This window comes from Nocardia sp. NPDC058633 (assembly GCF_042717045.1).
Lineage (GTDB): Bacteria > Actinomycetota > Actinomycetes > Mycobacteriales > Mycobacteriaceae > Nocardia.
This window is the reverse complement of the sequence record NZ_JBHXRA010000006.1, coordinates 1-57218: the sequence shown is the minus strand read 5'-3', so window position 1 is coordinate 57218 and position 57218 is coordinate 1. Positions and strand designations below refer to the sequence as shown.

The window sequence follows — 57218 nt, the reverse complement described above, 5'->3', positions numbered from 1 at the left end:
TGCGCGTGCTCTACCTCGTCTTCAACGAAGGCTACAGCGGCGACATCGATCTGGCGGCCGAGGCCATCCGCCTCACCCGTCAGCTCGCCGCCTCGACCGACGAACCCGAGGTCTCGGGACTGCTCGCGCTGATGCTGCTGCACCACGCGCGCCGTGCGTCGCGCACCGAGGCCGGGCGCCTGGTGCCGCTGGCCCAGCAGGACCGATCACGGTGGGACACAGGTCTTATCGCCGAAGGCGTGACGATTCTGCAGGCCGCACTCACCCGCGAGCAGTTGGGCGAATACCAGGCCCAGGCGGCGATCGCCGCGCTGCACGCCGACGCCCCGAGCACCGACGACACGGACTGGGTACAGATCGTGGAGTGGTACGACGAACTACTACGCCTCACCGACAGCCCGGTGGTTCGACTGAACCGCGCGGTCGCGGTCGGCGAGGCCGACGGCCCCCGAGCGGGCCTGGCCGCTCTGGCCGACCTGGACCGAGAACTACCGCGCCACACCGCGTCTCGCGCGTACCTGCTCGAACGCGCGGGCGAGCTGGAGCAGGCAGCCGCCTTGTACACCGAGGCATCCCACGCCGCCACCACCGTTCCCGAGCGCGACCACCTCACCCGCGAGGCGGCCCGGGTGCGCCGGCTACTGACTCAGGTCGACATCCCGTGAAACGACCTCGGCCTCCCCGGGTTGAGGACCGGGAAGGCCGAGGGCGTTGGGTCAGGCGGTCTAGAGGTTCGAGGGGCGCAGCCGCTCGGTCGGGGGGTCGATCGTGCGGCGGGAGGTGGAGGACCCGCCACTGAGGAAGCCGAGGACGGCTCCCGCGATCAGGGCGATGGCGCCGACGATGCCCAAGATGATCGGCAGGGTCTTGCCGAAGAGATCGAGCTTGTCGAGGCTCTCCTGGGTCACGGCCATCTGCGCGTCGATGGTCTCTTCGTCGAAAACGAGGTGCGACTTCAGCACGGAGACGTCGACCTGCTCGGCGCTACGGCCGTAGTACATGTGGATCTTCTCGCCACCCTTGAGGACCGCGCCGGTCCTCGGCTCCACCCACACGTCGCGCGTGTTGGTGTAGAAGCGGGTCATGGTGACCGGCTCGGTGCCCTCGAGGCCCCACTTGGCGGCGGGCAGGGCGAGCTTGTGCGAGGGGTGGTTGACGACGTCCCACATATTCGTCACCGGGATGTTCTGACGGAAGTGGTACACCGGCACGCCGTTGATCTCCGACTCCTCGACGAAGTCGATGTCGTAGGTGGCGCGGGCGTTGAGGTCGAAGTACGGGTACGACTTCTTCTCGGTGCCGATCGGGAAGCGGTACTGCAGCCCGCGGCGCTGCTGCTCGGTGGGGATCGAGGCGCCCGACTTGGGGTCGGCGGCGACGGCGATCGAACCGTTGGGCGAGGCGTCGATCGGCGCGCCGGTGACGCGGTCGATGGTGACGCGGTCGACCGAGGCGGTGAGCAGGCCTTCCTTGGGGTCGCGGTCGTCGCGACGCAGGGTCTGACCGGCCTGGACGGTCATCTGGTCGGCGTCGGAGGGCTCCTCGACCGTCAGGAAGCGCTGCGAGACGAGCGGCACGTTGGTGTTCACCGTGGCAGCGCCCTCGGGCGCGGTGAGCGACTTCGAGTCGAGCACGAGGCTTTCCTCGCCGGGCACGCTCTTGGCGATCGTGGTGATGCGCAGATCGAGCGGGGTCTTGGCGACCTTGTCGACCGTGTAGGTGGGGATCATGACGGCGGCCGCGAGCAGCAGCGCACCGAGGCCGACGAGGATGCAGGCGATGAGCCTGCGCATGTTGCTCATCGCGAGCCGTACTGCACGTCGCCGAGCAGCGAAGAGCCCGGGTCACCGGACTCCTCGAGCGCCGGGATCGAATTCTGTTGCGCGGCCGCGGTGATGCCGAGTACGGCAATCACCCCGAGGACCGCGCCGGCCAGGCCGCTGACCAGGCCGGGGACGACAAACTTCATAGATCGAACTCCAATTGCGTGGTGCGAAACTCAGCCGACGGAGAAGAACCCCAGGGTCGGGGCGAACGAGCAGGTGCGGTCACCATCGGCGGTGGCCGTGGTGAGCGAGCCGGTGATCACGGCGGCGACCCGGCCGGGGCCGGTGTCGGCGATCGCCGACAGCGTGGCCGGGCCATCGGGGTTGATGCCCGCCGCGGTGGTGAGCGGCTGGGTGCCGGTGCGGCGGTTGTCGAGGTTGACCCACTGCACCGTCATCGGCGGATTCTGCACGACCGTCGCGGTTTTCGTGCCGAGTGCGGTGAAAACGAAGCCGGTCTGGCCCGCGGCCGGTCCGGGCGGCGGCAGCTCGGCGGGGCCGGGGACGGCCAGCGCGGTGCCGACGGAATCGGAGGTCGGGCCGATGCAGCCCTTGCCGATGGTCGGGTAGAGGAACTGCGCGATGCGCGGACCGTCGGTGGGCGGCAGTTCGGGACCGCCGCCGCCGCTGCCGTCGAGGAAGGTGATGACCCTTTCGAGGGTGGCCTTGACCTGCGCCGGGATGCCGGGCGTGGCCAGCAGCACGCGCGCCTGGGCCAGGATGGCGGCCTGTCCGCCGTCGGCGATGGGGCCGGGGGCGGAAATGGCGCCTACGATCGTCGGTGCCAGCGCGGCCAGAGTCCCGGAGGGGACATTCTCCGCGATGGCGGGGACACTCGGCTGTGTCGCGGCGGACTGCGGGGCAGCCATCGTGGGCGTGGGCGCCACGAGTGCCGCACCCGCCGCTAGTACGAGGGCGGACAATGCGGTCCGCGATGCTCGGGTGCTCAGCACTGGTCGGCCGTCCTTTGTTCGGTGGATAGATGAAGCGACCCGGAAAGGTCAGTGTTATCCCGGGTTTCAGATACTTTGGAGAGGTGACTACAGCGGACAGGCGGTATGGGGGTCGTACGGTCGTCGCGCGTAAAGCAGAACGGCGACTGCGATTCCTGGAAGCAGCGACGCGAATCTTCGCCGAACGCGGGTACGCCACGTGCTCGCTCGCCGAGGTGTGCGCGGCGGCCGGGCTGTCCAAGCGGCAGTTCTACGAGGAGTTCGAAACCCGCGAAGACGTGCTGGTGGCGGCCTATGACCGGATCCAGGACGACGCGGCGGCGGCGGTGGGCACCGCCCTGGTCGCCCTCGACTCGACCGATCCACAGCTCGCGCTGCGGACCGGATTCGGCGCTTACCTGGAGTCGCTCGGCTCGGACCCGTATCGCGCGCAGGTGGCGCTGATCGAGGTGGTCGGGGTGAGCGATCGGATGGAGACCCATCGCCGGACCCGCAGGCACGCCTGGTCGGCGTTGATCGAGGGGGCGTTGGCCCAGGTCGGCGTGCGACTGCGCGGCGATGCCGAGCTGACCACCGCGCTGATCACCGGCGCGGTCACCGGCGTGGCGCACGAGTGGCTGCTGCGCGAGTCGCGCCCGCCCGTCGACGAGCTGGTCGACCTGCTCACCGGTGCGGCCCTGGCGCTGGTCAGTTTCGACTGACATCAGGGCAGCCCTCGGGAGCGTGGCAACCACACTCACCTGCCGCCTGCTCAATCGACTCCCTTTCCGGACAATGTGAGACCGAACGGCTTCACAGTGTGGGCGAGAGTTTGGCATATTAGTGACCCAGATCGCAATGCCAGAATTTTTGAGACCGGTGTCACCTGGGGTGATGCACAACGGCCACCAGTCCTCGATGCCCTCGACCCGGCCAGATGCGGGCGTTTTCTGCTGGACGATTGACCGACTACTTCGCGACCAGGGCAAGCCTGAGCAATCCGGTAGCAACCTGTTCCAATTCGGTCGGTGTCCATGTCAGCCTCTGCGCAGGGAGCCGGCGATGGTGCCGCCGAGGTAGCCGGGAGTTCGATAGGCGAGGGTGCCGTCGGATCGCAGGGTGACCGTGGAGGTGGCGCCCTGGTCCATGCATCCGCTCCCCGCGGTGAGCCTGGCGCGAAAGGTGAGCCGGTCGGTGGTGGCTTCGGTGAGGGTCTCCGCGCGGTCGCACCGAGCGCGGGAGAAGGTGCCGGTGTTGGCGGAGGTGGCGAGTTCGGCACCGACTGCGCCCGCGGCGATGGTGAGCTCGATGTCGAACTGGACCGGGCCGTCGGCGGCGCGGCCCTTCCAGGTGCCGACGAACGCGGCCGGGACGGTGGTCGCGCCCGACGCGGCGGCGGTCGAGCTGAGGGGAGCGGTGGTCGAGCCGACGTCGGCGGTGATCGGCCCGCCGACCGTGGTCGACTCGGCGGCGGTGATCGATCCGGTACCGCCGGTGGACTCGCCGTTCAGTTGGGTGCCGATCAGATAGGCACCGCCCGCGACAGCCACCGCGACGGCCAGGGACGCGGCGATCAGAAGAGTCCGAGTGCGCCGCGACGCGGTGGCCGCTGGCGCGGGCCGCGGACTGCCGATGACGTTGTGCGCGTCCACAACGGGCGACCCGGTGAAGTCGCTGCTCGACGCGGCGGAATTCGGCCCCGCCGAAGCCGAAGCTCGACGCGGCGCCTGGGTGGGGCCGGTGACCGATCCGCCGAAACCGGCATAGGGAGTCGATGCCGATCCGGCGGCGGCCCTCGGCCCGTTCGGTCTCGCGGAGCCGGTCGCGCAGGTTTGCGTCGGGCTCGCGGTTGGCGGATTCGGTGCCGAGATGGAGCTCGACCACCCTGGCGTGGAGGTCGCCGCGGCGCCGGGCGGCGATGCGCCGGGAGGGTTGTCTGGGCCGGAATCCAGGTCGAGGAGACGGACCGCGCCCGTACTGATGTGCGCCACTACTTGTGGCGGTAGCCAACCGCCGTGTTCGGGGGCGCCGATGCGCGCCAGTTCCGAAAGTATCTGTTGTGGTGCCGGTCTGGCGGCGGGGTCCTTGGCCAAACAGGAGGAGACGAGCGGTCGCAGGGCGGAAGGCAAGGCCTCGAGGCGGGGTTGCTCGTAGACGATGCGCCAGAGCATCTGCATCACCTCGGCGGTCCCGAAAGGTCCGTGCCCCGTGGCCGCGAAGGTGAGGACACCACCGAGCGCGAAGACATCGCATGCGGGACTCAGGGTTTCACCGCTCACCTGCTCGGGGCACATGAAACCCGGTGAGCCGAGGAACTTCCCGGTGGTGGTGAGAGCCGAGTCAGCGATCACGCGGGCGATGCCGAAATCGATCACCTTGGGTCCGTCGATCGCGAGCATCACGTTCGACGGCTTCAGGTCGCGGTGCACGATGCCCGCCGCGTGCACCGCCACGAGCGCTTCGGCGAGCCCGTGCGCCAACGCCGACAGCGTGGGCTCGGCGAACGGCCCGAACCGGGTCACCGCGTCGGTCAACGAGATCCCGGCGACATAGCCGGTGGCCAACCAGGGAGCCCGCGCATCGACGTCGGCGTCGAGCACCGGCGCGGTGAAGGCACCGCCGACGCGCTGGGCGGCCCCGACTTCCCGACGGAACCTCGCGCGGAACTCGGGGTCGATCAGGTCGGGGCGGATCACCTTCACCGCCACGGTGCGCCCACCCGGATTCCGGCCCAGATACACCTTGCCCATGCCGCCCGCACCGAGGACCCCCAGCAGTCGGTAGTCGCCGATCCGCCGAGGATCGTTCGGGTCGAGCGGTTGCATCGCGGGTGGTTCCTTCGAATCAGGTGAGCTGGGCTCGGGTGTGGGCCAGTAGCTCCGGGAAGAACTGGCCGAGGAACTCGTGCCCGGCGAAGCCGAGGTCGTCGCTGCGCGCGATCGTGGCGAGGAAGGTGTGCACCTGAGCCTCGGACAGGCCGATGCCGCTGTCGTGCACGCGGATGGTGCCGTCGCCGGTGCTCGCGGGCGTCTCGATCCTGACCTGCGCGCGAGCCCGCGGGTCGAGGCCACGACGGGCGGTGATGGCGCGCAAGTCGACCTGGCATACCTGCTCCACCGGGTTCCCTCCCATAAATCACCGTCTGCCCGGTCACTGTAACCCCATCGTCCGACGGCGTCCGGGCCACGACAAAATGCCTGTGACCGGCCTCAGTGGCGACCGCGGGCGATCTCGGTGCGGTTGGTGACGGACAGTTTGGCGAGGATGTTGCGGACGTGGGTTTCCACCGTGCGTTCGGACAGGACCAGGCGGGTCGCGATCTCCCGGTTCGTCAGGCCGGTGGCGACGAGGTCGTGGACTTCGCGTTCGCGGCGGGTGAGCGGGTCCGCGGAGCGGGCGGCCGTGGCGATTTCGGTGAGCAGGGCATCGGCGGCCTTCAGGCGGTGGGGCATCTCGAGGCGGCGGAAGGCGGTGGCGGCCTGTTCGGCCGCGGCGCGGGCGGCGGGGAGCTCACCGCGCGCGAGCAGGGTGCGGGCCAGGCCGAGCCGGCCGAGGGCGACGAAGGGGTGCGCGCCGATCGCGGTGTCCATCGCGATTCCCCGGTGGTAGAGGTCGACGGCATCGTCGAGATGGCCTGCGACGCGGGCGTTGTCGGCGCGGACGCGGGCGATGGAGCCGACGCAGATGAGGGCTCCGGTGCCGTCGGCGGCGTAGTGGTGTTCGCGGCCGCGAAAGGCGCGATAGACGCGGTCGGCGGTCTCGGCGTCGTCGAGGAGTTCGGCCACGACGCCCACCGAGTACACGGTGCCGGACCAGCGTGGGCCGATCTCCAGGGTGTCGGGAAGCAGGCGAAACGGCGCGAACAGGGCCCGCGCCTCGTCGAGATCACCCGCCATGGCGTGCATCATCGGGGCGAACAGCTGGGCGATCGTGATCTTCGGCGCGAAGGCCAGTGACGCCAGCGCCGCGGTGAGCTCGTCGCGATCGACATGTCCGACGATGACGCCGTACATACCGCGAAAGGCATGGTGCAGGCCGGCGAGGGAGTAGTCGCCGATGCCGAGCGCCAGCTCGTAGGCGGCGGCGTCGAAAGCGAGCGCGGCGCTGAATTCGCCGACCAGGGCAGCGCGGGTGGCACGCAGGCGGAGCTGATGCCAGCGGGCGATCGGGAGGCGGCGGCGGTCGGCGAGGAGCTCGATGTGGTCGAGGGCGTCGTCGAAGGCGGGCAGGTCGCCGCGTTGCAGGGCCGCGTCGGCTGTCCACACATATCCCCAGAGTTGCGCGAGAGGCTGTTCGGCGTCGGCGGCGATCTCGATCGCCTCGGCCGCGAGGACCGTGCGCTCGTCGAGGAACTCGGTGGCGGCGAGGGACAGGTGGCGGGCGTGGATCGCGTCCAGGATCACGTCGGGGTCGGTGGACCGTCGCGCGGCGCGCATGGCCCGGTCGGAGAGTTCCCTGGCCTGGATACCCGCGCCGCGGTCGGCGGCGGAGAAGGCGCGCTGGGCCAGGATCCTGGCGATCAGATCAGGGTGGCCATCGGCGTCGAGTAGTCGTAATGCCTTGCCGCAGAGCATGTCCAGCTGTGTCATCACCGTCGGAGTGGTGACGCCCTGGACCACGAGTCCGGCCTCGGCGAGCAGGTCGGGGCGCTCGGCCCGCTCGGCGAGAGCGCCCGCCTCGACACAGTGGTCGAGGCTGGTGGCGACCCACCCCGCGGCGAACTCGTCGCGGGCCAGTTCGATCAACAGTTCAGCGCGTTCGGCGTCGGACACGGTGGCGCCCGCGGCGTCGATGGCCCACTCTCCGAACCGGATCGCCTCCGCGTAGGCGGCGCTCGCGCGAGCCGACCGCGCGGCTCGGCGGGCCCAGTGGCGGGCCTGGGGCGAGTCGGTGCCGGAGGGGGCGTGGCGCCAGTGGGTCGCGATCGCGCCTGCCACCGCCGAATCCGGTCCACCGCGCGCGCTCATGGCCTCGGCCGCCGCGCGGTGGTAGGCGGTTCGCCGCGAGGGTGTGAGATCGGCGTACACGGCATCGCGTACCAATGCGTGCGTGAAACCCGTTGTCCCGTCGTCGAAGCGGCGCACTATGCCTGCTCCGGTCGCCGCATCGAGCGCCTCGGACACCTCCTCGCTCGCCGGTGCGAGGTTCGGCGCATCGACAGCGAGTGGCATCCGATCATCGCCGCTCGGTGCGCTTTCGGGCCGAAGCACCGAGGTGTGGACCCGCGTCAGCAGTTCGGTGTCGATGCGTTCACCGAGCACGCTTGCCGCGCTGAGGATCTCGATGTCGGTGGGGGCCAGTCGGTCGAGTTGGGCGAGGATCAGGCGGCGGATACCGGGAACCGAGAGCAACGGGTCGTCTCCGGCGTCGAGGCCGGAATCGATGACCAGGCGCACGAGCAGGGGAGTTCCGTCGGTGCGTTCGTGCACGCGGTGCGCGAGATCGGGGGTACAGCCGCGCTGTTCGAGCCAGTAGCGCACCTCGTGTTCGGAAAGCCTTGGCACCGGCAGGGATTGGAAGTGGGGCAGGCGCAGCCAGTCGGGCTGGTCGGCGAGCAGGGTCTCGCCCATCGGTTCGCGGGCGGTGCCGACGATGAGCACTTTGGTGCGTGGCGTTTCGGCGGCCACGTGGGTGAGCAGTGCCAGCGAGGTGGGATCGGACCAGTGCAGATCCTCGAGGACCAGCAGCAGGCCCGACGGCGCGGCGGCCGCGGTGAGCACGTCGGCGACCTCGGTGAACATCCGAAAACGCTGGGCGGCGGGCCCACCGCCCCGTTCGGTGACGGTGTCGAGGGCGGCGGCCAGTTCGGGGAGTTCGCGCGCGGCGCGGCGCCACGGCCACAGCGGCGGCATCCCCGCGTCGGCGAGGGCGTTGCCACGTGCGACCCGCAACCCCGCCTCGACGGCCAGCACGACGACGCGTTCGGCCAGCCAGGATTTGCCGATCCCCGCCGTGCCGCTGACCAGCACGAACCTGCCCGCACCCGATGCCGCGGCCACCACGGCGGCGCGCAGGCGGGCGATCTCCTCATGCCGTCCGACGGCCGGAGTCTGCACCGAACCAGTATCGCGCGTCGGCGCGAGTTCAGTACTGCGAATACGTGGCGGCACTGATCCGCGCGCCGCCCAGCAGCGCGACGCTGGAGCTGTCCGATTCCCCAGTTCAGGAGCTGAAATCATGTACGCGCACCTCGTCTGGTTCGACCAGCCACGCAACGCGACCGAACTCGCCGCCGTCGACTTCGCCCGCACCCATCGCATCGAGCCCGCCGTCGCCACCGTGCCGGGCCTACTCGACTTCTACGAACTGCGCCGTGCCGACGGTTCCGGCGTGGTGATCGGCATCGCCGAGACCGAGGAAGCGCTGCACGCCGTGCGCGCGGCGATCCTGGCCACCGACCTGCTGCCGGGGGAGGACCCGGCACTGTTGCCCGGCGCGGACCGGGTGGAGATCTGCCCGGTGCTCACCCATCGCGACCGTGCCGCCATCTACGCCCAAGGGGCACTGTCATGAACCTGATCGCGTGGGGCAGCCGAATGCCGGTCGGCCGGTGTGTCGGCCTCGCCGTACAAGCCGTGCTGCGGCCGACGACCCCCGATCGTGGGCGAGAGACGCGCGACTACAGGTCGGCCAGCGCGAGCCCGGTGAGCGGGCTGCCGATCCGGACCAGCTCGGTGTCGGTGCCGGTGCTGAGGTCCACCAGGCGGATGGTGCCGCCCAGATCGCTCACATAGAAGCGGGTAGCGAAACCGGTCACGCCGATCGCCTCGCGGTAGCCGGTGGAGACGATCGTCGGGGTGCCCACTTCCGGCTGGACCTCGGCCACGTAGAGCGCGTTGCCGTGGGGGGCGGCGCCGCGGTCGGTCCAGACGAGATCGCCGACACCGTGAAGTTCGACATCGATCGGCTCGGGCAGGTTTTCCCAGAGCAGTTCGATATCGGTGCGGGCGGCGGGATCAGCGCCGGGCGGCAGCGCCATGGGGACCCGGAAGATCCGGCCGTCGCCACTCTTCGCCCCGCCCTTCTGGGTCCAGTAGAGCAGGCGACGGTCGAGGTCGAGGCAGATCCCGACGCACCAGTTGCGGGGGACGCGCGCGTCGGCCTCGCCCTGGCCGGTCACCACTACCGCGTGCAGGTCGTCACCGTTCAGATCGCAGGTGAGCACCTGCATACCTTCGCGGTCACACCAATACAGTCGGCCCTGTTCGAAATCGGCGGCAAGCTGTTTGCCGGTGGTGAACGCGCCGACCGCGACGATCGTGGTGCGGTTGCCACCGTCGAGGTCGACGCGCTCGATGGAACCGTTGCGGGAGAAGAACTCCGGCTCGACACCGCGCTCGGGGCGCGCGTCGGGTGTGCCCATGTTGGTCCAGTAGATGTGGCCGCGCAGTTTGTCGACGACGACACCGTCTGGAAACCGATCCAGACCGTCGACCACGGTGCGAATGCGTTTACCGTCCAGCGAAACAGCGTGCATCACACCGGCTTTGAGATCCAGCGCCACTATTTCGGTCATCGACGATCAGCCCTTTTTCGGGTAGTCGTCGTAAAATCCCTCGCCGGTCTTCACACCGAGCTTGCCCGCGTCGACATATTTCTTCAGCAGCTCGACCGGGCCCTTCGGCAGGTTCGGATTCTCCTGCTCGTAATGCTTTTCGATATCGAGCACCACATCCAGGCCCACCTGGTCCATCATTCGGAACGGACCCGCTTTCGTTCCGAAATTTCGCATGAACATCTCGTCGATATCGGGTGGAATCGAGACGCCCTCGTAAACCACCTGCAGCGACTCGCGCTTGATGGCGGCCCAAATTCGGTTGAAGATGAAGCCGGTCGACTCCTTGCGCACCAGATACGGGTGCAGGCCGTACTCCGGGAAGGTCGTCAGAACGAAGTCGAGGACGTCGGTGCTGGTGTGGCCGTCCGACATCACGTCGAGCACCGTCGACTGCGGCGGCATGTAGAAGTGGGTGTTGAGCATCCGGTCGTTGGTCTTCAAGCCCTCGGTGAACAACCGGCTCGCATACGACGACGAGTTCGAGGCCACGATCGCGTCGGCATCGGTGTCGGAGTCGAGCTGGGCGAAAACCTTCTTCTTCAGGTCGAGGATCTCCGGAACAGCCTCCACCACCAGCCACGCGCCCTTCACACCGATCGCCTGATCGGGCACGTATTCGGCGGTCCCCGGCGTGCCACCCGGCACCGTGGCGGCCACCTCGGGTAGCTGTTTCTCCACGAAGGCGACGGCCGCGTTGCCCACGCCGCCGTCGGGATCGATGATCCGGACCTCGCCGCCCCTGGTGGCGAACATCAGCGCGATCCGCCTGCCCAGGGTGCCACCACCGATCACGGCGACCGGACGCTCGAAATGATTCGTGGGAACAATGCTCACGGCAACTCCCTTTGCGCAGGCGACGGAGAAGAACTCGGTGACGCGGACAACAGCCCATGCCAGCCTAATGGACATGGGCGCACAGCCGTCCTCTGCGGCTCGGGGGCGGCCGGAGGGGCGCGGGGCGCCGACGGGGGATCACCCGGCCACGGCACGCGCGGACTTGCGTTGACACCCCGTCACGACCGGCCAGAATGTGATTGCCTTATTCTCACGTTCTTCACGTATTTCGCGCGTCAGCACTAGGGGGCTACTCGATGACCACACTGGCCTCTGGACTGTTCATCGACTGGGAACAGCTGACGGGGCAGTCGAAATTCGTCGTCGAGCTGGTCAGTTTCCCGATCTTCAGTGCACTCGCGGGCTGGCTCACCAACTGGACCGGCGTGCTCATGCTGTTCTGGCCGCTGTATTTCAAGGGCTTCCGGGTTCCGCTGCTCCACGTGCTGTACCCCTACCTGCCCCGGCGCGTCCAGGTGCTGCCGACCTTCTCCGGCGACGGGCGCATGCTCGGCTTCCAGGGCTTCATCCCGGCTCGCGCGGAGAAGATGGCCAGCATCTGCGTGGACTCGGCGCTGTTGCGGATCGGTAGCCCCCGTGACTTCATCCACGAGCTCGACCTCGACGGCATCGGCGACTACCTCGCCGAACGGGCTCGCGATCAGGTGCAGCCGATCGTCGACGAGATCATGAATCGGGAGAACCCCGACCTGTGGCGGTCGCTGCCGCGACCGGTGAAACAAGCCATCTACCAGCGGGTCGACCGGCAGTTGCCCGCGCTGTGCCGGCGTGCGTTCGAAAGCCTCGGCGACAATATCGACCAGTTGCTCGACGTGAAGAACTTCGTGATCCGGTATCTGGAGAAGAACCCGGCCATCCTCAAGGACCTCACCACCACCATCGCCGCGCCCGAGCTCAAGTTCATGGCGCGGATCGGTCTGCTCGGTGCGCCGTTCGGCCTGATCCTGGCGCTGTACCTGCACGTGCACTCGAAGATCCCCTACTTCGGCGCGATCCCGGCCTGGGCGATCGTGCTGTTCGCCTCGGCCATGATCGGCGTGACGGTGAACGTGATCGCGATCAAGATGGTGTTCGAACCCGGCGATCCCCAGCCGCGCTACAAGTACCTGTGGCGTCAGGCGCTGCTGGCCAAGCGTCAGCCCCAGGCCGCCACCGACCTCGCGCACATCCTGGCCTACCAGGTGCTGACCGTGGAGAACCTGTCCGTCGAGCTGCTGGAAGGGCCGAACGGGGACAAGACCCGTCAGCTCATCGAGCGGGTGGTCTCGGAGGAGATCCACAAGCAGCTCGGGGCCACCGCGTTCATGGTGCGGGCCGCGATGGGCAAGAAGCAGTTCGAGAATCTGGCGGTCTCGGGTGCCGGCGCCGGGGTGATCTCGGCGCGCACGATGATCGAAGACGAGCAGTTCGTGCTGGAACAGGCGAAGAAGATCGACGACTTCGCGGCACGCAAGCTACGGACACTGACGCCCGGTGAGTTCATGGAGATGTTCTACGCCTCGGTCGAGCAGGACGCGTGGTTGCTGTATCTGCACGGTGGAGCGCTCGGTATCGGTGTCGGCGCGCTGCACCTGCTGACCTTCGGTTGGTAGGGCATTTCAAGAACAAGCACGCGTGCTTGCATTTTGGAGTGGTCGCTGCGACCCTTGGTCACGACGGCGCACCGACACCGGGTCGCGCCATGATCGGCAAGGGAACTCCATGGCTGACCTCGCAGCGCTGCTCGACGATTTCGCCGCCGAATGCGCGGATCTGGAAAACCTGGTCGCACCACTGTCCCCGGAACAGTGGACGACGCCGACGCCCGCGCCACGCTGGGACATCGCCACCCAGATCGCCCACCTGACCTGGACCGACGAGGTTTCGGTGATCGCCGCGACCGACGCCGAGGCCTTCGCCGCGTTCGTCGCCGAGGCCGCGCCACGCGTGCTGACCGTGGTCGACGAAGGCGCCGAGGACATCGCCCGGACACCGCCCACCGACCTGCTGGTTCGCTGGCGAGCCGGTCGTGAGCGGCTGATCGCCGCACTGGCCGCCGTCCCGGCGGGCACCAAACTGCCGTGGTTCGGCCCGCCGATGAGCGCCGCGTCGATGATCTCGGCCCGCATCATGGAGACCTGGGCGCACGGCCAGGACGTCGCCGACGCACTCGGTGCCACCCGCACGCCCACGGCCCGCCTGCGTACCGTGGCCCACATCAGCGTCCGCACCAGGAACTTCGCCTACCTGGTCAACGGCGAATCCGGGCCAGCCGAAGAGTTCCGGGTGGAGCTGACGGCTCCCGACGGCACCCTCTGGACCTGGGGCCCCGAGGACGCCACCCAGCGCGTCACCGGCCCCGCCGTCGATTTCTGCCTGATCACCACCCAGCGCCGCCACCGCGACGACACCGACCTGGTCACCGAAGGCCCCGATGCCGACCACTGGCTCGGCATCGCCCAAGCCTTCGCGGGCCCTCCTGGTGCGGGTCGCGCGGCGGGCCAGTTCGCCTGACAACCCCACACCCCGGAACAGGCGAGCGCCAGTCTCAGAGCGCCATTCGAGCCGACTGCCCCGGACTTCATTGGCCGGGGGTGACCACCGTGGCAGTCGCGAATGACGCTCGCCTGCCCCCGTCAAGTACCCCGTTCGGCGGTGTGAGAAACACTTACCCACGCGAAAACACACCCCGACAAGGACTGATGCGTCAGCATTTCAGATGTGGCTCTGATCTCAGTCGTGTGAGGCGGCAGTGGCACCGAGCACCACGTACCGTGGAAATCAGCACGTGGCTTTCAACGATGCGGGCCCGTTCAACCCGGGTATACCCACAGCCACAGGAGGGAACCGCATCGTGACCGCACATCGACCAGCTCAGATCGTGCGCCTGTCCGCGATCATCTTCTCCGGCGCCGCCAGCCTCTGCCTCACCGTGGCCGCGGGCGCCTACATCGTCAATCACATGCCCGAACTCACAGCGCCGCCCGCCGAGGATTTCGCGAGACCGGGCGCGACGCCGAACCCCGGCCATCACCGGCCCTTCTCGGTCGAGGACTCCGCACCGCGCGTCGACGGCGTCGAATTGGTCATGTCCTTCGGAGGGCCGACACTGTCCACCGAGCGCTCGGCCCCCGCCGCGACACGCACACCGGTCACCGCGCAGCGGTTCGGCGCCGGTGCGCGACCGGATGATTCGCGGTTGACCGGGCGGGTGGGCATCGGCGGCACCTACGTCGGCGCGCAAGTGGCACCGCCACGCGACGACGCCGTCGCCTTCACCGTCGACACCAATCTCGTGACGGTGGCGGCGAAATACCTCGGTATGACTGTGGATCCGACGGCCGTTACCGCGTTGCACACCGAATTCGACGCGGGCCGTGGCGAATTGGTGTTCGTACTGTCGGACCCCGGCCTCGGCAGTCACACGCTGCGCGTCGAGGGAGCGGCGCTGCCATCGGACCCCGCACCGACCGAAGCGCCCGGCACCGAGCCCGCCGCACAGCATCCGGCCCACGACGACACCGACGCACCGCGGTCGCCGACCGAGGAACCGCCGACTACCGTCGGCGTGTGACTTCTCGCGGCACCACGAGCGGTGCGTACGACTTCTGCGTGGTCGGCGGCGGCATCGTCGGCGTGGCCACCGCGCATCGGCTGCTCACCGAGTATCCCGGAGCGAGCCTGGTACTCATCGAGAAGGAAGCCACCCTCGGCGCGCATCAGACCGGGCACAACAGCGGTGTCATCCACTCCGGGATCTACTACCCCCCGGACAGTTTGAAGGCACGGCTGTGCCGGGCCGGTGCGCGGTGGACGAAGGAATTCGCCGACGCCAACGACATCCCGTTCCGGGAATGCGGAAAGCTGTTGGTAGCCACCGATTCCGCCGAGCACGCACGGATGCTCGCGCTCTACGAGCGCTCGATCGCCAACGGTGTGCAGGTCGAGGCGATCGATGCGGCCGAGTTGCGGCGGCGCGAGCCCCGGATCTCCGGTGTGGGAGCGCTTTTCGTGCCCGCCACCGGCATCATCGACTATCGCAGGGTCACCGCCGCCTTGGCCGCGCAGGTCGAGTCGATGGGTGGACAGATCCTGCTCGGCACCGCGGTGGACGCGATCTCCGAGAACGTCTCGGCTGTCACGGTTTCGGGACCGGCGGGCTCGATCACCGCGCGCACCCTGATCGTCTGCGCGGGCCTGCAGGCCGATCGGATGGCGCGAAAGGCGGGGATGGACACCGATTTTCGCATCGTCCCGTTCCGTGGCGAGTACTACCGACTGCCCGCCGAACGGGCGGACCTGGTGCGCACGCTGATCTATCCGGTGCCCGATCCCGCGCTGCCGTTCCTGGGCGTCCACCTGAGTCCCACCATCGACGGCGAACTCACCGTCGGCCCGAACGCGGTGCTCGGACTGTCGCGGGAGGGCTACCGCAAGGGCAGCGTGAACCGGCGCGACGCGCTCGACGTGCTGGGCTTCGCCGGCGTGCACCGGGTGGCCCGCGACCATCTCGCCACCGGGCTACGCGAGCTGCGCAATTCGGTGTTCAAGCGCGGTTACCTCGCCGAATGCCGCAAGTACTGCCCCGAACTCCGCGCCGGCGACCTGTTGGCGCACCGCGCGGGGATCAGGGCGCAGGCGGTCTTGCGCGACGGCACGCTGGTGCACGACTTCCTCATCGAACGCACGCCGCGCTCGATCCATGTGCTCAACGCGCCGTCCCCGGCCGCCACGTCGGCGATGCCGATCGCGCGGTACCTGGTCGAACAACTCCATTCCGCTAAATAAACAGGAGATTTGTAGTACTTTTGCCTCCTGTACGCGTGGGTGACAACCCATCCGGAGCAGGGAGGGCCGATGGGCCACATCAGGTTTGCCAGTGACGTCGGCGCCCCCGTCGACGCCGCCTTCGCCTTTGCCGAGAACTTTCGCCACGGGCCCCAGTGGATGTTCGGCGTCACCGATGTCACCCCCCTCGGCGACCCCGATCAGGGCCTGGGCTCCGCCTACGCGGTGAAAGTCCGGCTGTTCGGGGTGATTCCGCTGCGATACTCGGTGGAGATCACCGAATATCGGCGCAATGCCGTGATCGGGTATACCCTGCGTGGGCGGGTATACGGAACCGTTACCCTGCGATTCGATCCACTCGGCTACGAACGGTCGGTGCTGACCTCCGAAGCCGACTATCCACCACCACGCGGCATGTTCGGCCGCCTGTGCCACGGTCTCGGCTTCGCTGACGCGGCCGCGAAATCGGCACTGCGCCGAACGGAATCGCGGTTGCGAAGGGAGATAGAGGCATTTCACGGTACCGATCTTGTCGGCCGTATCACCTAGGGTGGCGGTCATGATCATCGTGAGCACCGACGGGTCCTGCCTGCGCAATCCCGGTGGTGCCATCGGCTGGGCATGGGTGAATCATTCCGGGCCCGCCGACAGTGGTGGCGCGGCCAGCGGCACCAACCAGATCGCCGAGCTACGCGGAGTGCTGGAAGCCATTCTCGCCCACCCCGGCGCCGAACCGATGCTCATCGAAAGCGACTCCCAGTACGCCATCAAGTGTGCCTCGGAGTGGATCACCAGCTGGCGCCGCAACGGCTGGCGCACGTCCACCGGCGGCGCGGTGAAGAACGTCGAGATCATCAAGCAGATCGACCGCGCCATCACCGACCGCGAAGGACCGGTGCGGTTCCGCTGGGTACGAGGCCACGTGGGCAACTACTTCAACGAACAGGCCGACAAGTTGGCGGGCGAGGCCGCTCGTGGAGCGCGCGATGGCATGCTGGTACCCGTGGTGGCTGCCGCCCCAGAACCCGCGGCGCCTGCCGCAAGAACTACGGTCTCCACAGGGAAGTCGGTCGCAGCGCAAGCGCCGGTAGCAGGGGCTCTCACCCTGTTCTAGGCGCGGTGCGACCGGAGTGGGACCGCACAACGAAACGCCGCGGGCGATGCATCTGCCCGCGGCGTTTCGGTTGGCTCAGTTCGGCGAAGAGATGCTCAGTTCCCTGGTTCCGGAGCCGGAGCCGGAGCGGGGGCAGGCACGGGGGCCGGGGCAGGGGCTTGACCTGGTGCCGCACCACCGGTGGGGTCGCCACCGTTCTTGAGCAGCGGCGAGTCCAGCTTGCTGACCAGCCACTTGTCGCCGGAACGCTCGAGGCTCATCTCGATCGCGAACATCATCCGGTCGGGAGTGGCCTGGGTGAAGTTGGTGCGGTACTGGGTCATGGTGACCATGGCCTTGACGTCGTCGGTACTGCCCGACATGTACGCGCACTGCACGTCTTCACCGGTCGACTTGACCTGGGCCTGCACCATGGCGCCCTTGAGCGCCTCGCTGGCATCGCTGAACTCCTTGAGGTAGTCGCCGGTGGCGCCCGCCTTCATCGACGCGATGTAGCCGTCGAGGTCCTTGGAGTAGTCGTAATTGGCCAGGATGGCGCCGTAATCGCAGGCAGCCTTGGTCGAGGACGCGATGGCGTCGAGCTTGTCGGCCTTGCTGTTGTTCTGCAGGAAGAACACCACGCCCGCGGTGATCGCGCCGACCGCGACCACACCGGCCACACCTGCGGCGATCCAGCCCGTCGAGCTCGATGTCGCGCTCGAGGCAGCGGTCGCCGCCGGCGCCTCGGTCGCGGTCTGCGCCTTGACAGTCGGCTGATCGACCTCGGGAGTCGCCGCGCCACCCTTCACGGTGTCGTCGGCCTTGGCCAGATCGGGCTTGTCGCCTTCGGCAGCATCGGACTTGCTCTGGGCATCGTCGCTGGTCATCGAATCAATCCTGCTCTTTCCCGGCGCACATATCGCACCGATTTCTGTGTGTGGTCCGTGAGCCGGGCCACACGTGTTCCCCGCGAGTATGCCCGGTCAAGCTGTGAACAGCCTGGCCGGGCATCCACAGTGCTTACTTCGCGGGAATAGGCGTGCGCTCGTTCGGGTCGACACCGGGCGGCATCTGCGCGCCGTTGTTGGGCACGTTCGGGCGCGGGGCGTTGGCCGAACCACGGATCTGCAGGCCGGGAGGCGGGTTGGTGCAGTAGTTCCACTTCGGAATGCTGCCGTCCTGGACCTCTTCGTTACGCCGGTACTCGGTGTCGTAGTTACACGTCGGACGCGGCCAGATGTCGATGATGGTGTGGAATTCGCCGTCGTGGGCCGGGGCGCCGATCGAGCCGAGGCCCAGCGCCAGCGAGGGGAACAGCACCCGCATCGCGGGCTGGCGCAACTGCGCCGCCTTGGTGATGGCCGCGAAGTTGGCCGCCAGCGAGCTGATCGGATCGGCCGTCTTGTCGAGCACCGCGCCGAGGGTTTCGAACTGGCCCGGCGCATTGTCGAGCACGCCCTGCAGCTCGGCGTTGGCATTGTTGAACTGCGTGAGCAGCGAACCCGAATTGCGGGTGAGCGTCTGCAGATCCGGCTGTGCGTTCGAGGTGGTCTCGGCGATCACCCGCAGGTTGGCGATGAGGTTCACCGTCTGCGGGAGCAGGTTTTCCAGACCCGCGACCACCAGGCTCACACCGTTGATCAGGCCGCGCAGCTGGTCGGGCCCGGCACCGAGCGCGATGTCGAGCTCGTCGAGGATGATGCTGAACTGCTTGGGATCCACCGAGCCGATCAGCGCGCTCGTATCGTCGAGCACGGCCCACACCGGGACCGGCGTCTGGATCTGTTCCGGGTTGAACTTGATCACCGCGCCGTCACCGAGGAACGGGCCGACATCGCTCTTCGGACGGAAGTCGATGTACTGCTCGCCCGCCGCCGACAGCGCCGCCACCTGGATCATGGTGTCGACCGGGATCTTGAAGTCCTTGTCGATCTCGGTCTTCGCGGCGATGGCCTCACCGTCGTTGATCAGTTCGATCGAGGTGACCTTGCCGATCCGGAAGCCACGCAGGGTCACGTCGTTACCCGGCTGCAGACCACCGGAACGGTCCAGGTTGACGGTGACGTCGTACTCGGACCGAAGCGGATTGACCCGCATCACGTTGACCAGCAGGTATGTCCCACCGAGCAACAGCACGAGTACGAGCGCGCCGTTCGCCAGCAAGATCTTGCTGCTTGCGAACTTCTTCAGCCTGCTCATCGGTGGCCTCCCACTCGGCCCTGAACGATCTGCAGCACCTGGATGAAGCTGCCGACGAAATCGTTCACATCGTTCATGTCCCAGAGCTTGCTGTTCGCCGGGTCGGTCAGCAGGCCCACATCGAGGTTGGTCAGCGTCGCGTACGGCGCCAGGCCCTTACCGCGGAACGTGGCGTTGGCACCGGGGCGGATGGCGTGCAATTGATCCATCACATAACCGAAGTCGTCGCCGGTCGCGGCCAGCGCGTTCATCAGGTTGTCGAGATTGGTGAGCAGATCGGAGAGCTGATCACCGGTGGTGTTGGAGTAGTCACCGAGAGCCGCGGTGGCCGTGGCCAGCTTGGTGAGCAGATCGCCGATCGCCCGGTTGTTCTCGGCGATCGCGCCGATCGCCTGGGGCAGCGTGTCGGCCACTTGGCCGAGCTGACCCTTGTTGACCTCGATGGTGTTGGCGAGGGTGTTGAACTCCGTCAGCACCGAATCGACCTTGGTGCTGTTGGCGTTCAGCTCGCCGATGACACCGGTCATCTCGTAGATCAGATGCCCCAGTTCACCGCCGTGACCGTTGAGGATCGAGCCGAGTTGGGTACCGAGCCTGCTCAGGCTGGCGACGCCGCCGCCGTTGAACAGCATCGACACCGACACCAGCAGCTCTTCCACCGTGGCGCCCGCCGACGTGGCGTCAAGGCCCAGGGTGTCACCCTCGGCCATGGTCTCCGCGCTCGTGATGTTCTTCGGCTGGTTCAGCGCGATGAAGACGTCACCGAGCGGAGTGGCCTGGCGCAACTCCGCGGTACTGCCCTTGGGCAGCTTGAAGTCGGTGTTGATCTCCATGTCGACCACGGCCTCGAAGTCCTTGGTCTTGATCGACGACACGACGCCGACATCGGAACCACCGACCTTCACCTTGGCCTGGTCGGGCAGGTTCAGCGCGTTCTCGAACTTCGCGTGCAGGGTGTAGGTCTCACCGCCGGTGCCCGGTTTGGGCAGCGGCAGATCCTCCACGGTGAAGCCACAGCCGGTCGTGATCGCGACCGTGGCCAGTGCGGCCGCGGACAGCAGCGCGCGGCGGGCCTTCATCGTCATTCGTCGGTTCATTTCGTCAGTCCGAGCAGTGCGGCGGTGAGCCCGTAGTCGGGGCCGAAGTCCTGGACGTTCCCGGTGCGGCAACCATCGGCGCGCATCTGGATCCGCTCACAGAACACACTGATGAGCTCGCCCGACAGGGCGGTACCGATCAGCGCGTGCAGCCGGACGAAACCCTTTTCCTTGTTGATCGCGCCGTCGATGTTCTGCATGAGCATCGGGACCACGTCGACGATTTCGACCATCGCGCCCGAGTTGGCACGCAGCTGGTTGGTGACGTTGGTCAGCCCGGTCAGCGAGGCGGCCAGTTCGTCCTGGTGCCCGGCGAAGGTCGTCGAGGTGTTGGCCAGGAACTGGTTGAGCTGATCGAGGGTGGCCTGCAGGCCGGGGGCCTGTTCGGCGAGCAACCCCGACATCGCGGTCATCCGGTCGCTGAAATCGCGTACCGACTGATCGTTGTCGGCCAACATCGTGGTGAGCTCGTTGAGCTTGATGATGATGTTGGAGATGGCGTCTTTGTTGTCGACACCGACCTTCAACGCCCCCGAGAGCGCGTCGAGAGTTTCGCGGATCTTCTGGCCGTTGCCGTTGAGTACCGGGTAGAGCACCCGGCCCGACAGCGGGCCCAGCCCCTCTTGGCCCGGTTCGGGTTTCAGCGCGGCGGCGAACTGGTCGATGGTCTTGATCATCGTGTCCAGCTCGACGGGGGTCCTGGTGCGTGCCTTGGGCAGGTGATCGCCGGACTTCAGTGTCTCCCCGCCGGTGTAGGGCGGGCTGACCTCGATGTGGCGGTCGGTGACGATCGAGGGCGAGATGATCGCCGCGATCGCGTCTTTCGGGACCTTGACGCCGGCGTCGATGGTCATGTGGACCTCGACGTAGGTGCCCTTGGGCACGATCTTGTCGACCTTGCCCACCGCGAGGCCGAGGACCATGATCTCGTTGCCCTCGTACATGCCGGCGATGTTCTCGAAGTCGGCGGTGATCTTGGTCGAACGGCCGAGAGCGTCGTCGAACTGACTCGGCAGCAGCGAGCAGCTGCCCAGTGCCAGCGCGGTGGTGGCGATCATCATCGTCCGCGCGATGCGGAGCTTGTTGGTCAGTTTCATCCTTGGCACCCCTGGATCACCTGAACGAAGCACAGCCAGTTGTCGGGGAACAACCACGGCAGCGCGACCGAGCCGTAGTTGCCGTTGCCGAGGGCGTTGTTGAAGTAACGCGCCGTCGGCTGCCCGATCTGCAGCAGCTTGTCGAGATTGTCCTTGTTCTTCTGCAGACCCTCGGCCATGGTGTTGAGCTGGCCGATGGTGCCGCCGAACTGATTACCGTTCTCGGCGCCGATCTCCTCGAGCTGACGGGTCAGCGTGGCGACATTGTCGAGCAGCTGACGCAGCAGGCTCTGCCGTTCCATCACCCGGTTGGCGATGGCCTCGCCCTGGGTGATGACGAGCAGGATCGAGTTGCGGTTGTCGGCGAGCAGCTGCGTGACCCGGTTGAGGTCCTTGATCAGGCTGTCGACCTCGCCCTTGCGCTGGTCGACGACCTTGGCGACCGCGCCGACGCTGTCGAGCGCCTGCGCCACCAGCTCGGGCGAGTCGCCGAGCTGTGAGTTGATGGTGTTGAGCGAGGCGGCGAGCTTCTTGGTGTCGAGCGCCTCGAACTTCGGCGTACCCACCTGCACCACGTCGGCGATGTTGTACGGCACGTCGGTGTTGGTGCGCGGGATCGTCTTGTTCTTCAGGCCCGATCCGTCGCCGGGCTGCAGGTCGACGTAGCGCGCGCCGAGCAGGGTCGCCATCTTGATCGCGGCGTGCGCGTCGGGACCGAGTTTCAGCGAGCTGTCCACATCGAGGGTGATCACCACGTGATCGCCCTCGATCTTCGCGCCGGAGACCGTGCCGACCTGCACACCGGAGACCGCGACCTTGTCGCCGGTCTTGATGCCCGCGGCCTGCACGAATTCCGCGTCGATGGATTGTTTTCCGAGCCCGATGAACTGGAAGATGCTCGAACCGACCAGCAGCAGCACGATGCACAGCGCACCGACCACACCCAGCCAGAAGTTGCGGTTACCGATGAAGGCTGACTTGATCTTGCTCATCTGCACACCTCGGAATGGCCGGTGCCACCGATCTGGCTGAACAGACCGCGCGGGAACAGGACCCCGTACAGCGAAACGTCGAGGCCACACAGGTAGGCGTTGGCGTGGGTGCCTTCCGACGTCATCCGGCCGAGGTCGGCGAGCATCGAGGGCATATCGATGGCGACCTGGTCGAGCTTGGCGCCGTTGGCCAGCAGCAGGTTCAGCGCCGCGGTGGACGAGTTCTGGGCCATCGCCAGCTTGGGCTGGATCTTGCTCATCATCCCGACCAGCGCGGTCGTCGAATCGGCGAGGGTGACCGTGGAAGCCTGCAACGACTGGCCCTGGTCGTAGAGTCCGCCGATCAACGCCCGGGTCTGGGTAACCAGGGTCTCCAATTCATCCCCTCGCTTTGCCAACCCGGCCATCACGCCGGACAGGTTGGTGATCACGTCGGACAGGATCGCGTCCCGACGTTGGAAGTCGGTGGCCAGCTGGGCCGCCTGGATGATGAAGGCCGACAGCGACACCCCGTCACCCTGCAACGCCTGGATCAGCGTCTCCGACATCGCGTTGACCTCGGCGGGCTCGAGCGCCTGGAACAGCGGCTGGAAACCGTTGAGCAGGGCCGAGATATCGAACGAGGGCTCGGTGCGATCGAGCGGAATGGTGGAACCGCCCTTGATCGGCTCCGGGCTCGGCGCCCCACCCGGGGTCAGCGCGACATAGCGCTGACCGATCAGGTTCTGGTACCTGACCAGCGCCTTGGTGTCGTTGAACAGTGTCTGGTCGCTCTGCACGATGAACGACACCTTGGCGTCGTTCTTGCCGTCGAGCTCGATTTTCTCGACCTTGCCGACGCGCACGCCGGCCATCCGGACATCGTCGCCGGGCCGCAGCCCGAGCACATCAGTGAAGATCGCGGTGTACTTGCGGGTATCACCGTCGACCGTGCGGGCCAGTGTGTTCCACACGACCACGGTGACCAACAGTGAGACGAGCGCGAAGATACTGAACCCGATCAGTGGCTTGCGGATACTCATGCGCCACCCCCGTTTTCGGACACTTGCAGGGTTCCGCCCTTCAGAATCGGACCGAGCAGCAGATATTCGGACGCGTTCGGCTTGCGACCGAGCAGCTGAGTCATCGCCGCGTCACCGGTGTAGGAGATCGGTGTCGCGGCAGGCGTTGTCGCCGGAGCGGGCGCCGAGGCCGGTGCGGCCGCCGGAGCGGGCGCGCCACCCAGCACACCGGGCAGGCCCGGAATCTGGATCGGCGGGACGATGCCCTCGAGCGGTGTGCCCTGGAACGGCTTGATCTCGGTGCCGTTGGCGGTCTGCATCGGCGCGACACCGGGACTGGTCAGACCCGGAATGTCGGGCATACCGGGGATCGACACCAGCGGCGGCAGACCCGCGGCCGAGTCGAGCCTGCGCGGACGCAGGTTTTCCGGCATCGGCGGCAGCGAGGCCTCGGCCGGTGCGGTGAAGCAGCTCGGTCCGAGCAGGTCGCCGTAGCGCGGGCAGTCGGCGACGGTGTTGGGCTGATACGGCGTCAACGTGAGGCCGGCGTTCCACACCATCTGCTTGCCGTGCGGGCCGCCGTGGAAGGTGGTGTTGAGCTGGGCCAGCGAGGGACCGAACACCCGGAACAACTCGGTGATCGAGGCCGGGTCGGCGGCCAGCGAACCCAGGGTGGCGTTCATGCCGACCGTGACTTCCTTGCCCACATCGGGATTGGCCGCGAAAAGGTCGTTCACCCGATCGGTGGTGGCGCTCGCACCGGCCAGCAGCGCGATCAGCTGTTCGCGCTTGGTGGCGATGGTGTTGGCGGTCTGCACCGAGGAGCCGAGCACGTCGAGCAGTTCCGGCGCCGACTGGTTGAGCGCGCGCGCCGAGTTGGAGAAGTTGTCCAACATGCCGCCCACGTTCGGGCCGGCATCGGCGACCGTGGTCAGCCAGTGGTCGAGGCGCTGGATGGTCGAGCCGGGGACCCGGCCGCTGCCGTCGAGTGCCTGGGTGAGCGTGCCGAGCACGCGTCCCAGCTGCACCGGATCGACCTCGTTGAGGATGTCGCGCACCGTGGTGAGCGTGTCCTGCAGGGCGATCGTGCCCTTGCTGCGGTCCTCGGGAATCTGCGAACCCTCACGCAGGTGCTCGCTGGTGGCACCGTTGTAGACCAGCTCCACGGAGGTGACCGCGAACAGGTTGGACGGCACGACGCGTGCGGTGACGGTGTTCGGGATGCCCTCGGCGAACTCGGGCTTGAGCTCGATGTTCACCTTCTGTTCGGCGTTCTTGCCGATGTCGACGTTCTTCACCACGCCGACGAGCACGCCGCGGAACTTCACGTCGGCATCCGACGGCAGGCCGTCACCGGTGGTCGACAGGTTCGCGACCACGTTGACCTTGGGTACGAAGTGACCCTGGTACCTGGCCGTGAGGAAAACGAGTATCACAGCGAAGACGAGCAGGCCACAGGCGCCCGCCACGTACAGCTGCTTCATGGTGGGTCCGCGCCCACTCGGATCGATGATCATCGCGCGTTTACCCCGAGATCCTGATGCCGGGGTCGATGCCCCAGATCGCCAATGTCATGAGCAGGTCGGCGAACACGACCAGGATGATGCACATCTTGATCGCGCGGCCCGCCGCCACGCCGACGCCTTCGGGACCACCCGAGGCGAAGAAGCCGTAGTAGCACTGGATGAACGTCGTGATCATGACGAAGATGATCGCCTTGAGCATCGAGTACAGCACGTCCGTCGGTACCAGGAATTGGAAGAAGTAGTGCGAGTACGTTCCCGATGCGGTACCTCCGATCAACTGCACGGTGACCGAGCAGGCCAGGTACGCCATCGTGAGGCCGAGGCAGTACAGCGGCACGATCGCCATCACCGCGGCCATCATCCGGGTGCTGACCAGGTAGGGCAGCGGGCGGATGGCGACCGATTCCAGGGCGTCGATCTCCTCGGAGATACGCATCGCGCCCAGCTGTGCGGTGAAGCGACAGCCCGCCTGCGCGGCGAAGGCCAGCGCCGCCAGCAGCGGACCGAGCTCGCGAGTGGTGGCGAACGCCGAGATGGCGCCGGTGATCGGGCTCAGGCCGAGCAGGTTCAGCGAGGTGTGGCCCTGAATGGCCACGGTCATGCCGCCGAAGGCGCTGATGATCAGGATGACGCCGATGGTGCCACCACCGACGACGATATTGCCGTTACCCCAGGTGACGTCGGAGAGCAGCCGCCAGATCTCCTTGGGGTACTGCTTGAAGGCCAGCGGGATGGAGCCGACCGAACGCAGGAAGAAGAAGACCTGGTGACCCAGGCGCGCGAGCATCCCGCCGGGCGCCTTGCCCGCCTTCTTGAGCGTGTTCAGTGGCCGCAGTAGCGGCGGTGTGTAAGTAGATGACATGGCTCAGACCACCTGTGGGGGGAAGACGGCGGCGTAGATCTGGGTGATCGCCACGTTGACACCGAGCAGCATGACGGTGGAACTGACCACCGCGGAGTTCACCGCGTTGGCGACACCACCGGGGCCACCGCGCGCGTTGAGGCCGCAGTCGCAGGCGATGATCGAGGCGATCAGCCCGAAGAGGACCGACTTCAGCAGCGCCACCGCCAGGTCGCGGGTGACCGCGAACGAGGCGAAGGTGCTCATGTAGGAGCCGGGCGTACCGCCCTGGGCGAAGATGTTGAACATGTAGCCGGTGAGGAAGCCGACGAAGACGACGAAGCCGCAGAGCAGGAAGCTGACCAGCATCGCGGCGCCGAGGCGGGGAGCCACCAGGCGGCGCAGCGGATCGACGCCCATGACCTTCATCGCGTCGATCTCTTCACGGATGGTGCGCGAGCCGAGGTCGGCGCAGATGGCCGAACCGACGGCGCCGGCGATCATCAGCGCGGTGACCAGCGGGGCGCCCTGCTGAATGATGCCGAGGCCGTTTGCCGCGCCGATGAACGAGGTGGCGCCGACCTGGCCCGCGATCGCGCCGACCTGGATCGAGACGATCACCGCGATCGGGATGGCGACCAACAGGGTCGGTGCCGCGGCGACACTGGCCATGAACGCGGACTGCCGGACGAACTCGTCGAAAGGAAAACGCCGACGGAAGATCGCGACGAACAACTCCGTGATCGCTTCGATACCCATCGTGATCTGTCGGCCGAAGGTTTCCAGCGACTTCTTCGGGTGGTCGTCCCAAAGGCCCTTCGTCCAGTCGACAGCCTCGCTGACTCGTGAACGTGTGGGCGGACTCTCGGTCGACTGCACTGCATAACCCCTCTCGACGCCGGACCCTCAACGCTCCGGCGACTTGTTTGCTTGACGCACCTTACTACGGAGTAGCGCAGAACACATCACCGACATGTGAGCGCTGTCATAGATAGAGGTCACTGTCCGAAACGGCTATGAGACCTGCCATGCCGGACCCTACCGCCCGCAATTCCGAGGTTCCGGAGATTACGCGCTAAGAGCTTTTCCTACATGGTTTCCCAGTACCGGCGGTCGCGGTAAAGAAATATTGCGGAAGTTTGTCATTCATAACGAAGTCCTCGCCGAATTATCCGAACACATCACGCGAGAAACACGAACGACGCGCCGCGACACGATTTCAATAGGGAATCGCTATGACAACCACGGCGCGACAGTGTCGACGACACGGCGGCAAACGCACCGGTCCGGAGGCGCGCCCGGGACCGAATACAGGCACGATAGACAGACCGTATTGATACCGTGCGAACTTCCGACATCTGGAGGGACATGTTCAGCAAACTCGCCAAGGTGGCCAACACCGCCTTCGCCCTCGCCCTCGGTGCAGCGCTACTCGGCACCGGCGCGGCCACCGCGCAAGCAGGCCCCCCGGTGATCGGCGGCGGCTCAGGCATCGTGATCGACAACGCGTTCGAGTGCACCGTCACCACGGTCGGCTACGACGGCGCGGGCAGGCTGGTCGGGCTGACCGCGGGCCATTGCGGCGACGCCGGGGCCACGGTCAGCGCCGAAGTGGATCGGGGCTACGGCGAGATCGGCCGGTTCGCGTACAGCAATGCCGAACTCGACTACGCGGTCATCGAGTTCACGCCGGGCCGGATCACGCCGGTCAACCGGATCGGCAACGTCAGCATCACCGGCGTCGGCGGCCCCGCGCAGTTCCCGACGATCGTCTGCAAGGAAGGCCGGACCACCGGCAACACCTGCGGCATCACCTGGGGCGACGTCTTCGCGACCAATACCGAGACCTGGTCACAGATGTGCGTGGTCGAGGGCGATTCCGGCGCGCCGGTGGTCGTGGGCTCCACCTTGGTCGGCATGGTCAACGCCTACCTGGCCGTGGCCTGCATCGGGCCCGAGGTCGGGACGAATATGAACTCGATCATGGACGACATCAACGCGCGCGGTGGGGTAGGCGCGGGTTATCGCCCGATCTAGTCTCTGGGCTCTCCGGATGTCGAGCGGGTCGCGTGGTTGTCCACGCGACCCGCTCTTATTTCTGTGTAGCGGAAGATTTCGGCGCGAGCGCGGGCCCGTCGGCACCCGCGCAGTGCGGCAGGCAGTCGACACGGTCGGGCTGCGGCGGCTGACGCGGCACGCGCAGCGCGACCGCGGCGATACCCGCGCCGATCAGCAGCAGCAGCGCGCACCAGCGCATCGCGGTGTCGAAGCCGGCGGCGAAGGCAAGTGGGTTGTCGAACGCACCCGACAACCCGGCCAGGCCGGGCAACGCCGCCACGGCGAGCAGCTGTGCCGTTCGCGCGACGGCGTTGTTCACCCCGGACGCGATACCGGCCTCGCCCGCACGCACCGCGGCGAGAACCGCCCCGGTCAACGGCGCTACCAGCACCGACAGCCCGAGCCCGAAGACGAACACGCCGGGCAGCACATCGGTGAGATAGTCCGCACCCGGCCCGATCCGCTGCAGCGCGAACACCCCGGCCGCGGCCAGCAGCGGACCGATCGTCATCGGAATCCGCGGCCCGTGCCGTTGCGCCCACCGTCCCGCGGGTGCCGAGAGCACCAACATCAGCAGCGTGACGGGTAGTCCCGCGGCTCCCGACGCCATCGGCGAGTACCCGGCGACCAGCTGCAATTGCAGAACCAGCAGGAAGAAGACGCCACCGAGCGCGGCGTACACGAGCGACGTCACCAGATTCGCCGCCGTGAACACCCGTGACCGGAACAGCGACGGCGGTACCAGCGGATTCGGGCTGCGCAGTTCCACCAGCACGAAACACACCAGCGCGGCCACCCCGACCGCGACCAGCACCACCCGGGAATCGATGAGCCCCAGCGTGAGGGCACCGAGCGCGAAGGCGACGATCACCGCGCCCGGCACATCGATGCGCGTGGGGGCCTGCGGATCACGGCTTTCCGGCACGGTCTTGATCGCGACGACCGCGACCAGCAGCGCGAGCGGCACATTGAGCAGGAATATCGCCCGCCAGCCGACCAGATCGATCAGTCCACCGCCGAGCAGCGGCCCGAACGCGCCTGCCACCCCGCCGAGCCCGGACCACAGTCCGATCGCACTGCCCTGATCCCGTCGATCGATCGACGCCGAGATCAACGCCAGGCTTCCCGGGGTGAGCAACGCGCCCGCCACGCCCTGGAGCAGTCGCGCGCCGATGAGCATCTCGATATTCACCGCGGCCGCGCACAGCAGCGAGGTGATCGCGAATCCGATTATGCCCCAGACGAATACGCGACGTCGGCCGAGCCGGTCGCCGAGCGCGCCACCGAGCAGGATGAACGAGGCGAGCGTGAGGGTGTAACCGTTGACGGTCCACTGCAACCCGGCGACGTCGGTGTGCAGGGATTCGCCGATGCGTGGCAGCGCGACGGAGACGACGGTGGCGTCCAGCGACGCCATCGACGAGCCGAGGATGGTGGCGAGCAGGATCCACCGGCCGGTGGACGACTTCAGCCGAACCGTCTGGGGCACCACTCCAAATTAGCCCCCGGGCATATCTTTCGTCGTACTACAGGCTCTCCACGCAGACGACCACGCGACGCTCGGCGTACTTGAAGCCCGAATCGGCGGCATCGGGGCAGTCGTCGACGCTGTCGGAGTTCTTGTTGATGGTGATCACCTTGACCGGTTCGGTCCCGCCCTCGCCGCACTCGATGCGCGTGGGTTCGTCGCCGCCCACATCGATGCAGCCGCCGACGACCCAGTCGATGTCGAGGCACAACGCGCCGGTCTCGATGCCGTTGAGGGTCTCGGCGTAGAAGTTGTCGCGGTCACCCACGCAGCCGCTGCTGGTCTTGGCTTTGCCGATGACCTTGTAATTGGACGAGCGACTACCGCACGCGGCCTTCTCGATGGTCGCGTCGTCGACGGTGCCGCCGAGCGACACGCAGTCCCCGATATTGGCTTGGAAGTCGGTTTTACCGCTCTTGCTCGACGTCGGCGCGGGCTTGCTCGTGGTCGACTTGCCCGGTTTGGTGGTCGGCGTCGCGCTGCTGGTCGCCGGGACGACCTCGATCGCCGGCTGGGCGTAGCCGTCGATGGTGCCTCCGCAGCCGGTCGAGACGAACGCGGTCACGGTGATGGCGATCGCGCCGACGAGCCGGCCGATGGGCAAATCTGCAAACACCTACTGTGAATACACCACTCGAGCCACCCTCGTCGACTCAAACCCGATGAATCGATCCCTGCGATACCCTGGGGACTCCTGTTGCCAGGTGCGGCGCAGGGCCCCCGATCGCGTATCAGGAGGTAATGGTGGTTCCCAGGAGAACTCCGAGTAGCGCACACACATCGTGAGCAGTACCCCGTCACCGGCACCGGCCGACGACTTCACGGCGCCACGACAGATGGTGGTCGATCCGCGTTTCATCCGCCTCGCCGACCATTTCTTCGGGATGTTCACCCAGCCCAGTCGCGGTGGCGGTGCGCTGGCGATCTATCTGAACGGCAGCCCGGTCGTCGACATCTGGGCGGGCTGGGCGGCCAAGGACCAGCGCTGGACCGGCGAGCACATCGCGCTCACCTTCTCCACCGGCAAGGGCGTGGCCGCCACTGTGTTGCACCGGCTGGCCGAGCGCGGGCTCATCGACTACGAGGAGCCGGTGGCCACCTACTGGCCGGAGTTCGGGGCGCACGGTAAGGACGACATCACCGTGCGCGACGTGCTGTCCCACCGCGCCGGCCTGCACCGGGTGCGCGGGCTGGTGCCCGGCCGCGAGGGCATTCTCGACTACGACGCGGTGGTGACCGCCCTCGCCGAGAGTCCCGCCGATCCGCGCCGCATCCGCAGTTCGGGCTATCACGCGATCACCTTCGGCTGGCTGGTGGCCGAGATCGTGCAGCGGGTGACCGGCGACCCGTTCACCGAGGTGCTACGTCGAGAAGTGGCGCAGCCCTTGGGAATCGACGAATTCTGGTTCCAGGTGCCGCCAACTGAGCGGCATCGGATCGCGAAGATCTTCCCGCATCTGGCGCCGCCGGGGATCCGGTGGAACACCGCGTCGTCGGTGCTGTCGTGGGTGCGGCCCGCGCGCGGACTCGCCGAGGCGGGCATGCCGGAGAGTTTCGACGAGCTGGTCCGCGACCCACGCGTGCACGACGCGGTGATGCCCGGCTGGAACGGGGTGTTCTCCGCGCGAGCGCTGGCCGCCATGTACGGCGCGCTCGCCAACGACGGGCAGGTGGGCGAGGTGCGGTTGCTGCGGCCGGAGACGATCGAGACGATCAACCGGACCCAGCAGACCAGCAGCCGCGACTACGTCCTCGGGCTTCCGCTGCGGTTCACCCTCGGCTATCACCGGCCGGTGCTGATGACCAAGCAGCAACCGCGAAACGCGTTCGGCCACTACGGCGTAGGCGGCTCCGGCGCGTACGCCGATCCCGATCTGCGCATGTCGATCGCGTTCGTCACCAACCGATTGGGTGGAGCCGTCACAGCGCTCGGCGACGCGCGATTGGCCAAGCTGGCGGCGATCGCCCAGGGGACGGTCCGCACGGCGCGTGCCTGATCGAACCGTCGTGAGGAGTTTGCCGTAGTACCCGACATGAGTTCGCTGAGCCCCGCGCCCGCCACGCCGCGGTGGTCGTTGCTGCACGGCCTGGCCGCGGGTCGGGATTTCGAGGGCTACCTGCGGCGACGTGCGGCGCGCAGCGATCCGTTCGCGGTCGGGTTTCCCGGGTTCCCGGCGGTGCTGTTCACCGCGACGGCCGAGGGAGCGCGCGAATTGTTCCGGGCACCGGCCGCACTGCTCGAGCCGCCGCGGCCCAACCCGATCGAGCCGATGGTCGGGGCGGCGTCGCTGATTCTCAGTGCGGGGACGCGGCATCGCACCGATCGCGCGCTCCTGGCACCCGCGCTGCACGGTGCGCGGGTGCGGGCACTGGGCACGGTGATCCGCGACGCGACGCGCGAGGAGATCCATGGTGGCGCAAGCGGTCCCTGGCGGCTCGGCGCGCGGATCGACGCGCTCGCGGCGGCGCGCGCCATCACGTTGCGGGTGATTCTCGCGGCGGTGTTCGGTCCCGACCCCGATCGCGCGGCCGACTACGGCGGCGTGGTCACCGATTTCCTCGCCGCGTTCAGCACACCGCTGATGGTGGCCCCCGTATTACGCCGTGACATGGGCGGTTTCGGCCCGTGGGAGCGGTTCACCGCGGCTCGACAGCGGCTCGACGAGGTGATCCTGGCCGACATCGCCCGACGACGCCGCACCGGCCCGGCCGACGGCGACCTGCTCGACCTGCTCCTGGCCACCCACTACGACGACGGCACCACCCTCACCGACACCGAACTCTGCGAACAGTTGCGCACGCTGCTCGTGGCAGGCCACGAAACCACCGCGACCACCCTCACCTGGGCGCTCTACCACCTGCACCGCGAACCAGGCCTGCTCAACCGCCTGCTCGCCGAGCTGTCCGGCGCCGGCGACGACCCCGCCGAACTGGCGCGACTGCCGCTGCTCGACGCCGTCTGCCAGGAGACCCTGCGTCTGCACCCGCCGGTGCCGATCGTCTTGCGCACCGTGACGGAGCCGTTGCGCTGGCGCGGCGTCGACGTGGCGGCTGGCGCCACCATCGGCCTGGCCGTCGGCGTACTCCACGGTCAGGCGTCGATCTGGCCCGCGCCGCGGCTGTTCCACCCCGACCGCTTCCTCGACCGTAAGGTCGGCCCGTTCGAGTTCGCCCCCTTCGGCGGCGGGCACCGGCGCTGCATCGGCGCGACGCTGGCCGACTACGAGCTGCGGCTCGTGCTCGCCACCCTGCTGACCGACGTCCGGTTGGCGCTCGACCCCGCGCTCGCGCTCGGCGCGCGACCACGCACCGTGCCGCGCAACCTCGCGACCGCGCCGGATCGGGCGATCCACTTCACACGCACCGGGTGATCTGCCTCACGTGACGTTTGAGAGTCACACCGCTGTGCTTCCCGGCTGTTCGCGCGCACCGCTGTCGACTCGCCGCTGTGAGCGCGGCGTTTGCCCGAAGCTGATGAATAACAGCGTGTTATGTGATGCACGGCACAACGTTGCGCCGCTGTTATCACCGCGCGGCACAGCTGGCACCGAGTCCGCGGGTACGGGTAGGAATGGAGGGTCAGGGTCGGGGAGTCGTTACCCCCGTGGAGACCCGTTGCGGCCTCTGCGTCAATGAGAACACGCGTCAATGAGTAGATCTCGCGCCGCCGCACGCGGAACGAGAGATGGAATGGACGAGAAACCTATGCACTACGAGGCAAATAAGCAGCAACCGCGCTGGCTTCGCCGGGGCCTGCTGCTGTCGGCAGCGATCGCGGCGACCGGGGCACTGATCGCCGTGCCCGCGCAGGCCCAGCCGACTCTGCCGGGCTTCGGCACCGGTTCGAGCGAGCCGGCGGTGAACGAGCCGCCGCAGCAGGCGCCCTTCGCGCCGCCGAACATCAACATCGCCGACGGCGAGACCGTCGGCGTCGCCCAGCCGATCATCATCACCTTCAAGGAGCCGGTCGAAGACCGCGCCGCCGCCGAGCGGGCCATCAAGGTCACCTCGAGCACGAACGCGCCGGGCTACTTCTACTGGACCTCCAGCAAGCAGGTTCGCTGGAAGCCCACCGAGTTCTGGCCCGCCAACACCGACGTGACGGTGGTCGCCGGTGGCACCTCCAGCTCGTTCCACATCGGTGACGCGTTCGTCGCCACCGTCGACGACGCCACCAAGATGATCGTCGTGACGGTCAACGGCGAGGTCGTGCGGGAGATGCCGACCTCGCTCGGCAAGCCCGGCCACGAGACGCCCAACGGCACCTACATCGTGGGTGAGCGGCTCGAGAAGATGACGATGGACTCCTCGACCTACGGCGTGCCGGTCACCGACCCCGAGGGCTACAAGCTCGAGGTCGAGTACGCGACCCGCCTGTCCAACAGCGGCATCTTCGTGCACGCCGCACCGTGGTCGGTGGCACAGCAGGGCTACTCCAACGCCAGCCACGGCTGCCTCAATGTGAGCACCGAGGACGCGAAGTGGTTCCTGGAGAACACCCGTCGCGGTGACGCCGTGGTCATCACCGGCACCCAGGGCGGAACCCTCAGTGCCGGCGACGGTCTCGGCGACTGGAACTGATGCACTGAACAAGCCCCGCTGAACAAAACCCGAACAATACGATCTTTCGAGGTCGGGTTGTTCGGGTTTTTGCTGTAATCGGCACTGTGCGCCCGAAGTTCAGAGAATCGGCGGACAGGGTTAACCAACGGTTCGCCATGCGCCGTAAAGCTGCCGCGGTGCGACAGAGTCCAGAGCGGGTGCTGCCCGGCAGAAGCCGTCCGTGGCAGGACTACGGCCTGTTCGTGGTACTCGTGGTGCCGAACCTGGCGCTGCTCACCCTGTTCGTTTACCGACCGCTTGCCGACAACATCCGGCTGTCGTTCACCGACTGGAACATCGCAGACCCCGTGGCGAATTGGGTCGGGTTCGACAATTACCTCGAATGGTGGCAGCGCGACGACTCATGGAAGGTCGTCGGCAATACGCTGATCTTCACCGTGGCGGCGGTCGTGGTGAGTATGGCGCTCGGGCTCGCGCTCGCCATGCTGCTCGATCGAAAACTGTTCGGGCGCAATGTTGTCCGCTCGGCCATATTCGCGCCGTTCGTCATTTCGGGCGCGGCGATCGGGGTCGCTTTCCAATTCATCTTCGATCCGAGTTTCGGTCTGGTACAAGACGTTCTACACCGGCTCGGCGTCGACAATGTGCCCGATTTCTATCAGGACCCGGAGTGGGCCCTGTTCATGGTGACGCTCACCTACATCTGGAAGAACCTCGGCTATGCCTTCGTGATCTATCTGGCCGCCCTGCAAGGGGTGCGCGCCGAATTGCTCGAAGCCGCCGAAATGGACGGTGCGAGCAGTTGGACGAGATTCACCAAAGTCCTTCTGCCACAACTGCGTCCGACTACGTTCTTCCTGTCGATCACCGTGTTGCTCAACTCGCTACAGGTCTTCGACATCATCAATGTGATGACCCGCGGCGGACCGCTCGGCAACGGCACGACCACGATGGTGTTCCAGGTGTACGAGGAGTCGTTCCGCAATTTCCGGGCCGGTTACGGCGCCACCGTGGCCACGATCATGTTCGTGGTGCTGCTGGTGGTCACGTTGATCCAGGTGCGTGTGATGGACCGAGGCGAACGATGAAACATATAGGTCCACAGACGATGTCGTACAAGCGCCGGGAACGGGCCGTCACCCTCCTCGGCTACGCGGCGATGGTCTGCGTGTTGATCATCGTGGGTGTGCCGCTGTTCTGGATCCTGATCACCTCGCTCAAGGACCGCTCCGACATCTACACCCAGCCCGCGGTCTACTGGCCCAACAGCTGGCACCCGGAGAACTACAGCCACGCCACCACCACGGTGCCGTTCTGGACGTTCCTGCGTAACTCGATCATCGTCACCGGGGTGGTGTCGGCGGTGAAGTTCGCACTCGGCGTGTTCAGCGCCTACGGCCTGGTGTTCTTGCGCTTCCCCGGCAAGAACATCGTGTTCCTGGTGATCATCGCGGCGCTGATGGTGCCCAACCAGATCACGGTGATCTCCAACTACGCGTTCATCGCACAGCTCGGCTGGCGCAATACCTTCCAGGGCATCATCATTCCGCTGTGCGGGGTCGCCTTCGGCACCTTCCTGATGCGCAACCACTTCCTGTCGCTGCCCGGTGAGGTCATCGAGGCCGCGCGGATGGACGGCGCGAACTGGTGGCGGCTGCTCACCAAGGTGGTGCTGCCGATGTCGGGGCCGACGATGGTGGCGTTCGCGGTGGTGACGCTGGTCAACGAGTGGAACGAGTACCTCTGGCCGTTCCTGATGGCCGACTCCGCCGATGTCGCGACCCTGCCGGTGGGCCTGACCCTGCTGCAGAACACCGAGAACCCCAGCGTCACCAACTGGGGGCCGGTGATGGCGGGCACCGTGCTCACGATGTTGCCGATCCTCATCGTCTTCCTCGCCCTGCAACGTCACATGATCAAAGGCCTCACCTCCGGTGCGGTCAAGGGTTGATTCTCGAACAGGAGTTCCACGTGTCCACTTCACGATTCCCGGCGCTGAACCGCCGCGGCTTCCTCGGCCTGACCGGTGGCGCCGCAGCGGCTCTGGCGCTCACCGCCTGCGCGGGCACCGGTGGCGGATCCGGTGATTCCGGCGACGCCGACACCATCACCTTCTGGTCCAACCACCCCGGCACCTCCAAGGAGCTGGAGCTTGAGCTGATCAACCGCTTCCAGGCCGAGCACCCGGACCTGAAGGTGAACCTGGTCGACGCGGGCAAGAACTACGAGGAGGTGGCGCAGAAGTTCAACGCCGCGCTCACCGGTGGCGAACTGCCCGATGTTGTCGTGCTGTCGGATGTCTGGTGGTTCAACTACGCGCTGAGCAAGGCCATCGAGCCGCTCGACGGGCACTTCGGTGCCGCGGGTGTGCAGCTGGGCGACTACGTCGACTCCCTCGCCGCCGACTACCTGTTCGACGGCAAGCACTACGCCCTGCCCTACGCCCGCTCGACGCCGCTGTTCTACTACAACAAGGATGTCTGGGCGAAGGCCGGCCTGCCCGACCGCGGCCCGAACTCCTGGCAGGAATTCGACGAGTGGGGCCCCAAGGTGCAGTCCGTGGTCGGCGGCGACAAGTTCGCCCACGCCTGGGGTGATGCCAAGAACTACCTGGGCTGGACCTTCCAGGGCCCGAACTGGACCTTCGGCGGGGCCTACTCCGATCAGTGGAAGCTGAGGTTCACCGATCCGGGTTCCATCGCCGCAGCCACCTACCTGCGCGACTCGATCAACGTCAAGAAGTACGCCGCGATCCGCCCGCAGATCGCGGTCGACTTCGGCACCGGCGTGGCCGCCTCCACCATCGCCTCCACCGGCGACCTCAAGGGCATCTTGAAGAACTCCACCGGCAACTTCGAGCTGGGCACCGCCTTCCTGCCGCACCCGAACGGTCCCGGCGTCACCACCGGCGGTGCGGGGCTCGCCGTGCCTTCGCGCATCTCGCAGGCCCGGAAGGTGAACGCGCTCAAGTTCATCGAGTTCATCACCAACGGCGCCAACACCGCCTACTTCTCGCAGAACACCGGCTACATGCCGGTGCGCAAGTCGGCCGTCACCGATCCGTCCGAGATCGACTTCCTGGCGAAGAACCCGAACTCGAAGGTCGCCATCGACCAGCTGTCGGTGACGAAGTCGCAGGACTACGCGCGGGTGTTCGTGCCCGGCGCCGACCAGATCATCGGTACCGGCTACGAGCAGATCGGCCTCCAGAACGCCGATCCGGCAACGGTTCTGGCGAAGGTCGCCGCCGATGTGCAGGCGATCATCGACCGGCAGATCACCCCCAAGCTGCCCAAGTAGTGCCCGCGCGGGCCGGTGGTTCGTCGTGACCACCGGCCCGTTTCGCTTCCCTCCCAGGAGATTCGCCATGGCGACAGTGCAGTTCGACGGTGTGACCCACCGCTATCCCGGCGCCGACGCCCCCGCCGTCGACGCACTCGACATCGACATCGCCGATGGTGAATTCCTCGTGTTGGTCGGCCCTTCCGGCTGCGGCAAGTCCACCAGCCTCCGAATGCTCGCCGGGCTGGAATCTGTCGAATCGGGAACTATTCGGATCGGCGACCGCGATGTCACCGACCTTCCCCCGCGTGCCCGCGACGTGGCGATGGTGTTCCAGAGCTACGCGCTCTACCCGAATATGACCGTCGCCGAGAACATGGGCTTCGCGCTGCGCAACGCGGGAATGTCGAAGTCCGACACCCTGGTTCGGGTGAAGGAAGCCGCGGCGATGCTCGAGCTGGAGCCCTTGCTCGATCGCAAGCCTGCCAAGCTTTCCGGTGGGCAGCGTCAGCGTGTCGCCATGGGTCGGGCCATCGTGCGCCGCCCGCAGGTGTTCTGCATGGACGAGCCGCTGTCCAACCTGGACGCGAAACTGCGGGTGAGCACCCGGTCCCAGATCGCGGCCTTGCAGCAGCGTCTCGGCACGACCACGGTCTACGTCACCCACGACCAGGTCGAGGCGATGACGATGGGGCACCGCGTTGCCGTGCTCCGTGACGGCGCGCTGCAGCAGATCGCCTCTCCGCGAGAGCTTTACGACAACCCACTGAACACTTTCGTCGCCGGCTTCATCGGTTCGCCCGGCATGAACCTGCTCGAAGCACCCGTAGTCGACGGGGAAGCAGTCCTCGACGGGCTACGAATCCCGCTGCCCCGCAGTGTTTCCGGTGCCCGTGTGGTCCTCGGCATCCGACCCGAATCCTGGGAGGTCACCGCCGACCCCGCGGGCATCACCGTCGTCGCCGAACTGCTCGAGGAACTGGGCGCGGAATCCTTCGTCTACACCCACGGCGCGGGCACCGACTGGTCCACCCGCTCCGGCAAGATCGTCGTCCGCGTGGACCGCCGCTTTCACACCACCCTCGGCGAAACCCTGCACCTGCGGCCGAAGCCCGACGAGGTGTTCTTCTTCGACGCCGAAACGGAACTTCGCCTGAGGTGAGAACCGGGCGTCAGGACAGGCCCGCCGCGGTACGTCGACCGATCGCGGCGTTGAGGGCGTCGAGTTCGGCGAGGATGTCGGTGGCGGCCCAGATCCGATTGCGTTTGGAGTCGGAGACGACTTCGAGAACGCCCATGTCGACGAGTCGTTCGAGGGCCCGGTAGGTGGCCGAGTCGGTAGTCGCGGTGATGGCGTTCGCGACGGCGATCGTGAGAATCGGCTGCTCGAGCAGGTTCGCCAGGAGCGCTTCGTCGGCGGAACCGCCGCGGGGGCGGGCGCGGTCTCGCCAGCGCTGGGGGAGTGCGGCGAGGGTGCGGGCGGAGTCGATCGCCGCCTCGCTGGCGTACACCGCGGCGAGCGCCAGATAGACGACGAACTCGTCGGCGGCGCCGGTGCGATAGGCGGCCAGTTGGGCGAAGTAGCGCGAGGTGTCGGCGAGCATCACCGACGCCAAGGGAACGGTGACCCGGTCGGTGAGCCCACGTCGGCGCAGAATGGCGCTCACCAGGGCGCGGCCGATCCGGCCGTTGCCACTGACGAACGGGTGGATCGACACGAACTGAGCGTGCGCGATCGCGGCCTGGACGAGGATCGGCAGATCCCCGCGCGCCGCGAAGGTGAGCAGGTCGGCCATCAACGCGGGCACCAGTTCTGGTGGCGGCGGCACATACAGCGCGTTGAGCGGCGTGTAATCGCTGCCGCCGATCCAGGTTTGGACGGTGCGCAAGCGCCCGGCCTTCTCCCACTCCGGAGCGATCAGCACGCGATGGGCACCGAGCAGGCTTTCCCGCGTGATCCGGCCGGTCGCCGCCGTGTCGACCAAGCCTGCGAGTGCGCGCACCGCGCCGACCTGTGACGCCGCCTCGGCGCCTGCCGTCGCGCCGCCGAAGGCTTTGCTGAATGCTCGCCAGCCCGCGTCGATGTGCTCTATTCGCGACGACGCGACCGCCTCGCTGCGCAGCAGGAATTCGCGCAGCGGTGCCGAATACTGGCCTTGGCCGGCCTCCAGATGTGTCACCGCGATCACCGCGGCTTCACTGGCCGATGTTGTTCGCCGCGTGGCGAAATCGAGCTCGGCGATGAACGGGGGGATCGACACCTCGACCTGCTCGGGCATGGGGCCGACCCGCGGACCTCGTCCGTCTCGCTCCGACCAGGGACGCTGCTCCGTGCGGTGGGCCGGCCAATTCATGCGCTCTTACTGTACTTTCGCTATAGAAAACGCTACGAACTTGTCGGCTACTCGCGTTTTTCGGAGGGAACGTCAGTAGCGAGCCGACTACTCGCCGCTGGTATCGCTAGGTGTGATCGGTGGTCGCGTGGCTCCGCGCTCGGGCTACCGCCTGCCCGATGCCCTCGGTGAAGGGGTCGCCGTGGCCGGGCAGGACCAGGTCGGCGGCGAGGTCCTCGAGAGCGGCCAGGGCTGTCAGGGTTCGCGGGGTCGAGTGGTTGAAGAAGTCGGGAAGTACCTGGGGGCCTTGGAATTTCGAGGTGGGATGGGCGGTAACCAGGGTGTCGCCGGTGGCTACCGCGCCCGCTGCCGCGAGATGGAAGGCGCAGTGACCGGAGGTGTGTCCCGGGGTGGGGATCGGCGTGGGGTGGCCGGGGAGATCCAGCGCGCCGTCGGTGGGGAAGGGCTGGATGTGGGGGACCGGGTTCTTGCGCAAGCCGCCCGCGCGGGTGATCCGCAGGGCCCAGCCGCAGGTGGAGATGTCGGTGAGACGTTTGATGACATCGAGCGGCGTGGCGGACTCGTGGACCTCGCCCTTGGCGTGGGCCACCTCGAGCCGGCTGGTGTAGGCGGGAATGCCGTATGTCGCCTGGAGGTAGTTGAGAGCGCCGACATGATCGAGATGCGCGTGGGTCAGCAGGACCGCGGTGATGTCGCGAGGCCGGTGGCCGAGGGCTTCGACGGCGGCTTCGATCCGGCCGGCGTCGCCGTGCCAACCCGCGTCGATCAGCGTCAGGTCGCGGCCTTCGCGGAGCAGGACCATGTTCACATCTGTGCCCGCGATGGTGAAGACATCGTCGGCTACTTGCTGATACCGCACTGATCGAACCCCTTCTCGAGCAACCGGTCTGACCCTACCGGCGGGATGCCGCCGGCAGGATCGAGCACGTCACCAGATCGTCACGCGCTGCGCGGGATCGAGGTACAGCGCGTCGTCGGGGGTCACGTCGAAGGCTTCGTAGAAGCTGTCGATATTGCGGATCACCGCGTTGCAGCGGAACTCCGGCGGAGAATGCGGGTCGACGGCGAGGCGGCGGATCGCCTCCTCGGTGCGGGCCTTGGTGCGCCAGACCTGCGCCCAGCCGTAGAAGACGCGCTGCAAACCGGTGAGGCCGTCGATGACCGGCGGCTCCTTGCCGTCGAGCGAGATCTTGTAGGCGGCGAGGGCGATCGAGAGGCCGCCCAGGTCGCCGATGTTCTCGCCGATGGTGAACTCGCCGTTGACGGTGTGCTCGTCGTCCAGGTCGGCGGGGGAGAGCACGTTGTACTGGTCGATCAGGGCCTTGGTGCGCTTGCCGAATTCGGCGCGGTCCTCGTCGGTCCACCAGTCCTGCATGTTGCCGTCGCCGTCGTACTTGGCGCCCTGGTCGTCGAAACCGTGGCCGATCTCGTGACCGATCACCGCGCCGATCCCACCGTAGTTCGCGGCGTCGTCGGCGTTCATGTCGAAGAACGGCGGCTGCAGAATCGCTGCCGGGAAGACGATCTCGTTCATGCCGGGGTTGTAGTAGGCGTTCACGGTCTGCGGGGTCATGAACCATTCACCGCGATCGACCTCGCCACCCAGTTTGCCCAGATCACGGTCGTGATCGGCGGCATGACCACGGCGGTAGTTGCCGACGAGGTCGGTCGCGTCGATCTCCACCGCGGAGTAGTCGCGCCAGGTGTCGGGGTAACCGATCTTGGGGGTGAACTTCTCCAGCTTGGTCAGTGCGGCGGCGCGGGTGTCGGGACCCATCCACTCGAGGTCGGCGATATTGCGGCGGTAGGCCTCCTGCAGGTTGGCCACCAGCTCGACCATGCGGGCCTTGGCCTGCGGCGGAAAATGCCGGGCCACATACAGTTTGCCGACCGCCTCGCCCAGCAGCTCCTGCACCAGCGACACTCCGCGCTTCCAGCGCTCGCGGTTCTGCTCGGCCCCGGTGAGGGTGCGGCCGTAGAAGCCGAAATACTCCTCGACGATCTCGTCGGTGAGGAACCCGGCGCGCGCGTGCAGCACCTGCCAGGCCGTCCACGCCTGCCAATCCGCCTGCGGCAGTTCGGCCCACGCGGTGGCGAAGGCACGCAGGTAGTCGGGCTGGCGCACAACGAGCTCGGCGAACAGGTCCTCGCCGTCACGGTCGAGACCGGCGGCGACACCGTCGACCCAGGCGGCCCAGTCGAATTCCGGGTTCTCGGCGACCAAGTCGGCGAAAGTAGTGAGGTTGTAGCTCTTTTCGGCGTCCCGTCGGCGCACTACATCCCAGTGCCCCGCGGCGAGGGTGCGTTCCAGCTCGAACACGCGACGGGCGGCGTCGGCCGGATCAGCGGGGAGCAGGCCCTCCAACGACGCGTCCGCGGCGGCGATGGTGAACATCTTGGTGATGTGGGCGAGGTAGGCGTCGCGGATCGGCGCGAACTCCTCGGAGCGGTAGTAGGACTCGTCGGGCAGCCCGATGCCCGACTGGGTCGCGTGCACGAGGTAGCGGGTGGAGTTCTTGTCATCGGTATCGACGTAGTAGGCGAGTGCGCCACGCACGCCCGTGCGCTGCAAGCGGCCGAGCAGAGCGGCGAACGCGCTCGGATCGGCGACCTCGGCGATCGAGCGCAACTCCTCGGCGATGGGGGAGAACCCGGCCGCGGCGACCACATCGGTGGCCATGAAGCTGGTGAACAGATCCCCGATCTTGCGGGCGTCGGCATCGTCGGCCGCACCGGAGGCGCTGTCGGTGATGATCGCCTGGACATCGAGCTCGGCCTGGTCGTACAACGTGCGAAACGCACCGTCGACGGCGCGGTCGGCCGGGATCTCGTATCCGGCCAGCCACCGCCCGTTGACGTGTGCGAACAGATCGTCCTGCACCCGCACATCTTGATCGCGGAAGGACAGATCAATACCGGAGGGAGCACTCAGATCGGAAGTCACGCCCCCAGTATGCCGTGTTGTTTGCGGCCGGCGCCGCTGGTTCTCGGCGCTCGACTCCGCGAACCGGCCGCTGCGCCGCCATCGTGGGCGGCGCCTACACGGAGGCGAATTCGTTGTCTCGGACGCCGGCTACGAAGGCTTCCCATTCGGGGGCGGTGAAGTGGAGCAGGACGTCTTCGTGGCGGAGGGTGGCCGAACCGTCGGGGGAGACGTGGGCGACCAGGTCGGGGTGGCGGCGCGAAGTCAGGACGCAGTGCAGGAAGGCGGTCCACAAGGCGGTGTCGACGGTAATGATGGGCTCGTCGAGGCCGGCGTTCATCGGGTTGCGGCGGAATTTGCTGTCTCGTATCTGGACAGCGTCTCCGTCGAAACGAACCTCGACACATTGGTTGCCGTTATTCGAGCGTGACGAGGTGAACCAGCCGTGTTCGGCCGGGCTGCGGCGAGCGGTGGTGGACATGCCCCAAATCTTACACGCTCGCATACTCCCTGATCAGGGCGAGAGATTCGGTGCGGGAAAGGGATTGCTCGCGAGCACGCACGTACGCGAAGCCGAGATCGCGGACCTGTTCGGCGTCGTCGACATGACCGCCGAACACCGCGCTCTCCGCCCACGCGAAGGTCGGTAGCTGATCGCTTGCGAAGTCGAGCAGATGGAAGCTGGATCCGCCGAGCACCGCGCCTTCGGGCGCACTGAAGGGGATGACGCGCACCTCGACGGTGTCGAGTTCACGTACCAGCGTGACCAGGTGCCGCAACTGCTCACGCAGCACCTCGCCGCCGCCGGTCTGCTGACGCAGGGTGGCCTCGCCGAGCACGGCGGTGAGTTCGAGTGGATCGGGTTCGCGCAGTCGCCGTTGCCGGCGCAGTCTTATCGAGACTAATTGGTCTACTTGCACCGGGCGGATCATCACATCGGCGCTGATCAGCGCCCGGGCGTAGGCCTCGGTCTGCAACAACCCCGGCACGATCATGCTGTCGTAGCTGCGGACGCTCTGCGCACCCGCCTCCATCCCGTACAGCCGCTGCAATTCGGGGCCGATCAGGGCCGACGAGGCCGTCGCCCACCAACCGCGCTGCTTGCTGGCCGCGAGCAGGGCGAGCAGTTCCCGCCGCTCGTCGGGCGCCACATCGAGCACGTCGAGAACCGGCTCGATGGTGGTCCGGGTGAGCACCCTCCTACCCTTCTCGACATGCGACCAATTGGCGGGCGTGAACCCGACGCGACGGGCGAAACCAGCCGAATCGAATCCGCGCTGCTCGCGGAGTTCGCGCAATCGCAGGACGAGTTCCCACCGCGCGACGGTCGGCGAAACGGGAGCCATGGGCCGCTATCGTACGCCGATCGACACACCAGCTACTGACTATTGTCAGCGCGGTTGTGCGGCTATAGGCTGTGCGGAACGGTCTTTTTCTCTCACGTCCTGCCGTTATGAAAAGTTTCTCGCGCTACCCGGTCGTGATGCTCCACCTCTCACCGAGATTCGCTCCCATCGAGCGAATTCACAGCTACATCGAGCCAGCGTCGACAGAGACGAGGTCGTGATGAGCACGTTGCGCACTGATGAGGACAAGGGCGGGTATACGGCGGCCGAGGAATACTCGGCCACCCAGGACGCGCTGGCGCGCTGTCGCCAGTACCGCAAGCATCATGGCCTCTACGGCGTCGTCGACGCGGCGCTGGGGCGGATCGTGCTCGAGATCGGCTCCGTCGGCGCGGTCGTGATGCCCTCGACCCTGGGCGAACGAGTCCGCGGCCAGCTCGTCACGCGGGGCCTGCGGTGCGGGCCGATCATCGCCCATCCGCGCTCCGGCCGCTGGACCTTCCTCACCGGGCCGGTCGACAACTCCTACCTCGACACCGTGCTGTTCGCCGAGTTGTTCCGGGTGTGCGCCTCCGTCGCCTTACCCGGCAGCGACGTCGTCCTGCCGTCGCCCGCCGACGAGCGCAGCGGCTATCGCACCTGGATGCAGCCGCCCGACGGTGATTTCCGGCCGGATTTCGCGCAGATCGTCGCCGCTACCCGCACCAATGCCAGGTCGGCGACCCTGTCACGGCAGCCGGGTTCGGCCTGAGCTCACTGCCCGCCCAGCCGGGCGTGCATTTCCCAGACCAGCACCTCGGCGTCGCCGTGCGGGCGGATCAGCTGGCCGCCGGAGCGGGTCAGCCGGATCGCGTCACCCTGGGACATGATGCCGAGACCCTCGACGTCGATCTCCCCGCGTGCGACGAAAACATGCAGGTAGGGGGCATCGGGAAGGGTCACACCGGGACTGTCGGCCGTCATCCGGGCCACATGCATGGCAGCGTGCGAGGAATTGATCGCGATCGCGGTGCGGTCGCGATAGCGCGGTAGCCCGGAGGCGACGGTGACCAAACCACCGCGCGCGAGTTCGTCATCGATCTCGAGCTGCTGGTAGCCGGGGTCGACACCGGGCTCGTCGGGGACCACCCACATCTGCACGAAATGCACGGGTTCGTTGTGCGTGTTGCCGTCGAGGCGCCATGAGTCGTTCTTCTCCGAGTGCATGATGCCGGTGCCGGCGCTCATCCGCTGGGCCAGACCCGGGTAGATCACCCCGTTGTGTCCCAGCGAGTCCTGATGCACGAGGCTGCCGCCGAGCACCCAGGTGACGATCTCCATGTCTCGGTGCGGGTGCGTGTCGAAGCCCTCGCCGGGCAGCACCACGTCCTCGTTGTTCACCAGCAACAGCCCGTGATGGGTGTTGTCGGGGTCGTAGTGCTCGCCGAACGAGAACGAATGCTTGGAGTCGAGCCACGGGATCCGCGTCTTCATCCGGTCGCCACCGCGGTGTAGTTCGATCCGCGGAGGTGTCGTCGATGGGGGCGTCACAGGTCAATTCTGGCACCCCTGGTGCGGATGTGGGGCTCACGGGTTGTGCGTGGTCACCTGGACAGTTGCCTTGGCATTAGGGTCATGGCGTGTCGACTCATCCCCCGGACGGCTCGAATACGGCGGATGAGCAGCCGATCTCGATGAGACATCTACTCGGCGACATCCGTGGCGTGTTCCGGCGGAATCCGCGGATGCCGCGCCTGGCGCTGCTACGGCTGGCCGCGCAGTTCGGCGACGGGATGTTCCAGGCGGCGCTGTCGGGTGCCATCCTGTTCAACCCCGAACGCGAGACCGATCCGTTGGCGATCGCCGCCGGGTTCGCGGTGCTGCTGCTGCCTTATTCGGTGCTCGGGCCCTACGCGGGCGCGCTACTGGATCGGTGGGATCGGCGCGGTGTGCTGTTGGTCGCGAGTGTGGCGCGGGCGGTGCTGATCGCCGCTGCCGCGACCTGCTTGTTCCTCGGTGTGGGGGAGGCGCCGCTGCTGGTGTTGGCGCTGGCGACAGTGGGGATCAGTAGGTTCGTGCTGGCCGGTGTGTCGGCGGCGCTGCCCCGGGTGCTCGAACAGCACTGGCTGGTGCCGATGAATTCGGTGCTGGCGACGGTGGCCTCGGTGTGTGCCGGGATCGGAGCGGCAACATCGGTGGCGGTGATCGCGCTGATCGGCGCGGGTGACGCGGCCTCGGCGGTGGCGGTGGTGCTCAGCGGGATCGGCTCGCTGGTCGGCGCGGTGCTGGCCTACGGATTCCGCCCCCATGTGCTCGGGCCCGATCGCGGTTCGGCCGGGACGGAGACCGCCGTGCACGCCATCGCGGCCGGTCTGCGCACCGGCGCGCGGGCGGTCTGGCATTCGGTCCACGTGACGACAGCGATGATCGGGATCGGCGCGCATCGCATCGTGTTCGGGACGAACACCCTGATCATGGTGCTCGTGCTGCGTCAGCCGAGCGACGGCGACCAGATGAGCGGCGGCCTGGTCGGCTTCGGGGTCGCGATCGGCTTCGCGGCGGCGGGCATGCTGTTGGCCGCGATTCTCACGCCGATCCTGATCCCGCGCCTGGGCAGGCCGCGCACCGTGCTGGCCGGGCTCACGACGGCGGTGATCGTGCAGCTCACGCTCGTGACGCCGATCGCGCTGGCGACCGGCCCGGCGACCGACAACGCGCACCGACTGCTGCTGGTCGGCGCGTTCGGGCTCGGCCTGGCCGGCCAGACGATCAAGCTGACCGGCGACACGAGCATGCAGATCGACATCGACGACGATCAGCGCGGGCAGGTATTCGCCCTGCAGGACACGGTTTTCAACGTCTGCTTCGTCTTGGCGATCGCGGTGACCGCGCTGGTGATCCCGGCCGACGGACATTCGATCGGGGTGGTGCTGGCCGGTGCCGGGGTCTACGTCCTCGGCATCGCGGCCATCGCGCTCAATTCCCGTCGAGCCAGGGTGGCCTGCTGAGGGTGCCCGCGGGTTCCTTGGCCAGCACCGTTCGGTGATCGACCGTGGCCAACGGGATATCGGGGAGGAAGGCATCGTTGTCGATGCCGGTGTCGTAGTCGATCCAGAGCGCGTCGACGGCGCTCGTGTCGGCCAAATCGTCGTGGCTCGACCAGTGGTGCACGCCCGCGTCGCCGGTTCCGAAGACGTACTCGATTTCGTTCACATCTGTTTGGACGCACGGCAACAGCGATCGGTTCCGGTAAGTTCACACAAGATCACAGGTGTACCTCGCCGACACCGATTCGAGGGAGCCAGATGCGCGCAAGACCGGTATCGCACGGAACTGCCGCCGTGGGAGTGGTGCTGTCGGCCATTCTCGCTGTTCCCGCGCAGGCGGGCCCGCTGCCCTGGGTGCCGCCCCCGGTGAACATCTGCGGGGAAACAGGATTCGACCCGGTCAACCGGCTGCCCGATCCGGCCGCACCGCCCCCGCCGATCCTGCCGCCGAGCATCGACATCCCGGTCTGGGTACCCCAGCTGACGCCGGTGCCGATTCCCGATCCGCCGCACGACCAGACCCGCGTCGTGCAGGTTCCGCTGCCCTCGGACCCGTGCCGGAATCCGTGTCCGGACGTCAGGGACACGCCGGAACCCGAACCCGAAAGTACCGACGAGACAACCTCGACCGGTTCGGCGGTCGCGTTGCCGCGAATCAGGATCAATCCCGAGATCGAGCCCATTCCGATCCCGGTGCCCGGCGGCGAGGGCGAACCTGCCCAGCAAGCGCCCACGCCGGTGATCCGGCCGGTCGAACGGGGACCGCTGGGAGCGCCGGTCGCGCCCGCGAGGGTGGAGTCCGTGCGGCTCGTCGACCAGGTCACCGGGCACGGCTCGGCCAACCGGACCGATATGCGCTGGCAGGTCGACGGCACCGACCTCGGACTGTTCTGGGAAACCGAACCGGGCAAGGTCGCCATGGTCTTCGGCGACACCTTCGGCGAGGGCTGGGCCTACGGCGGCGCGGGCGCCGACACCGCCGACTGGCGCTCGAATGTGCTCGCCTACAGCACCGACAAGGACCTGAGCGACGGAATCACCATCGACTCGATGGTGCAGGACAGCCCCTGCCACGCCGCGGAGCTCCTCGGCAGCCGCAAGATCAAGAACTGGGAGACCACCACCATCCCGACCTCGGGATTCGCGCTCGGAAACCGACAATTCATGAGCTATATGTCGGTGAACCACTGGTCGAAGATCCCCGGTATGTGGATGACGAACTACGGCGGACTCGCCTACTCCGACGACGGCGGCCAGACCTGGACCAAGGATCAGCATGCCCGCTGGGAGAACATGTTCGGGCTGGGGCAATTCCAGGTGGCCGCGATGGTGCCGCACGGGGATTACGTCTACATGTTCGGCACGCCCAACGGCCGGATCGGGCTGATCGGGCTGGCCAGGGTGCGCAAGGACGACGTGCTCAACAAGTCGGCCTACCAGTACTGGGTGGACGGCAATTGGGCGCCCACGTCGGCGAATTCGGCGACACCGCTGGTCTACGGCACAGCCAGTGAGCTGTCGGTGCGGTTCGACGAGGAGAGCGGGCAGTGGCAGATGGTCTACCTCGATTCGGCCGCGAGCCAGATCGTGTTGCGGACCGCGGGTAGCCCCCAGGGCGCGTGGACCTCGACGGTGCCGCTGGTGTCCACCGAGATGTATCCGAAGGCGTACGGCGGGTTCATCCATCCCTGGTCGACCGCGCGGGATCTGTATTTCACGATGTCGGCATGGGACAGCTACAACGTGTATCTCATGCACGCCCGGTTGAATCCGCCGCGCTGATCGCCGGCGCGGGCACGAACAGCAGCGTGGCACCCGGGCGCGCCTGCGCGATGCGGTCGACATCGGCGTCGAGCACGACGGCGATCACCGGGTACCCGCCCGTGATCGGGTGGTCGGCCAGGAACACGACCGGCTGACCGTTCGGTGGCACCTGCACCGAGCCCAACGCCACGCCCTCCGATGGCAATTCGCGCGCGATCGAACGCACCAGCGGCGGTCCGTCGGCGCGATCCAGGCGTACGCCGACCCGGTCAGTATCGGTGGATACGGTCCAGGACCCACGAAACAGCTGATCGGGGTCGGTGAACCAATCAGCGCGTGGGCCAGGACAAGCCCGGACCGTGAGCACTTCCGGGGGCAACGCGACCGGCGCGAAGTCGACGGTCGGCAGGGTGCGCGGCGGGGGACCGACGGGTAACTGCGTACCGACGTCCAGCGGGTCCGGTCCGATGCCGGACAGCGTGTCGCGGCTGCGCGAGCCCAGCACCTTGGCCACTTCGATCCCGCCGCGCACCGCCACATAACTGCGGAGACCGGTGCTCGCCAGACCGAGTCGCAGCACCTGCCCCTCGTCGAGTTCGAGCACACTGGCGTGGCCGACCGGAGTGCCGTCGACGGTGGCGGGGGCGGGGGCGCCGGTGACCGCGACGGTGAGGTGACCGTCGGCGCGCAGGGCGAGGCCGCCCAGCAGCACCTCGATGGCGGCGAAGTTCTCCGGATTGCCGACCAGCCGGTTCGCCAGCCGCAGTGACCCGCGATCGGCCGCGCCCGCCTGGCCGACGCCGGAATCGAACCAGCCCTGTCTGCCCAGGTCTTGCACCGTCGCGAGCGGTCCCACCCGCTCGATATAGATCAACATGCGATCTGTCCCCGATTCGCTGTCGAGGCGGCGCGTCGTTGAGCAGCCCTTGATTTTCCGCCGAAGCGCTAGTCCTGCGCGGCGACGAACCTGATCACCGATCCCGCCCGCACCAGCGCGGGTGGATCGCGGTCCACCGCCCACATGCGGAGATCGGTGGTGCCGATCACTTGCCATCCGCCCGGTGTGCCGCGTGGATACACCGCCGAATATCCGCCCGCCAGCGCCACCGAACCCGCCGGGATCGCCGTACGGGCACCAGCGCGTCGCGGCACGGTGAGCCTGCCGTCCGGCGAGGTGAGATAGCCGAAACCGGGCGCGAAACCGACGAACGCGCACCGCCAGTCGGTGCCGGTGTGCGCCGCGATCACCGCCGGGATCGACAGGCCGAGCAGCTCGGCCACCTCGGGCAGATCCGCGCCGTCGTAGCGAACGGGAATCTCCACGACAGGCTCGCCATCGGGCGCTGTTCCACGGGAAACATCCGGCGAATCCACCTGCGGTGGCTCCTGATCCAACCGGTCGAGCAGCGCGACGAGTTCGCGGCGGACCTGCACGCCGTAGCTCACCGAATGCATGGTGACCAGCACCGTCTCCGCCGCCGGCAGCACATCCTCGACGCCGGCGATCGCGTGCACGCGCAGCGCAGAGGCCAAGCGCTGCACCGGACGCGGGTCGTCGAGGGTGATGAGCACGGCGCGATCACCCGCGGGTCGGATCCGCGCGTTCCAATCGATGTCCATCTTGCCTCCCGCCCCTCAGCTGAACGACTCCACCGGTACCCCGGCTTCATCGAGCGCCCCCCGAATCCGGCGGGCCATCTCGACGGCCGCCGGAGAGTCGCCGTGGACACACACGCTGGCCACGGACACGGCGACCGTACCGGGACCGTCTACGGTACGCGCGGTCCCCGACAGCGCAAGGGATGTCGCCTGCGCCACAGCGTCGTCGGGTGACAGCACCGCCCCGGCAACTCCGCGCGGGGCCAGCGAACCTGTTGCAGTGTAGGCCCGGTCGGCGAATCCCTCCGCGACGAAACCCACGCGCGGCGCGGCCGCCCGTGCCAGTTCCGTGCCCGCCGGGCCGAGCAACGCCAACCCCGGTTCGGCCTCCGCCACGGCGGCGACCAGGGCCTCGGCGAGCAGGCGATCGCGGGCCGCCGCGTGATAGAGCGCGCCATGGGGTTTCACGTACCGCACCCGATCGCCCGCGGCCCGCGCGAAGGCCGCGAGTGCGCCGATCTGATAGAGTACCTCGTCGCGCAGATCGGCCGGGGCGATGGCGATATCGCGGCGGCCGAAACCGACCAGATCGCGATAGCCGACGTGCGCGCCGATCCGCACACCCTTTGCCACCGCGAGTTCGCAGGTGCGGCGCATGATCGTCGGGTCACCCGCGTGGAAGCCACACGCGATGTTGGCGCTGGTCACGATGTCGAGCATGGCGGCGTCGTCGCCCATCCGCCACGGGCCGAAGCCTTCGCCCAGATCACTGTTCAGGTCCAGCGGCATGCGATGCCCTCCGGTCTTTCGCGGGTCACTCGCCGGGAAGGTACCCCGGTATTTCGAGCATGAACGCACAGATTCATACCGTTGTCACCGGGGCGCGGTTCAGCAGGCGTACACACCGACCTCGGTGGCCTTCACCGCGAAGTACACCTGCGCACCGAGGCTGAGCTGGAGTTGGGCGACCGCGGCCGGGGTCAGATCCGCGCACAAGCCGGGCGCGCGCGGCGCGTCACCGCGGACCCGGACGATGCCGCCGCGGTCGGTGATCTCCACGATGTCGACCCTGAAGACGTTGCGCGGGCTGCCGCCGGGACGGGTGCGAAACACCGAGACCGCCGCCGGCGAGAAGACCGCGGCGGCGGGAGCGCCGGGGACGAAATCGCCGACGACGCGGCCATCGACACCGAGGTCTTCCACGAGCACAGTCCCGAAGGTCGGCGCCGGATCACCGAGGTGGTCATGATGGATCCGCGGCACCGAAGGTTCGACGAGGCCCGACCGGCTCGCTGAGCGCGCCTGGTCCGGGGTCGAGTGGCGATCCTGCCGCGCCTCGACCACCGGTTCGAGCGCCGACTCGACACCGGTACCGCGCAGGAGATTGAGCCCGGCGATCCGAGCGGCAAACGGGTTGCGGGGGTGCGACATCACTGTGGCCACGGGCCCGGATTCGACCACGCGACCCGCTTCCAGGACGACAAGCCGGTCGGCGAGGGTGATGGCGTCGATGATGTCGTGGGTGACCAGGACCGCGCAGCGGGGGTGGTCACGGCCGGGTTCGTCGCGCAGGACGCGCCGCAACAGGGTGCGCATGGCCGGGGCCACGTCGACATCGAGGGCCGACATGGGTTCGTCGAGGAGCAGCAGATCCGGGTCGACGGCGAGGGCTCGGGCCAGCGCCACGCGCTGGGCTTGGCCGCCGGAGAGGGCGCCGGGGTGGCGGTCGGCGAGGTCGGTGGCGTCGACCGCTGTCAGCCAGTCGGTGGCGGTCTTTCGCGCGGCGGCGTGCTTCGCACCTCGGCTGCGTGGGCCGAAGGCAACGTTGTCGCGCACGCTGAGATGGGGGAACAGGAGTGGATCCTGGGCGAGCAGGCAGACCCCGCGTCGATGTGGGGGTAGCGCGATGCCTTTCGCCGCGTCGGTGAGCGTGCGGTCACCGAGTCGTACCTGTCCTTCGTCGGGAACGATCAGCCCGGCGATCACCTGCAGGAGACTGGATTTGCCCGCCCCGTTCGGACCGAGCACGGCCAGCACCTCGCCGGGGGCTACCTCGATCCGTACGTCGAGATCGCGCGCGGCGATCCGCGCGCAGACCGACAGACCGGTCGAGCGGCGCGGTGACGCGACCGTGGCGGCCGACGAATCCCCGGTCACTTCGCACCGCCGATCAGCGGCGCGTCAGCGGTTGCCCGCGCACCGCCGCTACGGAGTTGCGTGCCGGGAATCGGACTGGTTCGGCGATAGGCGAGCAGGACGATCAGAACAGCGACGACGATCAGCACGACCGAGAGCGCCACGGCGGCGTCGGGATCGGCTTCGCGCTGGAGATAGATCTCCAGGGGCAGGGTGCGGGTACGGCCCTGGAGGCTGCCCGCGAAGGTGAGAGTGGCGCCGAATTCGCCGAGGGCGCGGGCGAAGGCGAGTACCGCGCCGGAGATCAGGGCGGGGCGAAGCAGCGGCAGGGTGATCCGCCACCAGACCGTGCTCGGCCCCGCACCGAGCGTCGCGGCGATCTGCTCGTAGCGACTGCCCGCTGTCCGCAACGCCCCTTCCAGCGTGAGCACCAGAAAAGGCAGCGCCACAAAGGTTTGCGCCAGGATCACAGCGAAGGTACTGAACGCGATCTGAATTCCCACGGCTTCCAGGTGTTCGCCCAACAGCCCGCGCCGACCGAACGTGTAGAGCAGCGCGATGCCCCCGACCACCGGCGGTAACACCAACGGCAGCAACACAAGTGCCCGCAACACCGGCAACCCGCGCCATCGGGCGCGCGCCAGCACCGCCGCCATCGGCACCCCGAACACCAGGCACAACACTGTACTCGAGGCCGCGGTCCGCAAGCTCAACCACAGTGCGTCCCTCGAGGCTTCGGTGCTCACCAGCTCGACAAACCGACCCCACTCGACCCCCCAGGCCAACGCCACCAACGGAAGTACCACCAGCGCGAACCCGATGACGGCGGGCACCGACATCCACCGAGGCAGCCCGGTGCTCACGCGGCACCGAGTCCTGGCGCACACAGGGTCCTCACGACGCCGACCAACCAGCACCCGCTGATCCGGTCCCGGTGATACCGGGTTCGTCTACCGCGCCGCCCCCGATCACGGCGCACCGAACCCCGCGGCGGCGAGAGCCGCTCGACCGGTGGGCCCGGTGACCAAGTCGGCGAACCTTCGCGCATGCGCCGCCTGCGTCGAATCCGCCACCACCGCAATCGGATATGTGTTCACAGCCGCCGACGCCTCGGGGACGGCGACCGTGCTCACCTTCGCACCCGCGGCGGCGGCATCGGTCACGTAGACGAAGCCCGCGTCGGCTTGGCCGGAAGTCACCTTGGTGAGCACATCGGCGACCGAGGACTCCTCGCTCACCGGGCGCAGGGTGGCGCCCGCGGCATCGGCGACCATTTTCGTCGCCCGACCGCACGGAACCTGCGGCGCGCAGACAACCAGCGTGGCGTCGGCAAGGTCGTTGATCCCGTTGATGCCCTTGGGATTTCCCGGTGCGGTGACCAACGTGAGGACATTGGTGGCGAAAGTCGCCGGCGCCTCGGTGATTCGGCCGCCCCGCACGACCTTGTCCATCGTCGGCTGGTCGGCGGCGGCGAAAACATCGGCGGGAGCGCCCGCTTGCAGCTGCGCGGCCAGATCGGAGGATCCCGCGAACGAGAACTGCACGTCCACACCGGGATCGGCGGCTTCGAAGTCCTTCTCCAAGCCGGTGAAAACGCTCTTCAACGAGGCCGCCGCGAACACCGTCAGCGTGGAACTGCCCGAATCATCACTGCCGCAACCACTCACGCCGAGCACCAGTGCGGCGGCGAGCGCGAACCGGCCGATCACTCGGCGGCCTTCTCGATCACGACCGTCGTCGCCTTGACGCTCGCCAGCGCGACACTGCCCGGTTCGAGGCCCAGCTCGCGCACCGATTCACTGCTCATCAGCGAGACCACAGTGAAAGGGCCGCACTGCATCTGCACCTGCGCCATCACCGTGTCCGACACCACGCGGGTGACCAGACCCGGGAACCGATTGCGCGCGGAGCTGGCACTACCCACCTGCGTGTGCGGCGTGCGCGCCTGACCGACGGCGTGTTCGGCCAGCTCCTTGCCGTCCAGCACCAAGCGGCCCGCGGCGTCTTTGGTCGCTGTCAGGGCGCCCGCGTCGATCCAGCGACGCACCGTGTCGTCGCTGACGCCGAGCAGATCGGCCGCTTCCTTGATTCGCAGTTTCGCCACACCGTCAGGATAGGTCCGCAGATACGGATAAAACAAGGAAATGGCTCCGCACTTTCGGAAGCAACGCGCCGTGATGATCGGCGCGCGGTGATCTCGCCTCATCAGGTCACATCTCATGGTCAGCGGCGATCCGGCCAAGTACGCTCGAAGCCATCATGGCCACGTATTTCGATCCGAAGTCCTGGTCACTGGCGGGCGCTGTCGACATGGGCAAACGCCTGCTCGACCCGTCGTGGATCGACCAGTGGCTCGGCTTCACCACGTCCTGGGCCGACCCCGTCGCCGACCTGGGTTCCGGAACCGTCACCGCGCTCATGCCCGATGTGCTGATGACCGTGCTCAGCGAGGGCATCCTCAGCCGTTTCGGCGGCCAGCAGATCAGCGCCACGCTGCTCGAGCACGACCTCACCGCCACCCTCGACTCGTTCAAGGTGCGCAGACGCGGCGCTCACTTCCAGAGCAAAACGGTGCTCTCGAACCTGGTCTGGGACTCACATCCCTTCGACACGGTCACCGTGATCGCGCACGGAGTCCGCCTGATTCCCGGTGTGCCGACCAAAGTCCGGGTCCAGCAACTCGACATCGAGGGCACCATCGGGATCGGTGCGATGGTGGACTGGGTGGACGCCCAGAATCTGGACTGGCGGGTGCGCCTCGACGATCACGGACACATTGTCGCGACGCATCGCACGCGCAAGATGCGGGCGGTCGTCGACGGGCAGGTCTACGACAACCTGCTCACCCTCGACATCCGCAAAGCCAGCTGGTACGGCATCCGCCTGCCCAAACGCGTCGTACCCGCACCCGCGCTGCTGCTCGACGACCTGCCCAACCGGGCGAGCATCTCCTACGCGCACCGCCGCGGCGACGTGGTGAAGTTCCGGCTCGAACTGCCCGAGACCACCGGTTCGTTCGACCTCTCCCAGATCCGCGACGCCATCATCGCCGGGACAACGCTGATCGTGTTCTGATCAGTTCTGCTGGGTCCACCATTCCCGCAGGGCCGCTTCGGCCTCTTCGCGCGTCATCGGACCACGGTCCAGGCGCAGGTCTTTGAGGAACTTCCAGGCCTTGCCCACCTGCGGACCCGGCGGCAGACCGAGCAGTTCCATGATCGCGTTGCCATCCAGATCTGGCCGAACCCGCGCCAGGTCCTCCTGCGCCCGCAGCGCCGCGATCCGCTCTTCCAGTTCGTCGTAGGTCGAGCTCAGGGCCGCCGCGCGGCGCTTGTTGCGAGTCGTGCAGTCGGCGCGCACCAGTTTGTGCAGGCGATCGAGCAGATCGTCGGCGTCGGTGACATACCGGCGCACCGCCGAATCCGTCCACTGCCCCTTGCCGTACCCGTGGAAACGCAGGTGCAGGAACACCAGTCGCGCGACCTCTTCGGTGAACGCCTTCGGATACTTCAGCGCCCGCATCCGCTTGCGCACCATCTTCGCGCCGACCACCTCGTGATGGTGGAAGCTCACCCCACCCGCGGGCTCGTTGCGCTTGGTGTCGGGCTTGCCGATGTCGTGTAGCAGCGCCGCCCAGCGCAACACCAGGTCGGGGTCGCCCTCCTCCTGGTCGATCGCCTGCTGCAGCACCGTCAGGGAATGCTGATACACATCCTTGTGCTGGTGGTGCTCGTCGATCTCGAGCTTCATCGCGGGCACCTCGGGCAGCACGCGCTGGGCCAGGCCGGTGTCGCACATGAGATTGATGCCGTCGATCGGGTGGTCGGCACCGATCAGCTTGTCGAGCTCGGCGCGCACCCGCTCGGCGGTGATCCGGTCGATCTGATCGGCCATCTCGACGATCGCCTCGCGCACCCGCGGCGCCGGTTCGAACCCCAGCTGGGCGACGAACCGCGCGGCCCGCAACATCCGCAGCGGATCGTCGTCGAACGAATCCTGCGGTGCCGCAGGGGTATCCAACACGCCCGCGAGCAGCGCGTCGATACCGTTGAGCGGGTCGACGAACTCCAGCGACCCGTCGGCGGCGATCTTCACCGCCATCGCGTTCACCGTGAAATCGCGACGCACCAGGTCACCGTCGAGCGTGTCACCGAAGGTGACCTCGGGGTTGCGCGAGACCCGGTCGTAGGTATCGGCGCGGAAAGTCGTGATCTCGAGCTGCTGATTCGCCTTGGCCGCGCTGACCGTGCCGAAGGCCAGGCCGCCGGTATCCCACAGATGATCGGCCCACCCACGCAGCAGCTCCTGCACGACCTCCGGCCTCGCGTCGGTGGTGAAATCCAGGTCGTTGCCGAGCCGGCCGAGCACCGCGTCGCGCACGCTGCCACCGACGAGATACAGGCTGTGCCCCCGCTCGGCGAACATCGCCCCCAACGGCGCCAGAACATCGTTGAGCTGCCCCAAAGTCACCGCCGCCCCCGCCAGCAGGCGAGCACGACGATCCGCCACAGCATCAGGGACAACATCGGGAGAAACCACACCGGCACTTTACCGACCCCGTCGAATCGATTCCTTACAGTCCGCCGCCACCCGCACGACGACCCCACCGGACACCCGAAGTCCACAGCCCTCCCACACCACCCAGCGCCACCGTTCACCCCATGCCCGCCACGCCCCCACTCCCAGCCAGCAAGCCCACCCCAGGGCTCGCCACAACACCACTCCCAGCCAGCAAGCCCACCCCAGGGCTCGCCACAACACCACTCCCAGCCAGCAAGCCCACCCCAGGGCTCGCCACAACACCACTCCCAGCCAGCAAATCCACCCCAGGGCTCGCCACAACACCACTCCCAGC

At 67.5% G+C, this 57218-nt stretch carries 55 protein-coding genes (1 of these 55 running past the window's edge); 21 read left to right on the top strand and 34 right to left on the bottom strand.

What is annotated here, in order from left to right:
• Window positions 1–665 carry the 3' portion of an RNA polymerase sigma factor gene (locus ACFWUR_RS09200; RefSeq protein ID WP_378904353.1) on the top strand. The gene continues 490 nt to the left of window position 1, outside the view, so the window shows 665 of its 1155 coding nt (coding positions 491–1155); its start codon lies beyond the left edge, outside the window; its stop codon occupies window positions 663–665.
• Window positions 666–725: 60 nt separating this feature from the next.
• Here the strand turns inward: ACFWUR_RS09200 and ACFWUR_RS09195 are convergent, their stop codons facing one another.
• The 3 genes from ACFWUR_RS09195 to ACFWUR_RS09185 are packed head-to-tail and all read right to left on the bottom strand — an operon-like array spanning window position 726 to window position 2779.
• Window positions 726–1802: a DUF3068 domain-containing protein gene (locus ACFWUR_RS09195; protein WP_378904351.1), complete on the bottom strand. Its 1077-nt coding sequence runs from the start codon at window positions 1800–1802 to the stop codon at window positions 726–728.
• Window positions 1799–1969 (bottom strand): DUF2613 domain-containing protein, encoded by a 171-nt coding sequence (locus ACFWUR_RS09190; protein WP_378904349.1) that lies wholly within the window; start codon window positions 1967–1969, stop codon window positions 1799–1801. The genes ACFWUR_RS09195 and ACFWUR_RS09190 overlap by 4 nt, the downstream gene beginning before the upstream one ends.
• A gap of 30 nt (window positions 1970–1999) precedes the next feature.
• Window positions 2000–2779 (bottom strand): hypothetical protein, encoded by a 780-nt coding sequence (locus ACFWUR_RS09185; protein ID WP_378904347.1) that lies wholly within the window; start codon window positions 2777–2779, stop codon window positions 2000–2002.
• A gap of 83 nt (window positions 2780–2862) precedes the next feature.
• Here ACFWUR_RS09185 and ACFWUR_RS09180 point away from each other — a divergent pair, with 83 nt between their 5' ends.
• Window positions 2863–3480: a TetR/AcrR family transcriptional regulator gene (locus ACFWUR_RS09180; protein ID WP_378904345.1), complete on the top strand. Its 618-nt coding sequence runs from the start codon at window positions 2863–2865 to the stop codon at window positions 3478–3480.
• 315 nt (window positions 3481–3795) lie between these two features.
• Here ACFWUR_RS09180 and ACFWUR_RS09175 read toward each other — a convergent pair whose 3' ends face one another.
• The 3 genes from ACFWUR_RS09175 to ACFWUR_RS09165 all read right to left on the bottom strand — a co-directional run bounded on the left by ACFWUR_RS09175 (window position 3796) and on the right by ACFWUR_RS09165 (window position 8814).
• Window positions 3796–5583 (bottom strand): protein kinase, encoded by a 1788-nt coding sequence (locus ACFWUR_RS09175; protein WP_378904343.1) that lies wholly within the window; start codon window positions 5581–5583, stop codon window positions 3796–3798.
• 19 nt (window positions 5584–5602) lie between these two features.
• Window positions 5603–5890, bottom strand: a complete 288-nt coding sequence (locus tag ACFWUR_RS09170; RefSeq protein WP_378904340.1) for a hypothetical protein — start codon at window positions 5888–5890, stop codon at window positions 5603–5605.
• 77 nt (window positions 5891–5967) lie between these two features.
• On the bottom strand, window positions 5968–8814 hold the full coding sequence (locus ACFWUR_RS09165; protein WP_378904337.1) for an ATP-binding protein: 2847 nt from the start codon (window positions 8812–8814) through the stop codon (window positions 5968–5970).
• Window positions 8815–8935: 121 nt separating this feature from the next.
• On the opposite strand from ACFWUR_RS09165, the gene ACFWUR_RS09160 reads away from it, so the two are divergent.
• Complete coding sequence (locus ACFWUR_RS09160) at window positions 8936–9271, top strand: hypothetical protein (protein ID WP_378904334.1); 336 nt, start codon at window positions 8936–8938, stop codon at window positions 9269–9271.
• Window positions 9272–9377: 106 nt separating this feature from the next.
• On the opposite strand, the gene ACFWUR_RS09155 is transcribed toward ACFWUR_RS09160, so the two are convergent.
• Window positions 9378–10274 carry a hypothetical protein gene (locus tag ACFWUR_RS09155; protein WP_378904331.1) on the bottom strand — a complete coding sequence of 299 codons (897 nt, stop codon included), beginning with the start codon at window positions 10272–10274 and terminating at the stop codon, window positions 9378–9380.
• A gap of 6 nt (window positions 10275–10280) precedes the next feature.
• The gene (locus ACFWUR_RS09150) at window positions 10281–11150 is read right to left on the bottom strand and encodes a 3-hydroxyacyl-CoA dehydrogenase family protein (RefSeq protein WP_378904328.1); all 870 of its coding nucleotides are present in this window, start codon (window positions 11148–11150) and stop codon (window positions 10281–10283) included.
• 257 nt (window positions 11151–11407) lie between these two features.
• Here ACFWUR_RS09150 and ACFWUR_RS09145 point away from each other — a divergent pair, with 257 nt between their 5' ends.
• The 6 genes from ACFWUR_RS09145 to ACFWUR_RS09120 all read left to right on the top strand — a co-directional run bounded on the left by ACFWUR_RS09145 (window position 11408) and on the right by ACFWUR_RS09120 (window position 17052).
• Window positions 11408–12763, top strand: coding sequence for a hypothetical protein (locus ACFWUR_RS09145; protein WP_378904325.1), 1356 nt, complete (start codon window positions 11408–11410; stop codon window positions 12761–12763).
• Window positions 12764–12872: 109 nt separating this feature from the next.
• A complete protein-coding gene (locus ACFWUR_RS09140) occupies window positions 12873–13664 on the top strand; it encodes a TIGR03084 family metal-binding protein (RefSeq protein ID WP_378904322.1) in 792 nt (263 codons plus the stop codon).
• A gap of 340 nt (window positions 13665–14004) precedes the next feature.
• Complete coding sequence (locus ACFWUR_RS09135) at window positions 14005–14724, top strand: hypothetical protein (RefSeq protein WP_378904319.1); 720 nt, start codon at window positions 14005–14007, stop codon at window positions 14722–14724.
• A complete protein-coding gene (lhgO, locus tag ACFWUR_RS09130) occupies window positions 14721–15938 on the top strand; it encodes an L-2-hydroxyglutarate oxidase (RefSeq protein WP_378904316.1) in 1218 nt (405 codons plus the stop codon). The genes ACFWUR_RS09135 and lhgO overlap by 4 nt, the downstream gene beginning before the upstream one ends.
• A gap of 69 nt (window positions 15939–16007) precedes the next feature.
• Window positions 16008–16487: an SRPBCC family protein gene (locus ACFWUR_RS09125; protein ID WP_378904313.1), complete on the top strand. Its 480-nt coding sequence runs from the start codon at window positions 16008–16010 to the stop codon at window positions 16485–16487.
• Window positions 16488–16497: 10 nt separating this feature from the next.
• Window positions 16498–17052, top strand: a complete 555-nt coding sequence (locus tag ACFWUR_RS09120) for a ribonuclease H (protein ID WP_378904310.1) — start codon at window positions 16498–16500, stop codon at window positions 17050–17052.
• A gap of 95 nt (window positions 17053–17147) precedes the next feature.
• Here ACFWUR_RS09120 and ACFWUR_RS09115 read toward each other — a convergent pair whose 3' ends face one another.
• The 9 genes from ACFWUR_RS09115 to ACFWUR_RS09075 form a co-directional block, all read right to left on the bottom strand.
• Entirely contained in the window at window positions 17148–17918 is a 771-nt protein-coding gene (locus tag ACFWUR_RS09115; RefSeq protein ID WP_378904307.1) for a hypothetical protein, read from the bottom strand.
• Between the two features lie 133 nt (window positions 17919–18051).
• A complete protein-coding gene (locus ACFWUR_RS09110) occupies window positions 18052–19230 on the bottom strand; it encodes an MlaD family protein (protein ID WP_378904304.1) in 1179 nt (392 codons plus the stop codon).
• Entirely contained in the window at window positions 19227–20315 is a 1089-nt protein-coding gene (locus tag ACFWUR_RS09105) for an MCE family protein (RefSeq protein WP_378904301.1), read from the bottom strand. The genes ACFWUR_RS09110 and ACFWUR_RS09105 overlap by 4 nt, the downstream gene beginning before the upstream one ends.
• Window positions 20316–20323: 8 nt before the next feature.
• Window positions 20324–21424, bottom strand: coding sequence for an MCE family protein (locus ACFWUR_RS09100; protein ID WP_378904298.1), 1101 nt, complete (start codon window positions 21422–21424; stop codon window positions 20324–20326).
• Complete coding sequence (locus ACFWUR_RS09095; protein WP_378904295.1) at window positions 21421–22416, bottom strand: MCE family protein; 996 nt, start codon at window positions 22414–22416, stop codon at window positions 21421–21423. Before ACFWUR_RS09095 ends, ACFWUR_RS09100 begins: the two co-directional genes overlap by 4 nt.
• Window positions 22413–23438 carry an MCE family protein gene (locus tag ACFWUR_RS09090; RefSeq protein WP_378904292.1) on the bottom strand — a complete coding sequence of 342 codons (1026 nt, stop codon included), beginning with the start codon at window positions 23436–23438 and terminating at the stop codon, window positions 22413–22415. The genes ACFWUR_RS09095 and ACFWUR_RS09090 overlap by 4 nt, the downstream gene beginning before the upstream one ends.
• Window positions 23435–24934 carry an MCE family protein gene (locus ACFWUR_RS09085; RefSeq protein WP_378904289.1) on the bottom strand — a complete coding sequence of 500 codons (1500 nt, stop codon included), beginning with the start codon at window positions 24932–24934 and terminating at the stop codon, window positions 23435–23437. The genes ACFWUR_RS09090 and ACFWUR_RS09085 overlap by 4 nt, the downstream gene beginning before the upstream one ends.
• Before the next feature lie 7 nt (window positions 24935–24941).
• Complete coding sequence (locus ACFWUR_RS09080; RefSeq protein ID WP_378904286.1) at window positions 24942–25805, bottom strand: MlaE family ABC transporter permease; 864 nt, start codon at window positions 25803–25805, stop codon at window positions 24942–24944.
• Window positions 25806–25808: 3 nt separating this feature from the next.
• Entirely contained in the window at window positions 25809–26663 is an 855-nt protein-coding gene (locus ACFWUR_RS09075) for an MlaE family ABC transporter permease (protein WP_378904283.1), read from the bottom strand.
• 489 nt (window positions 26664–27152) lie between these two features.
• Here ACFWUR_RS09075 and ACFWUR_RS09070 point away from each other — a divergent pair, with 489 nt between their 5' ends.
• Window positions 27153–27821, top strand: coding sequence for a S1 family peptidase (locus ACFWUR_RS09070; RefSeq protein ID WP_378904280.1), 669 nt, complete (start codon window positions 27153–27155; stop codon window positions 27819–27821).
• A 55-nt stretch (window positions 27822–27876) separates the two neighbouring features.
• On the opposite strand, the gene ACFWUR_RS09065 is transcribed toward ACFWUR_RS09070, so the two are convergent.
• Together ACFWUR_RS09065 and ACFWUR_RS09060 are read right to left on the bottom strand one after the other, a co-directional pair.
• Window positions 27877–29334, bottom strand: a complete 1458-nt coding sequence (locus ACFWUR_RS09065) for an MFS transporter (RefSeq protein ID WP_378904277.1) — start codon at window positions 29332–29334, stop codon at window positions 27877–27879.
• Window positions 29335–29368: 34 nt separating this feature from the next.
• Window positions 29369–29986 (bottom strand): hypothetical protein, encoded by a 618-nt coding sequence (locus ACFWUR_RS09060; protein ID WP_378904274.1) that lies wholly within the window; start codon window positions 29984–29986, stop codon window positions 29369–29371.
• A 220-nt stretch (window positions 29987–30206) separates the two neighbouring features.
• On the opposite strand from ACFWUR_RS09060, the gene ACFWUR_RS09055 reads away from it, so the two are divergent.
• The 7 genes from ACFWUR_RS09055 to ACFWUR_RS09025 all read left to right on the top strand — a co-directional run bounded on the left by ACFWUR_RS09055 (window position 30207) and on the right by ACFWUR_RS09025 (window position 38377).
• Window positions 30207–31367 (top strand): serine hydrolase domain-containing protein, encoded by a 1161-nt coding sequence (locus tag ACFWUR_RS09055; RefSeq protein ID WP_378904987.1) that lies wholly within the window; start codon window positions 30207–30209, stop codon window positions 31365–31367.
• Between the two features lie 36 nt (window positions 31368–31403).
• A complete protein-coding gene (locus ACFWUR_RS09050; RefSeq protein WP_378904271.1) occupies window positions 31404–32741 on the top strand; it encodes a cytochrome P450 in 1338 nt (445 codons plus the stop codon).
• Between the two features lie 319 nt (window positions 32742–33060).
• Complete coding sequence (locus ACFWUR_RS09045) at window positions 33061–33951, top strand: L,D-transpeptidase (protein WP_378904268.1); 891 nt, start codon at window positions 33061–33063, stop codon at window positions 33949–33951.
• A gap of 158 nt (window positions 33952–34109) precedes the next feature.
• On the top strand, window positions 34110–35021 hold the full coding sequence (locus ACFWUR_RS09040) for a carbohydrate ABC transporter permease (protein WP_378904265.1): 912 nt from the start codon (window positions 34110–34112) through the stop codon (window positions 35019–35021).
• Window positions 35022–35041: 20 nt separating this feature from the next.
• Window positions 35042–35884, top strand: coding sequence for a carbohydrate ABC transporter permease (locus ACFWUR_RS09035; RefSeq protein WP_378904262.1), 843 nt, complete (start codon window positions 35042–35044; stop codon window positions 35882–35884).
• 20 nt (window positions 35885–35904) lie between these two features.
• On the top strand, window positions 35905–37233 hold the full coding sequence (locus ACFWUR_RS09030) for an ABC transporter substrate-binding protein (RefSeq protein ID WP_378904259.1): 1329 nt from the start codon (window positions 35905–35907) through the stop codon (window positions 37231–37233).
• 67 nt (window positions 37234–37300) lie between these two features.
• The gene (locus tag ACFWUR_RS09025) at window positions 37301–38377 is read left to right on the top strand and encodes an ABC transporter ATP-binding protein (RefSeq protein ID WP_378904256.1); all 1077 of its coding nucleotides are present in this window, start codon (window positions 37301–37303) and stop codon (window positions 38375–38377) included.
• Window positions 38378–38387: 10 nt separating this feature from the next.
• On the opposite strand, the gene ACFWUR_RS09020 is transcribed toward ACFWUR_RS09025, so the two are convergent.
• From ACFWUR_RS09020 to ACFWUR_RS09000, 5 genes are all read right to left on the bottom strand, one after another.
• A complete protein-coding gene (locus ACFWUR_RS09020; RefSeq protein WP_378904253.1) occupies window positions 38388–39569 on the bottom strand; it encodes a Fic family protein in 1182 nt (393 codons plus the stop codon).
• Window positions 39570–39675: 106 nt separating this feature from the next.
• Window positions 39676–40428, bottom strand: a complete 753-nt coding sequence (locus ACFWUR_RS09015; RefSeq protein ID WP_378904250.1) for an MBL fold metallo-hydrolase — start codon at window positions 40426–40428, stop codon at window positions 39676–39678.
• 69 nt (window positions 40429–40497) lie between these two features.
• On the bottom strand, window positions 40498–42513 hold the full coding sequence (locus ACFWUR_RS09010) for a M13 family metallopeptidase (RefSeq protein WP_378904247.1): 2016 nt from the start codon (window positions 42511–42513) through the stop codon (window positions 40498–40500).
• Between the two features lie 94 nt (window positions 42514–42607).
• Complete coding sequence (locus tag ACFWUR_RS09005) at window positions 42608–42973, bottom strand: DUF397 domain-containing protein (protein ID WP_378904244.1); 366 nt, start codon at window positions 42971–42973, stop codon at window positions 42608–42610.
• Between the two features lie 10 nt (window positions 42974–42983).
• Window positions 42984–43838, bottom strand: coding sequence for a helix-turn-helix domain-containing protein (locus ACFWUR_RS09000; protein WP_378904241.1), 855 nt, complete (start codon window positions 43836–43838; stop codon window positions 42984–42986).
• 220 nt (window positions 43839–44058) lie between these two features.
• Here ACFWUR_RS09000 and ACFWUR_RS08995 point away from each other — a divergent pair, with 220 nt between their 5' ends.
• Window positions 44059–44589 (top strand): hypothetical protein, encoded by a 531-nt coding sequence (locus ACFWUR_RS08995; RefSeq protein ID WP_378904238.1) that lies wholly within the window; start codon window positions 44059–44061, stop codon window positions 44587–44589.
• 2 nt (window positions 44590–44591) lie between these two features.
• Here the strand turns inward: ACFWUR_RS08995 and ACFWUR_RS08990 are convergent, their stop codons facing one another.
• The gene (locus tag ACFWUR_RS08990) at window positions 44592–45311 is read right to left on the bottom strand and encodes a pirin family protein (RefSeq protein WP_378904235.1); all 720 of its coding nucleotides are present in this window, start codon (window positions 45309–45311) and stop codon (window positions 44592–44594) included.
• 200 nt (window positions 45312–45511) lie between these two features.
• Here ACFWUR_RS08990 and ACFWUR_RS08985 point away from each other — a divergent pair, with 200 nt between their 5' ends.
• Window positions 45512–46825, top strand: a complete 1314-nt coding sequence (locus ACFWUR_RS08985; protein ID WP_378904984.1) for an MFS transporter — start codon at window positions 45512–45514, stop codon at window positions 46823–46825.
• On the opposite strand, the gene ACFWUR_RS08980 is transcribed toward ACFWUR_RS08985, so the two are convergent.
• Window positions 46794–47030 (bottom strand): hypothetical protein, encoded by a 237-nt coding sequence (locus ACFWUR_RS08980; protein ID WP_378904232.1) that lies wholly within the window; start codon window positions 47028–47030, stop codon window positions 46794–46796. The two genes, ACFWUR_RS08985 and ACFWUR_RS08980, sit on opposite strands and share 32 nt — an antisense overlap.
• A 92-nt stretch (window positions 47031–47122) precedes the next feature.
• Between ACFWUR_RS08980 and ACFWUR_RS08975 the strand changes: the two genes are divergently transcribed.
• Window positions 47123–48646, top strand: coding sequence for a DUF4185 domain-containing protein (locus ACFWUR_RS08975; protein ID WP_378904229.1), 1524 nt, complete (start codon window positions 47123–47125; stop codon window positions 48644–48646).
• On the opposite strand, the gene ACFWUR_RS08970 is transcribed toward ACFWUR_RS08975, so the two are convergent.
• The 7 genes from ACFWUR_RS08970 to ACFWUR_RS08940 all read right to left on the bottom strand — a co-directional run bounded on the left by ACFWUR_RS08970 (window position 48615) and on the right by ACFWUR_RS08940 (window position 54467).
• Entirely contained in the window at window positions 48615–49505 is an 891-nt protein-coding gene (locus ACFWUR_RS08970; protein WP_378904226.1) for a biotin-dependent carboxyltransferase family protein, read from the bottom strand. The two genes, ACFWUR_RS08975 and ACFWUR_RS08970, sit on opposite strands and share 32 nt — an antisense overlap.
• A gap of 68 nt (window positions 49506–49573) precedes the next feature.
• Window positions 49574–50248 (bottom strand): allophanate hydrolase subunit 1, encoded by a 675-nt coding sequence (locus tag ACFWUR_RS08965; RefSeq protein WP_378904223.1) that lies wholly within the window; start codon window positions 50246–50248, stop codon window positions 49574–49576.
• 15 nt (window positions 50249–50263) lie between these two features.
• Window positions 50264–51016 (bottom strand): LamB/YcsF family protein, encoded by a 753-nt coding sequence (locus tag ACFWUR_RS08960; protein ID WP_378904220.1) that lies wholly within the window; start codon window positions 51014–51016, stop codon window positions 50264–50266.
• 99 nt (window positions 51017–51115) lie between these two features.
• Entirely contained in the window at window positions 51116–52384 is a 1269-nt protein-coding gene (locus ACFWUR_RS08955) for a sulfate/molybdate ABC transporter ATP-binding protein (RefSeq protein ID WP_378904217.1), read from the bottom strand.
• Window positions 52381–53202, bottom strand: a complete 822-nt coding sequence (locus tag ACFWUR_RS08950) for an ABC transporter permease (RefSeq protein ID WP_378904981.1) — start codon at window positions 53200–53202, stop codon at window positions 52381–52383. The genes ACFWUR_RS08955 and ACFWUR_RS08950 overlap by 4 nt, the downstream gene beginning before the upstream one ends.
• Before the next feature lie 129 nt (window positions 53203–53331).
• Window positions 53332–54072 carry a molybdate ABC transporter substrate-binding protein gene (modA, locus tag ACFWUR_RS08945; RefSeq protein WP_378904214.1) on the bottom strand — a complete coding sequence of 247 codons (741 nt, stop codon included), beginning with the start codon at window positions 54070–54072 and terminating at the stop codon, window positions 53332–53334.
• Entirely contained in the window at window positions 54069–54467 is a 399-nt protein-coding gene (locus tag ACFWUR_RS08940; RefSeq protein ID WP_378904211.1) for a molybdopterin-binding protein, read from the bottom strand. The genes modA and ACFWUR_RS08940 overlap by 4 nt, the downstream gene beginning before the upstream one ends.
• A gap of 155 nt (window positions 54468–54622) precedes the next feature.
• Between ACFWUR_RS08940 and ACFWUR_RS08935 the strand changes: the two genes are divergently transcribed.
• Complete coding sequence (locus ACFWUR_RS08935; RefSeq protein WP_378904208.1) at window positions 54623–55438, top strand: hypothetical protein; 816 nt, start codon at window positions 54623–54625, stop codon at window positions 55436–55438.
• On the opposite strand, the gene ACFWUR_RS08930 is transcribed toward ACFWUR_RS08935, so the two are convergent.
• Window positions 55439–56902 (bottom strand): CCA tRNA nucleotidyltransferase, encoded by a 1464-nt coding sequence (locus tag ACFWUR_RS08930; RefSeq protein WP_378904205.1) that lies wholly within the window; start codon window positions 56900–56902, stop codon window positions 55439–55441. It abuts the gene before it with no gap.
• Between the last annotated feature and the right edge of the window lie 316 nt (window positions 56903–57218).

Excerpts from the sequence above, each read along its gene's own strand:
- ACFWUR_RS09195 (WP_378904351.1), bottom strand. The coding sequence starts at position 1,802 with ATGAGCAACATGCGCAGGCTCATCGCCTGCATCCTCGTCGGCCTCGGT.
- ACFWUR_RS09190 (WP_378904349.1), bottom strand. The coding sequence starts at position 1,969 with ATGAAGTTTGTCGTCCCCGGCCTGGTCAGCGGCCTGGCCGGCGCGGTC.
- ACFWUR_RS09175 (WP_378904343.1), bottom strand. The coding sequence starts at position 5,583 with ATGCAACCGCTCGACCCGAACGATCCTCGGCGGATCGGCGACTACCGA.
- ACFWUR_RS09170 (WP_378904340.1), bottom strand. The coding sequence starts at position 5,890 with ATGGGAGGGAACCCGGTGGAGCAGGTATGCCAGGTCGACTTGCGCGCC.
- ACFWUR_RS09160 (WP_378904334.1), top strand. The coding sequence starts at position 8,936 with ATGTACGCGCACCTCGTCTGGTTCGACCAGCCACGCAACGCGACCGAA.
- ACFWUR_RS09155 (WP_378904331.1), bottom strand. The coding sequence starts at position 10,274 with ATGACCGAAATAGTGGCGCTGGATCTCAAAGCCGGTGTGATGCACGCT.
- ACFWUR_RS09145 (WP_378904325.1), top strand. The coding sequence starts at position 11,408 with ATGACCACACTGGCCTCTGGACTGTTCATCGACTGGGAACAGCTGACG.
- ACFWUR_RS09140 (WP_378904322.1), top strand. The coding sequence starts at position 12,873 with ATGGCTGACCTCGCAGCGCTGCTCGACGATTTCGCCGCCGAATGCGCG.
- ACFWUR_RS09125 (WP_378904313.1), top strand. The coding sequence starts at position 16,008 with ATGGGCCACATCAGGTTTGCCAGTGACGTCGGCGCCCCCGTCGACGCC.
- ACFWUR_RS09120 (WP_378904310.1), top strand. The coding sequence starts at position 16,498 with ATGATCATCGTGAGCACCGACGGGTCCTGCCTGCGCAATCCCGGTGGT.
- ACFWUR_RS09115 (WP_378904307.1), bottom strand. The coding sequence starts at position 17,918 with ATGACCAGCGACGATGCCCAGAGCAAGTCCGATGCTGCCGAAGGCGAC.
- ACFWUR_RS09110 (WP_378904304.1), bottom strand. The coding sequence starts at position 19,230 with ATGAGCAGGCTGAAGAAGTTCGCAAGCAGCAAGATCTTGCTGGCGAAC.
- ACFWUR_RS09105 (WP_378904301.1), bottom strand. The coding sequence starts at position 20,315 with ATGACGATGAAGGCCCGCCGCGCGCTGCTGTCCGCGGCCGCACTGGCC.
- ACFWUR_RS09100 (WP_378904298.1), bottom strand. The coding sequence starts at position 21,424 with ATGAAACTGACCAACAAGCTCCGCATCGCGCGGACGATGATGATCGCC.
- ACFWUR_RS09095 (WP_378904295.1), bottom strand. The coding sequence starts at position 22,416 with ATGAGCAAGATCAAGTCAGCCTTCATCGGTAACCGCAACTTCTGGCTG.
- ACFWUR_RS09090 (WP_378904292.1), bottom strand. The coding sequence starts at position 23,438 with ATGAGTATCCGCAAGCCACTGATCGGGTTCAGTATCTTCGCGCTCGTC.
- ACFWUR_RS09085 (WP_378904289.1), bottom strand. The coding sequence starts at position 24,934 with ATGATCATCGATCCGAGTGGGCGCGGACCCACCATGAAGCAGCTGTAC.
- ACFWUR_RS09080 (WP_378904286.1), bottom strand. The coding sequence starts at position 25,805 with ATGTCATCTACTTACACACCGCCGCTACTGCGGCCACTGAACACGCTC.
- ACFWUR_RS09070 (WP_378904280.1), top strand. The coding sequence starts at position 27,153 with ATGTTCAGCAAACTCGCCAAGGTGGCCAACACCGCCTTCGCCCTCGCC.
- ACFWUR_RS09055 (WP_378904987.1), top strand. The coding sequence starts at position 30,207 with ATGGTGGTCGATCCGCGTTTCATCCGCCTCGCCGACCATTTCTTCGGG.
- ACFWUR_RS09050 (WP_378904271.1), top strand. The coding sequence starts at position 31,404 with ATGAGTTCGCTGAGCCCCGCGCCCGCCACGCCGCGGTGGTCGTTGCTG.
- ACFWUR_RS09045 (WP_378904268.1), top strand. The coding sequence starts at position 33,061 with ATGGACGAGAAACCTATGCACTACGAGGCAAATAAGCAGCAACCGCGC.
- ACFWUR_RS09035 (WP_378904262.1), top strand. The coding sequence starts at position 35,042 with ATGTCGTACAAGCGCCGGGAACGGGCCGTCACCCTCCTCGGCTACGCG.
- ACFWUR_RS09025 (WP_378904256.1), top strand. The coding sequence starts at position 37,301 with ATGGCGACAGTGCAGTTCGACGGTGTGACCCACCGCTATCCCGGCGCC.
- ACFWUR_RS09020 (WP_378904253.1), bottom strand. The coding sequence starts at position 39,569 with ATGAATTGGCCGGCCCACCGCACGGAGCAGCGTCCCTGGTCGGAGCGA.
- ACFWUR_RS09005 (WP_378904244.1), bottom strand. The coding sequence starts at position 42,973 with ATGTCCACCACCGCTCGCCGCAGCCCGGCCGAACACGGCTGGTTCACC.
- ACFWUR_RS09000 (WP_378904241.1), bottom strand. The coding sequence starts at position 43,838 with ATGGCTCCCGTTTCGCCGACCGTCGCGCGGTGGGAACTCGTCCTGCGA.
- ACFWUR_RS08995 (WP_378904238.1), top strand. The coding sequence starts at position 44,059 with ATGAGCACGTTGCGCACTGATGAGGACAAGGGCGGGTATACGGCGGCC.
- ACFWUR_RS08990 (WP_378904235.1), bottom strand. The coding sequence starts at position 45,311 with ATGAAGACGCGGATCCCGTGGCTCGACTCCAAGCATTCGTTCTCGTTC.
- ACFWUR_RS08985 (WP_378904984.1), top strand. The coding sequence starts at position 45,512 with ATGAGACATCTACTCGGCGACATCCGTGGCGTGTTCCGGCGGAATCCG.
- ACFWUR_RS08975 (WP_378904229.1), top strand. The coding sequence starts at position 47,123 with ATGCGCGCAAGACCGGTATCGCACGGAACTGCCGCCGTGGGAGTGGTG.
- ACFWUR_RS08970 (WP_378904226.1), bottom strand. The coding sequence starts at position 49,505 with ATGTTGATCTATATCGAGCGGGTGGGACCGCTCGCGACGGTGCAAGAC.
- ACFWUR_RS08965 (WP_378904223.1), bottom strand. The coding sequence starts at position 50,248 with ATGGACATCGATTGGAACGCGCGGATCCGACCCGCGGGTGATCGCGCC.
- ACFWUR_RS08960 (WP_378904220.1), bottom strand. The coding sequence starts at position 51,016 with ATGCCGCTGGACCTGAACAGTGATCTGGGCGAAGGCTTCGGCCCGTGG.
- ACFWUR_RS08950 (WP_378904981.1), bottom strand. The coding sequence starts at position 53,202 with ATGTCGGTGCCCGCCGTCATCGGGTTCGCGCTGGTGGTACTTCCGTTG.
- ACFWUR_RS08935 (WP_378904208.1), top strand. The coding sequence starts at position 54,623 with ATGGCCACGTATTTCGATCCGAAGTCCTGGTCACTGGCGGGCGCTGTC.